At 47.5% G+C, this 57671-nt stretch carries 50 protein-coding genes (1 of these 50 cut by a window edge); 24 read left to right on the forward strand and 26 right to left on the reverse strand.

The annotated features are described in order from the left end of the window. The first annotated feature begins 297 nt into the window (after window positions 1-297). The 9 genes from DXD65_RS02805 to DXD65_RS02850 all read left to right on the forward strand — a co-directional run bounded on the left by DXD65_RS02805 (window position 298) and on the right by DXD65_RS02850 (window position 12538). Window positions 298-888 carry a hypothetical protein gene (locus DXD65_RS02805; RefSeq protein ID WP_005827382.1) on the forward strand — a complete coding sequence of 197 codons (591 nt, stop codon included), beginning with the start codon at window positions 298-300 and terminating at the stop codon, window positions 886-888. A 16-nt stretch (window positions 889-904) separates the two neighbouring features. Next, complete coding sequence (locus DXD65_RS02810; protein ID WP_005837370.1) at window positions 905-1744, forward strand: DUF2764 domain-containing protein; 840 nt, start codon at window positions 905-907, stop codon at window positions 1742-1744. 19 nt (window positions 1745-1763) lie between these two features. Then, window positions 1764-3518, forward strand: a complete 1755-nt coding sequence (locus DXD65_RS02815) for a V-type ATP synthase subunit A (protein WP_057254275.1) — start codon at window positions 1764-1766, stop codon at window positions 3516-3518. A 140-nt stretch (window positions 3519-3658) separates the two neighbouring features. Beyond that, window positions 3659-4984 (forward strand): V-type ATP synthase subunit B, encoded by a 1326-nt coding sequence (locus DXD65_RS02820; protein WP_005827389.1) that lies wholly within the window; start codon window positions 3659-3661, stop codon window positions 4982-4984. A 120-nt stretch (window positions 4985-5104) separates the two neighbouring features. Continuing rightward, window positions 5105-5710 (forward strand): V-type ATP synthase subunit D, encoded by a 606-nt coding sequence (locus tag DXD65_RS02825; protein WP_005827391.1) that lies wholly within the window; start codon window positions 5105-5107, stop codon window positions 5708-5710. Beyond that, on the forward strand, window positions 5707-7533 hold the full coding sequence (locus DXD65_RS02830) for a V-type ATP synthase subunit I (RefSeq protein ID WP_008664313.1): 1827 nt from the start codon (window positions 5707-5709) through the stop codon (window positions 7531-7533). The genes DXD65_RS02825 and DXD65_RS02830 overlap by 4 nt, the downstream gene beginning before the upstream one ends. Window positions 7534-7566: 33 nt before the next feature. After that, window positions 7567-7986, forward strand: coding sequence for an ATPase (locus tag DXD65_RS02835; protein ID WP_005827396.1), 420 nt, complete (start codon window positions 7567-7569; stop codon window positions 7984-7986). A 295-nt stretch (window positions 7987-8281) separates the two neighbouring features. Further along, entirely contained in the window at window positions 8282-9943 is a 1662-nt protein-coding gene (locus DXD65_RS02845) for a glycogen/starch synthase (RefSeq protein ID WP_005827398.1), read from the forward strand. Between the two features lie 30 nt (window positions 9944-9973). Next, entirely contained in the window at window positions 9974-12538 is a 2565-nt protein-coding gene (locus DXD65_RS02850) for a glycosyltransferase family 1 protein (RefSeq protein WP_005827401.1), read from the forward strand. A 124-nt stretch (window positions 12539-12662) separates the two neighbouring features. On the opposite strand, the gene fldA is transcribed toward DXD65_RS02850, so the two are convergent. Next, a complete protein-coding gene (fldA, locus tag DXD65_RS02855) occupies window positions 12663-13169 on the reverse strand; it encodes a flavodoxin FldA (RefSeq protein WP_008664319.1) in 507 nt (168 codons plus the stop codon). A 243-nt stretch (window positions 13170-13412) separates the two neighbouring features. Between fldA and DXD65_RS02860 the strand changes: the two genes are divergently transcribed. Both DXD65_RS02860 and gpmA read left to right on the forward strand, forming a co-directional pair. Then, window positions 13413-13709, forward strand: a complete 297-nt coding sequence (locus tag DXD65_RS02860) for a hypothetical protein (RefSeq protein ID WP_005837364.1) — start codon at window positions 13413-13415, stop codon at window positions 13707-13709. Between the two features lie 36 nt (window positions 13710-13745). Then, entirely contained in the window at window positions 13746-14492 is a 747-nt protein-coding gene (gene gpmA / locus DXD65_RS02865) for a 2,3-diphosphoglycerate-dependent phosphoglycerate mutase (protein ID WP_005827407.1), read from the forward strand. 28 nt (window positions 14493-14520) lie between these two features. Here gpmA and DXD65_RS02870 read toward each other — a convergent pair whose 3' ends face one another. Continuing rightward, on the reverse strand, window positions 14521-15243 hold the full coding sequence (locus DXD65_RS02870) for a DUF6064 family protein (RefSeq protein WP_005837362.1): 723 nt from the start codon (window positions 15241-15243) through the stop codon (window positions 14521-14523). A gap of 111 nt (window positions 15244-15354) precedes the next feature. On the opposite strand from DXD65_RS02870, the gene DXD65_RS02875 reads away from it, so the two are divergent. Then, complete coding sequence (locus DXD65_RS02875; RefSeq protein WP_005827410.1) at window positions 15355-16701, forward strand: threonine/serine exporter ThrE family protein; 1347 nt, start codon at window positions 15355-15357, stop codon at window positions 16699-16701. A 164-nt stretch (window positions 16702-16865) separates the two neighbouring features. Here DXD65_RS02875 and nrdG read toward each other — a convergent pair whose 3' ends face one another. Together nrdG and DXD65_RS02885 are read right to left on the reverse strand one after the other, a co-directional pair. Then, window positions 16866-17372, reverse strand: a complete 507-nt coding sequence (nrdG, locus tag DXD65_RS02880; RefSeq protein WP_005827412.1) for an anaerobic ribonucleoside-triphosphate reductase activating protein — start codon at window positions 17370-17372, stop codon at window positions 16866-16868. Window positions 17373-17509: 137 nt separating this feature from the next. Next, window positions 17510-19717 (reverse strand): anaerobic ribonucleoside triphosphate reductase, encoded by a 2208-nt coding sequence (locus DXD65_RS02885; protein WP_035448722.1) that lies wholly within the window; start codon window positions 19715-19717, stop codon window positions 17510-17512. 419 nt (window positions 19718-20136) lie between these two features. On the opposite strand from DXD65_RS02885, the gene DXD65_RS02890 reads away from it, so the two are divergent. Beyond that, on the forward strand, window positions 20137-21108 hold the full coding sequence (locus DXD65_RS02890; RefSeq protein WP_005827419.1) for a hypothetical protein: 972 nt from the start codon (window positions 20137-20139) through the stop codon (window positions 21106-21108). A gap of 155 nt (window positions 21109-21263) precedes the next feature. Here the strand turns inward: DXD65_RS02890 and DXD65_RS02895 are convergent, their stop codons facing one another. From DXD65_RS02895 to DXD65_RS02920, 5 genes are all read right to left on the reverse strand, one after another. After that, window positions 21264-22361 carry a TlpA disulfide reductase family protein gene (locus DXD65_RS02895; protein WP_005827423.1) on the reverse strand — a complete coding sequence of 366 codons (1098 nt, stop codon included), beginning with the start codon at window positions 22359-22361 and terminating at the stop codon, window positions 21264-21266. A gap of 123 nt (window positions 22362-22484) precedes the next feature. After that, window positions 22485-23033: a 30S ribosomal protein S16 gene (locus DXD65_RS02900; RefSeq protein ID WP_005837359.1), complete on the reverse strand. Its 549-nt coding sequence runs from the start codon at window positions 23031-23033 to the stop codon at window positions 22485-22487. A gap of 176 nt (window positions 23034-23209) precedes the next feature. Further along, window positions 23210-24520 (reverse strand): Na+/H+ antiporter NhaC family protein, encoded by a 1311-nt coding sequence (locus tag DXD65_RS02905; RefSeq protein WP_022401188.1) that lies wholly within the window; start codon window positions 24518-24520, stop codon window positions 23210-23212. A gap of 242 nt (window positions 24521-24762) precedes the next feature. Beyond that, window positions 24763-26274, reverse strand: coding sequence for a UxaA family hydrolase (locus DXD65_RS02915; RefSeq protein ID WP_117720977.1), 1512 nt, complete (start codon window positions 26272-26274; stop codon window positions 24763-24765). 115 nt (window positions 26275-26389) lie between these two features. After that, window positions 26390-27445, reverse strand: a complete 1056-nt coding sequence (locus DXD65_RS02920) for a LacI family DNA-binding transcriptional regulator (protein WP_005837354.1) — start codon at window positions 27443-27445, stop codon at window positions 26390-26392. 341 nt (window positions 27446-27786) lie between these two features. Here DXD65_RS02920 and DXD65_RS02925 point away from each other — a divergent pair, with 341 nt between their 5' ends. The 8 genes from DXD65_RS02925 (at window position 27787) to DXD65_RS02960 (ending at window position 37030) form a co-directional block, all read left to right on the forward strand. Beyond that, entirely contained in the window at window positions 27787-28812 is a 1026-nt protein-coding gene (locus DXD65_RS02925; RefSeq protein ID WP_005837352.1) for a sugar kinase, read from the forward strand. A gap of 51 nt (window positions 28813-28863) precedes the next feature. Further along, window positions 28864-29229, forward strand: coding sequence for a four helix bundle protein (locus DXD65_RS02930; RefSeq protein WP_009038290.1), 366 nt, complete (start codon window positions 28864-28866; stop codon window positions 29227-29229). A gap of 86 nt (window positions 29230-29315) precedes the next feature. Then, window positions 29316-29984 carry a bifunctional 4-hydroxy-2-oxoglutarate aldolase/2-dehydro-3-deoxy-phosphogluconate aldolase gene (locus tag DXD65_RS02935; RefSeq protein ID WP_022401191.1) on the forward strand — a complete coding sequence of 223 codons (669 nt, stop codon included), beginning with the start codon at window positions 29316-29318 and terminating at the stop codon, window positions 29982-29984. 640 nt (window positions 29985-30624) lie between these two features. Then, complete coding sequence (locus DXD65_RS02940) at window positions 30625-31797, forward strand: glycosyltransferase (protein ID WP_087333077.1); 1173 nt, start codon at window positions 30625-30627, stop codon at window positions 31795-31797. A gap of 37 nt (window positions 31798-31834) precedes the next feature. Beyond that, complete coding sequence (locus tag DXD65_RS02945; protein ID WP_022401193.1) at window positions 31835-33736, forward strand: asparagine synthase C-terminal domain-containing protein; 1902 nt, start codon at window positions 31835-31837, stop codon at window positions 33734-33736. A gap of 16 nt (window positions 33737-33752) precedes the next feature. Continuing rightward, the gene (locus DXD65_RS02950; protein ID WP_022401194.1) at window positions 33753-34787 is read left to right on the forward strand and encodes a glycosyltransferase family 2 protein; all 1035 of its coding nucleotides are present in this window, start codon (window positions 33753-33755) and stop codon (window positions 34785-34787) included. A 6-nt stretch (window positions 34788-34793) separates the two neighbouring features. After that, on the forward strand, window positions 34794-35834 hold the full coding sequence (locus DXD65_RS02955) for a glycosyltransferase family 2 protein (protein WP_008664343.1): 1041 nt from the start codon (window positions 34794-34796) through the stop codon (window positions 35832-35834). Between the two features lie 11 nt (window positions 35835-35845). Further along, window positions 35846-37030: a glycosyltransferase gene (locus DXD65_RS02960; RefSeq protein ID WP_009038295.1), complete on the forward strand. Its 1185-nt coding sequence runs from the start codon at window positions 35846-35848 to the stop codon at window positions 37028-37030. Here DXD65_RS02960 and DXD65_RS02965 read toward each other — a convergent pair. Next, window positions 37024-38559, reverse strand: a complete 1536-nt coding sequence (locus DXD65_RS02965) for a lipopolysaccharide biosynthesis protein (protein WP_117887331.1) — start codon at window positions 38557-38559, stop codon at window positions 37024-37026. The genes DXD65_RS02960 and DXD65_RS02965 overlap by 7 nt on opposite strands. Before the next feature lie 152 nt (window positions 38560-38711). Here DXD65_RS02965 and DXD65_RS02970 point away from each other — a divergent pair, with 152 nt between their 5' ends. Next, window positions 38712-39962 (forward strand): glycosyltransferase family 4 protein, encoded by a 1251-nt coding sequence (locus DXD65_RS02970; RefSeq protein WP_117719908.1) that lies wholly within the window; start codon window positions 38712-38714, stop codon window positions 39960-39962. Between the two features lie 5 nt (window positions 39963-39967). Beyond that, complete coding sequence (locus tag DXD65_RS02975; RefSeq protein ID WP_227980127.1) at window positions 39968-41011, forward strand: glycosyltransferase family 2 protein; 1044 nt, start codon at window positions 39968-39970, stop codon at window positions 41009-41011. Window positions 41012-41034: 23 nt separating this feature from the next. Here the strand turns inward: DXD65_RS02975 and DXD65_RS21190 are convergent, their stop codons facing one another. The 8 genes from DXD65_RS21190 to DXD65_RS03015 form a co-directional block, all read right to left on the reverse strand. Beyond that, window positions 41035-41298, reverse strand: a complete 264-nt coding sequence (locus DXD65_RS21190; RefSeq protein WP_055288649.1) for a hypothetical protein — start codon at window positions 41296-41298, stop codon at window positions 41035-41037. A 163-nt stretch (window positions 41299-41461) separates the two neighbouring features. Continuing rightward, on the reverse strand, window positions 41462-41905 hold the full coding sequence (locus DXD65_RS02985; RefSeq protein WP_117589620.1) for an N-acetylmuramoyl-L-alanine amidase: 444 nt from the start codon (window positions 41903-41905) through the stop codon (window positions 41462-41464). Between the two features lie 33 nt (window positions 41906-41938). Continuing rightward, window positions 41939-42052 carry a smalltalk protein gene (locus DXD65_RS20975; RefSeq protein ID WP_005837338.1) on the reverse strand — a complete coding sequence of 38 codons (114 nt, stop codon included), beginning with the start codon at window positions 42050-42052 and terminating at the stop codon, window positions 41939-41941. 95 nt (window positions 42053-42147) lie between these two features. Next, entirely contained in the window at window positions 42148-42663 is a 516-nt protein-coding gene (locus DXD65_RS02990; RefSeq protein WP_008664348.1) for an HU family DNA-binding protein, read from the reverse strand. Between the two features lie 405 nt (window positions 42664-43068). Beyond that, window positions 43069-43317 (reverse strand): DUF4248 domain-containing protein, encoded by a 249-nt coding sequence (locus DXD65_RS03000; protein ID WP_034532858.1) that lies wholly within the window; start codon window positions 43315-43317, stop codon window positions 43069-43071. Window positions 43318-43447: 130 nt separating this feature from the next. After that, window positions 43448-45262 (reverse strand): bifunctional DNA primase/helicase, encoded by a 1815-nt coding sequence (locus DXD65_RS03005; RefSeq protein ID WP_117719907.1) that lies wholly within the window; start codon window positions 45260-45262, stop codon window positions 43448-43450. A 233-nt stretch (window positions 45263-45495) separates the two neighbouring features. Further along, window positions 45496-46431 carry a DUF4373 domain-containing protein gene (locus DXD65_RS03010; protein WP_117589619.1) on the reverse strand — a complete coding sequence of 312 codons (936 nt, stop codon included), beginning with the start codon at window positions 46429-46431 and terminating at the stop codon, window positions 45496-45498. Between the two features lie 342 nt (window positions 46432-46773). Next, window positions 46774-46914 (reverse strand): hypothetical protein, encoded by a 141-nt coding sequence (locus DXD65_RS03015; RefSeq protein WP_227741051.1) that lies wholly within the window; start codon window positions 46912-46914, stop codon window positions 46774-46776. A 234-nt stretch (window positions 46915-47148) separates the two neighbouring features. On the opposite strand from DXD65_RS03015, the gene DXD65_RS03020 reads away from it, so the two are divergent. After that, window positions 47149-48162 carry an acyltransferase family protein gene (locus DXD65_RS03020; RefSeq protein WP_034523192.1) on the forward strand — a complete coding sequence of 338 codons (1014 nt, stop codon included), beginning with the start codon at window positions 47149-47151 and terminating at the stop codon, window positions 48160-48162. Here DXD65_RS03020 and DXD65_RS03025 read toward each other — a convergent pair. The 8 genes in view from DXD65_RS03025 to DXD65_RS21510 are tightly spaced (at most 34 nt apart) and all read right to left on the reverse strand, a layout consistent with a single transcriptional unit that may run on beyond the window. Next, entirely contained in the window at window positions 48142-49095 is a 954-nt protein-coding gene (locus DXD65_RS03025) for a phosphoribosyltransferase (protein ID WP_005837331.1), read from the reverse strand. The genes DXD65_RS03020 and DXD65_RS03025 overlap by 21 nt on opposite strands. Beyond that, window positions 49092-50294: a glycosyltransferase gene (locus tag DXD65_RS03030; protein ID WP_005837330.1), complete on the reverse strand. Its 1203-nt coding sequence runs from the start codon at window positions 50292-50294 to the stop codon at window positions 49092-49094. Before DXD65_RS03030 ends, DXD65_RS03025 begins: the two co-directional genes overlap by 4 nt. 12 nt (window positions 50295-50306) lie before the next feature. Continuing rightward, window positions 50307-51428: a glycosyltransferase family 4 protein gene (locus tag DXD65_RS03035; RefSeq protein ID WP_117589618.1), complete on the reverse strand. Its 1122-nt coding sequence runs from the start codon at window positions 51426-51428 to the stop codon at window positions 50307-50309. Continuing rightward, a complete protein-coding gene (locus DXD65_RS03040) occupies window positions 51425-52630 on the reverse strand; it encodes a glycosyltransferase family 2 protein (protein ID WP_057097866.1) in 1206 nt (401 codons plus the stop codon). Before DXD65_RS03040 ends, DXD65_RS03035 begins: the two co-directional genes overlap by 4 nt. A 23-nt stretch (window positions 52631-52653) precedes the next feature. Then, window positions 52654-54111: an O-antigen ligase family protein gene (locus tag DXD65_RS03045; RefSeq protein WP_117589617.1), complete on the reverse strand. Its 1458-nt coding sequence runs from the start codon at window positions 54109-54111 to the stop codon at window positions 52654-52656. Beyond that, window positions 54112-56271: a GumC family protein gene (locus tag DXD65_RS03050; protein ID WP_117589616.1), complete on the reverse strand. Its 2160-nt coding sequence runs from the start codon at window positions 56269-56271 to the stop codon at window positions 54112-54114. Between the two features lie 7 nt (window positions 56272-56278). Beyond that, a complete protein-coding gene (locus DXD65_RS03055) occupies window positions 56279-57115 on the reverse strand; it encodes a TolC family protein (protein WP_034523448.1) in 837 nt (278 codons plus the stop codon). 34 nt (window positions 57116-57149) lie between these two features. Continuing rightward, window positions 57150-57671, reverse strand: the 3' portion of a protein-coding gene (locus tag DXD65_RS21510; protein ID WP_117887379.1) for a sugar transferase. The gene runs 645 nt beyond the window's last position; 522 of the gene's 1167 nt are visible here — the last part of the coding sequence; its start codon lies beyond the right edge, outside the window — the gene reads right to left on this strand; it ends in the stop codon at window positions 57150-57152.

Raw genomic sequence — 57671 nt, forward strand, 5'->3', positions numbered from 1 at the left:
CGTGTCTGATAAGGATACGGAGGCTTTGTTCGTTTATATACCTCCGGAACTGCTCCCCTTAATCCCTGTCATGCGTTGTTGCATACGTATTTTTCTGCTTCTTTTGTCATTCTTTTGTTATCATTACAGAACAAAGTTGGTGTAAAATGAGTTTTTTTTGGAAGAGCAAGAACTTTTCTTCCTTTCTTTCTATTCAATATCAAATGGATTTTTGTAAATTTGGCGTGAATCTAATAGGAAGGGAAAAAATCACGCAATTAATATTGTAATATAAATCATATAATAACTCCTGCAAATATGGAAAACAAGATTCAAGAGCTGACCGATAAGATCTACCGCGAAGGCGTAGAGAAAGGAAACGAAGAGGCACAGAAACTTATCGCAAAAGCTCAGGAAGAAGCCAAGAGAATTATAGAGGATGCTCACAAGGAAGCGGATTCTATCGTGGCTACCGCTCATAAGTCTGCCGATGAACTGGCAGAGAATACAAAATCTGAATTAAAGTTGTTTGCCGGTCAGGCTGTGAATGCTCTGAAGTCCGAAATCGCTACGTTGGTGACGGACAACATTGTGAATGCCGATGTAAAGGCATTTGCTGCAAACAAGGATTATCTTAATGCCTTCATCGTTGCATTGGCGTCCAAATGGAGTGTGAACGAACCAATCGTTATCTCTACTGCCGATGCGGAAGGCTTGACAAAATATTTCGCAGCGAAGGCGAAAGACCTGCTGGACAAGGGTGTGAAGATTGAGCAAGTGAATGGCATCAAAACCTTGTTCTCCGTATCGCCTGCCGATGGTTCGTACAAGGTGAACTTTGGCGAAGAAGAATTTATGAATTACTTCAAGGAATTCCTGCGTCCGCAATTAGTGGAAATGCTGTTCTAAAAACTCCCACAGGATTATGAGTAAATACTATTACTTGGTAGCCGGTTTGCCTGAACTTACTCTGGAAGACAGTAAACTGAGCTATACAGTAGCCGATTTCAAGACGGAACTATATCCTGCCTTGTCGGAAGATGATAAAAAGTTGATAGATTTGTTTTATCTGAAATTCGATAATGCGAATGTCTTGAAACTATTGAAGGATAAGGATGCTGCCATCGACCCGCGCGGAAACTATTCGTCGGAGGAACTGGTGGAATATATCTCACAACTGAAGGATGGCGACGAAGTCTCTGACAGTGTATTCCCATCTTATCTCTCTACGTTCATTTCCGAATACTTCAGCCTGCCTGCCGAGGACGGTTTCTTGTATGAAGACCGCCTGGCAGCGCTCTATTACGCCTATGCTATGGAATCCAGGAATCAGTTTGTGTCTTCCTGGTTTGGCTTCAACCTCACTCTCAATAATATATTGGTGGCGCTCACAGCACGTAAGTTCAAGCTGGACATTGCTCCGCTGATTGTGGGTGATACGGAAGTGTGCGAGGCTCTGCGTACTTCCAATGCCCGTGACTTCGGTCTGGGTACTGAGGTGGATTATCTGGAGCAGCTGGTGAAAATCAGTGAGACGGAGGAACTGGTGGACCGGGAAAAGAAACTGGACCAGCTTCGCTGGGACTGGATGGAGGAGGCCACATTCTTCGATTACTTTACCGTGGAACGTCTGTTTGTCTTCCTGCTACAGCTGGAGATGATAGAACGGTGGATTTCGTTGGATAAAGAGAAGGGTAACCAACTGTTCCGCAGCATTATCGCTGCCTTGAAAGACGAGGTGCAGATACCCGCAGAATTCAGATAAAATAAACAACTAAAAATATATGGCAACAAAAGGAACTGTTAGTGGCGTAATAGCCAACATGGTGACCCTCGTCGTCGACGGACCGGTAGCGCAGAATGAGATTTGTTATATCTCGACCGGAGGAGACAAGTTGATGGCGGAGGTGATTAAGGTAGTAGGTACCCAGGTCTACGTGCAGGTATTTGAGAGTACCCGCGGACTGAAAGTGGGGGCCGAAGCTGCGTTTACCGGACATATGCTCGAAGTAACACTGGGGCCCGGTATGCTTTCGAAAAACTACGACGGTCTGCAAAACAACCTCGATAAGATGGACGGTGTTTTCTTGAAACGCGGGCAATATACCTATCCGCTGGATAAAGGAAGCAAATGGCATTTTGTGCCTTTGGCAAAGGTGGGCGACCAAGTGGAAGCCGCTGCCTGGCTGGGACAAGTGGACGAAAACTTCCAACCTCTGAAAATCATGGTGCCTTTTGAACAGAAAGGTGTGTGCACCGTGAAATCAATTGCAAAGGAAGGTGATTACAGCATTGAGGATACCATTGCAGTGCTGACGGATAGCGAAGGTAATGACATCCGGGTGAACATGATACAGAAATGGCCCGTGAAGCGCGCCATGACCAACTATAAGGAAAAACCGCGTCCTTTCAAATTGCTGGAAACCGGTGTGCGTGTAATCGACACCGTAAACCCGATTGTGGAAGGTGGTACGGGTTTTATCCCCGGTCCGTTCGGTACTGGAAAAACGGTGCTTCAGCATGCCATTTCAAAACAAGCGGAAGCGGACATCGTAATCATCGCTGCCTGCGGTGAGCGTGCCAACGAGGTTGTGGAAATCTTTACAGAATTCCCCGAATTGGTTGACCCGCATACGGGACGGAAGCTGATGGAACGTACGATTATCATTGCCAATACTTCGAACATGCCGGTGGCTGCCCGTGAGGCATCTGTCTACACGGCTATGACGATTGCAGAATACTACCGAAGCATGGGATTGAAGGTACTGCTGATGGCGGACTCCACTTCACGTTGGGCGCAGGCATTGCGCGAGATGTCCAACCGTATGGAGGAGTTGCCCGGTCCCGATGCCTTCCCGATGGACTTGTCCTCCATCATCTCCAACTTCTACGGCCGTGCGGGTTATGTGAAGCTGAACAACGGCGAGTCCGGTTCCATTACTTTCATCGGTACGGTATCGCCTGCCGGTGGTAACTTGAAGGAGCCGGTAACCGAGAATACGAAGAAGGTGGCACGCTGCTTCTATGCCCTTGAGCAAGACCGTGCCGACAAGAAGCGTTATCCTGCCGTAAACCCGATTGACTCGTATTCCAAATATATAGAATACCCTGAATTTGAAGAGTATATCACCAAGCACATCAACGGTGAGTGGATTGGCAAGGTGAATGAAATCAAGACCCGTTTGCAGCGTGGTAAGGAGATTGCCGAGCAAATCAACATCTTGGGTGACGACGGTGTGCCCGTAGAGTATCACGTGACTTTCTGGAAATCGGAATTGATTGACTTCGTTATTCTGCAGCAGGATGCCTTTGATGAAATTGATGCCGTGACCCCGATGGAGCGTCAGGAGGAGATTCTGAATATGGTAATAGAAATCTGTCATACAGAATTTGAGTTCGACAACTTCAACGAAGTAATGGATTACTTCAAGAAAATGATTAACATCTGTAAGCAGATGAACTACTCGAAGTTTAAGTCGGAAGAATACGACAAGTTCCATAAGCAGTTGCAGGAACTGGTTGAGGAACGTAAAGCCTAAGGATGTACTATGTGACTATTTACAATTTACTATTTGCCTTGCGGATGCAGGTGTACGGAGGTTGTAGATAGGAAAATAGTAGAATAGGATGGCAGAGATTTAAATAGTAAATAGTAAATTGCTAAATTGTAAATAAATAGATGGCAACAAAAGCATTTCAAAAAATATATACCAAGATTACTCAGATTACGAAAGCTACGTGTTCGCTGAAGGCAACCGGAGTGGGGTATGACGAGTTGGCGACCGTAAACGGCAAGCTGGCCCAGGTGGTGAAGATTGCCGGCGACGAAGTGACTTTGCAGGTGTTTGAGGGTACGGAAGGTATTCCCACCAATGCAGAGGTAGTATTCTTGGGCAAGGCTCCTACAATCAAAGTGAGCGAGCAGCTTGCCGGACGCTTCTTCAACGCCTTTGGCGACCCCATCGACGGTGGTCCGGCCATTGAAGGCGAGGAGGTGGAAATTGGCGGTCCATCCGTGAATCCGGTGCGCCGTAAGCAGCCCTCGGAACTGATTGCAACCGGTATTGCAGGTATCGACTTGAACAATACGCTGGTGTCCGGACAGAAGATTCCGTTCTTTGCCGACCCCGACCAGCCCTTCAACCAGGTGATGGCGAATGTGGCTCTGCGTGCGGAGACTGACAAGATTATCCTTGGCGGTATGGGTATGACGAACGATGATTACCTTTACTTCAAGAACGTATTCTCCAATGCCGGTGCGCTCGACCGTATCGTCAGCTTTATGAATACCACCGAGAATCCTCCGGTAGAGCGTCTGCTGATTCCGGATATGGCACTGACGGCGGCCGAGTATTTTGCTGTAAACAATAATGAAAAGGTGCTGGTGCTGCTGACGGATATGACTTCCTACGCCGATGCGCTCGCCATCGTATCCAACCGTATGGACCAGATTCCTTCGAAGGACTCCATGCCGGGATCCCTTTATTCGGACTTGGCGAAGATATACGAAAAGGCGGTGCAGTTCCCAAGCGGCGGTTCCATCACGATTATTGCGGTGACGACTCTGTCCGGTGGCGACATTACGCATGCCGTGCCCGACAATACGGGTTATATCACGGAAGGCCAGTTGTTCCTCCGTCGTGACAGCGACATCGGTAAGGTTATCGTTGACCCGTTCCGTTCCTTGTCCCGTCTGAAACAGCTTGTTACGGGCAAAAAGACACGTAAGGACCATCCGCAGGTGATGAATGCCGCCGTACGTCTGTACGCCGATGCCGCCAACGCCAAAACCAAGCTTGAAAACGGTTTCGACCTGACGAACTACGACGAACGTACCCTTGCCTTTGCCAAGGACTACTCCAACCAGCTACTGGCCATCGATGTCAACCTCGATACCACAGAGATGCTCGATGTGGCATGGAGTCTGTTCGGCAAGTATTTCCGTCCGGAAGAGGTGAATATCAAGAAAGAGCTTGTGGACCAGTTCTGGCCGAAAGCAAACTAAATAAATGTACGATTAGACGATTTACGGTTTACGATTGATATTACTGAAATTGTAAATCTGTAAATTGAGAAATTGAGTAGCTTCAGTCGTCTAATCGTAAATCGTTAAATCGTAAATAAAATGGCTATTAAGTTTCAATATAACAAAACCTCGCTTCAGCAACTCGAAAAGCAACTGAAGGTGCGCGTGCGTACACTCCCCATTATTAAGAATAAGGAGAGTGCCCTGCGTATGGAAGTGAAGCGCTGCAAGGGAGACGCTGCCGCGTTGGACGCGAGGTTGGAAAAGGAAATCCAAGCTTACGAAGCCATGTTCGCCCTTTGGAATGAGTTCGACGCTTCATTGATAAAGGTCAGCGATGTTCATCTCGGTGTAAAGAAGATTGCCGGTGTACGGGTGCCGTTGCTCGAGAATGTAGATTTCGAGATACGCCCTTACAGCTTGTTCAATGCGCCCAAATGGTATGCAGACGGGCTGCATTTGCTTAAGTCACTGGCACATACTGCCATCGAGCGTGAATTTACTGTTGCCAAGTTGAACTTGTTGGAACATGCGCGTAAAAAGACCACCCAGAAGGTGAATCTTTTTGAGAAAGTACAGATTCCGGGTTATCAGGATGCTCTGCGCAAAATCAAGCGGTTTATGGAAGACGAGGAGAACCTTTCCAAGTCATCGCAGAAAATCATGAAATCCCATCAGGAGAAAAGGAAGGAGGCAGAGGCATGATTACGAAAATGAAGAAGCTCACGTTCCTTGTGTATCATAAGGAGTACGAAGCATTTCTGGCACAAATCCGGGAACTGGGCGTGGTGCACGTTGTGGAAAGGCAGTGCGGCGAGATGGACGACACCTTGCAGCAATTCATGCAGAAGCGTACGCTCTACAAGAATATGCTTCAGAGCATGCACACCCTGGCAGACAAACAGCCGGAAGAAAAGGTGCATAAAGAGTTGTCGGCCGATGCTCTGGTGAAATTCTACGAGGACTTGCAGGCGCGGATACAAGACTTGAACCAGCAGATTCCCGCCATCGACAAGGATGTGGCGCAGATGGAAGTCTGGGGCGATTTCGATTGGAGAGCCATCCGCAAGCTGGAAGATGCTGGTTGGTTCGTGCAGTTCTATACCTGCCCGGAGAAAGACTATAACGAAGCGTGGGCAGAGGACTACAATGCCATCGTGGTGAAAGAGAACGGCGGACATCTTTATTTCGTGACCGTCACCCCCCAACCGGTAGAACTGGATGTGGAACCGCTCCGTCTGCCTTCACTCAGCCTCTCCGAACTGAGCCGGAAGAAAGCCGATACGGAAGAGGCCCTTGTGCAGGCACATGCCGGATTGAAAGAATTCTGCAAAGCGAATTACTGCACGTTGGAGAAGTACAACCTACAGCTCCAGGAAGAGATAGACCTGCTGAAAGTCAAGCTGAACAGCGAACATATGGCAGAAGGTGCCGTAGTGTTGATGGAAGGCTGGATTCCCGAAGACTGCGAGGCGGATGTGAGGAAACTTCTCGATGAAAGCGGCACTTATTATGAGATAAGGGCTGCCAAGCGCGAGGACAATGCTCCCATCAAGCTGAAAAACAACGCCTATACACGCATGTACGAAGTGCTTACCAAAATGTACGGTATGCCCGAATATGCCGAGTTCGACCCGACACCGATACTTGCGCCATTCTTCTCGCTCTTCTTTGCTTTCTGTATGGGAGATGCGGGCTACGGTCTGGTACTGATTGCACTCGGGTTCATTTTGAAAAGGAAGATGTCCAAGTCCATGAAAGGCATGATGAACCTGGTGATTACGTTGGGTATATTTACGTCCGTCATCGGTGCCATATTGGGAACCTTCTTCGGTGTAAGCCTCTTTGACCTGGAGATACCCGCCAAACTGAAGGAATTCATGATTGTGGGTAAGATAGGTGAGACTACCTATGACAAGCAAATGCTGCTGGCGTTGATTATCGGTGCGGTGCACATCTGCATTGCCATGACGGTGAAGGCCGTGGGACAGACCGTTCGTTTCGGCTTCAAGGAGTCGCTCAGTGCTTGGGGATGGCTGTTGCTGGTGGTGGGATTTATCTGCACCGGCGGACTTTCCTTCTTCAAAATAATTTCGGAAGACGTGTCTACGTGGGCATTTATCGTGATTGGCGGTGTTTCTGCCATCGGTATCTACCTGCTGAACAATATCCACCGGAATGTATTTGTCAACATCGGTGCCGGAGTATGGGATACCTATAACATGGCAACCGGATTGATGGGCGATATACTTTCCTACATCCGTCTCTATGCCCTCGGCTTGGCAGGCGGTATGCTTGGAGGCGTGTTCAACCAGCTTGCCTTCATGGTGAACGATGCTGCAGGTCCGGCCCTGGGATGGCTGTTCTGCGGTCTGATACTGATATTCGGGCATACGCTGAACATTGCCATGTCTTGTCTGAGTGCCTTTGTACACCCGCTCCGTCTGACATTTGTGGAATACTTCAAGAATTCCGGTTACGAAGGTAAGGGCGAAGCCTATAAACCTTTTACAGTAGTAAAGAAATAAACAAATTAAAAAACAAATAAAAATAGAAACATTATGAATGAAATTTTAGGTTATCTCGGTCTGGGCCTGATGTTGGCCCTTGCAGGAATTGGCAGTTGCTTCGGTACAACTATCGCCGGTAGTGCGGCAGAAGGTGCGTTGAAGAAAGACCCTTCCAAGTCAGCAAGTTATATGATTTTGTCGGCCCTTCCGGCTACGCAGGGACTTTACGGCTTCGTGGCTTTCCTGATGTCTATGGGCAGGGATTTTGCGACAGACGGTCCTTTGATGCTGGGCATCGGATTGGGTGTCGGACTGGTATGTCTGTTCTCCGCTATCCGTCAGGGACAGATTTGTGCTAGCGGTATTGTGGGTATTTCCCAGGGACACGACGTACAGACCAATACAATGATTTACGCCGCGCTTCCTGAATTCTATGCTATTTTGGCGCTGGTAGCTGCATTGATGGTATAATCCGGATTATAAGAAAATAAACCCCAGGGATTTACAATTGAAATCCCTGGGGTTTTTTGTTTAAATTCCTGGGGCTTCAACTGAAAACTCCGGGAATTCTTTTTTGAAACTTCGGGAATTTTAGACGAAAAATGCATGGATGGGCGAGCCAATGGGGCTTTTGTGGCTAAACTATGACATTCCGCAAACGATTGTTTATGCATATTTAATCAGTTTTTTCGATTAAAAGGCTATTTTTCAAAGAATAATACGTACTTTTGCAGCCGTAATTAAGATAAAGAGATTATAACATAATATGACTAAAGAACTACTTACCCCCGATTACATCTTCGAAGCGAGTTGGGAAGTGTGTAATAAAGTAGGCGGTATCTATACAGTTTTGTCTACAAGGGCAAATACTTTACAGACTAAATTTCGCGATAGATTATTCTTTATAGGGCCGGATTTCTGGCAGGGAAAAGAGAACCCTTTGTTCATTGAGTCTGATAACCTTTGTGCAGCGTGGAAAAAACATGCAGCGTTGAAAGACAATCTTTCCGTCCGCGTAGGTCGCTGGAACATTCCGGGAGAACCTATTGTTATATTGGTTGATTTCCAACCGTTCTTTGCAGAAAAAAATGAGATTTATACAGAAATGTGGAACCGCTATCAGGTGGATTCACTGCATGGATATGGTGATTATGACGAAGCATCCATGTTTGCTTTCGCTACCGGCAAGGTGATAGAGAGCTTCTATCGCTATAATTTGACGGAAACGGACAAAGTGGTGTTCCAGGCACACGAGTGGATGACCGGCATGGCCGCCCTCTATCTTCAGTCTGCCGTTCCCGAGATAGGGACTATCTTCACCACCCATGCCACGTCCATCGGCCGCTCCATAGCTGGCAACAACAAGCCGCTTTACGATTATCTTTTCGCCTACAACGGCGACCAGATGGCGGAGGAGCTGAACATGCAGTCCAAACATTCCATTGAAAAGCAGACGGCCCACTATGTGGACTGTTTCACCACTGTGAGCGAAATCACAAACAACGAATGCAGGGAATTGCTTGACAAGCCTGCGGATGTTGTGCTGATGAACGGTTTTGAAGATGATTTTGTACCGAAAGGCGCCACCTTTACCGGCAAGCGCAAACGTGCCCGTTCCACCATGCTGCGTGTGGCAAACTGCCTGCTGGGTGAGGACTTGGGCGACGATACGCTGATTATCGGTACCAGCGGACGCTATGAGTTCAAAAATAAGGGTATCGATGTGTTCCTGGAATCATTGAACCGGCTGAACCGCGATAAAGATTTAAAGAAGAAAGTATTGGCGTTTGTCAACGTGCCCAGCTGGGTGGGAGACCCCCGCGAGGACTTGCAGAAGCGCTTGAAGAGCAAAGATAAGTTCACCGAACCGTTGCAGTGTCCTTTCATCACCCACTGGCTGCACAATATGACGCACGACCAGGTGCTGGATATGCTGAAATACCTCGGTATGGGCAATCGTCCCGAAGATAAGGTGAAAGTAATTTTTGTACCTTGCTATCAGGATGGTCACGATGGCATCCTCAACAAGCATTATTATGACTTGATTTTAGGCGAGGACCTCAGTGTCTATCCGTCCTATTATGAACCGTGGGGATATACCCCGCTGGAGAGCGTGGCTTTCCGGGTGCCTACCATCACCACCGACCTTGCCGGTTTCGGACTTTGGGTGAACAGCCTGAAAAACCAGCATGGCATAAACGACGGAGTGGAAGTGCTGCACCGTTCGGACTATAACTATTCCGAAGTGGCAGACGGCATCAAGGACACCGTAGCCTTGTTCTCTACCAAGACGGAAGCCGAAATCAAGGAAATACGCAAGCGTGCAGGCCAGGTGGCAGAGCAGGCTTTGTGGAAGCACTTTATACAATATTATTACGAGGCTTACGACATTGCACTGCGCAATGCCATGAAGCGTCAACTAAAATAAAAGAATTATTAATCAATTAGTTATCATACAATGAAGATTAAAGTTAGTAATGTAAACACTCCTAACTGGAAAGATGTGAATGTGAAATCGCACATTCCCGCCGAACTGGAGAAACTGTCTGAACTGGCACATAACATCTGGTGGGCATGGAATTATGAAGCCACCGAACTGTTCAGAGACCTTGACCCTGCTCTCTGGAAAGAAGTGGGACAGAACCCCGTACTTCTGCTGGAACGTATGAGTTATGCTAAACTCGAGGCACTCGCAAATGACAAAGTTATTCTGCGCAGAATGGATGACGTATACTCCAAGTTCCGCACATACATGGATGTGAAGCCTGACAGCAAGCGCCCGTCCGTGGCTTATTTCAGTATGGAGTATGGTTTGAGCCATGTACTTAAGATATATTCCGGCGGTCTGGGTGTACTTGCCGGTGACTACCTGAAAGAAGCTTCCGATAGCAACGCCGACTTGTGTGCAATCGGTTTCCTGTACCGCTACGGTTACTTTACACAAACATTGTCTATGGACGGCCAGCAGATTGCCAATTACGAGGCACAGAACTTTGGCCAGTTGCCCATCGACCGTGTATTGGATGAGAAGGGCGAGCAGATGGTAGTGGATGTTCCTTATCTGGACTACTACGTGCATGCTTATGTGTGGAGAGTGAACGTTGGACGTATCTCTCTCTATCTGCTTGATACTGACAATGAAATGAACAGCGAGTTCGACCGTTCCATCACTCACCAGCTGTATGGCGGTGACTGGGAAAACCGCTTGAAGCAGGAAATCCTGCTCGGTATCGGTGGTATTCTGACGCTGAAGAAGCTGGGCATCAAGAAAGATATCTATCACTGCAACGAAGGACATGCTGCTTTAATCAACGTACAGCGCATCTGTGACTACGTGGCCGAAGGTCTGACTTACGACCAGGCTATCGAGCTGGTACGTGCTTCTTCTCTCTATACTGTACATACTCCGGTTCCTGCCGGTCACGACTACTTCGACGAAGGCCTTTTCGGCAAGTACATGGGCGGCTATCCTTCAAGAATGGGTATCAGCTGGGACGACCTGATGGACCTCGGACGTAACAATCCGGGCGACAAGGGTGAACGTTTCTGTATGTCTGTATTCGCTTGCAACACTTCTCAGGAGGTGAACGGTGTGAGCTGGCTGCACGGAAAGGTTTCCCAGGAGATGTTCGCTTCCATCTGGAAGGGTTACTTCCCCGAAGAAAGCCATGTGGGCTACGTTACCAACGGTGTACACTTCCCCACTTGGAGCGCTACGGAGTGGAAACATCTCTATGCTGCGCATTTTGATGAGAACTTCCTCTACGACCAGTCCAACCCCAAGATTTGGGAGGCTATCTATAACGTGTCCGACGAAGAAATCTGGAAGACGCGCATGGTGATGAAGAACAAACTGATTGACTATGTTCGCAAGCAATACCGTGAAACTTGGTTGAAGAACCAGGGTGACCCTTCACGCATCGTTTCCCTGCTGGACAAAATCAATCCGAACGCTCTGCTGATAGGTTTCGGACGCCGTTTCGCTACCTACAAGCGTGCACACTTGCTGTTCACCGACCTCGACCGTCTGGCCAAGATTGTGAACAACCCCGACTATCCGGTACAGTTCCTCTTTACCGGTAAGGCTCACCCGCACGATGGTGCCGGCCAGGGCTTGATTAAGAGAATCATTGAGATTTCCCGTCGTCCGGAGTTCCTGGGCAAGATTATCTTCCTGGAAAATTATGACATGCAGTTGGCACGTCGCCTCGTTTCAGGTGTGGATATCTGGCTGAACACTCCGACACGTCCGCTCGAAGCATCCGGTACTTCCGGCGAAAAGGCGTTGATGAACGGTGTTGTAAACTTCTCCGTACTCGACGGCTGGTGGTTGGAAGGCTATCGTGAAGGTGCCGGTTGGGCATTGACCGAAAAGCGTACTTACCAGAACCAGGAACATCAGGACCAGCTCGATGCCGCTACTATCTACAGCATTCTTGAGCAAGAAATTCTGCCGTTGTTCTATGCACGCAACAAGAAGGGATATTCTGAAGGTTGGGTGAAGACTATCAAGAACTCCATCGCACAGATTGCTCCCCACTATACAATGAAGCGTCAGCTGGACGACTATTACGACAAGTTCTACATCAAGGAGGCCAAACGTTTCAAGATGCTGGCTGCCGACGGTTGTGCCAAGGCTAAGGAAATAGCTGCTTGGAAGGAAGAAGTTGCCGAGAAGTGGGACAGCATTGAAGTGGTGTCTTGCGAAAAGACCGAAGACCTGGTGAAAGGCTCCATCGAGAGCGGTAAGGAATACACCATTACTTATGTTATCGACGAGAAGGGCTTGAACGATGCTATCGGTCTGGAACTGGTGACTACTTATACGGCTCAGGATGGCAAACAGCATGTTTACTCCGTAGAACCGTTCAATGTAGTGAAGAAAGAAGGTAACCTTTATACTTTCCAAGCTAAGCACAAGATGGAAAATGCGGGTAGCTTCAAGGTTTCTTACCGTATGTTCCCGAAGAATGCAGACCTGCCTCACCGTCAGGACTTCTGCTACGTTCGCTGGTTCGTATAAGAGCATAAAAAAGATAATGTGCCTGCGGATATGGCAGAACACATTATCTGTTCAGATAAAAGATATCATCTGCATGATGCAGGCAGACCATCCGTTTAAAGTAAACGGATGGTCTGTTTCTTTTCTAGAGCTTGCTTTTTATTTCGGCTGTCCAGGCGTCAATGCGTTCGGCGGTTTTGTTACTTTCGTTCACTTCGTCGAGGGGAAGTCCTACGAATGCACCGTCTACCACGGCGATGGAAGAGGAGAAGGAATACCCGTCCGTGCTGACTTTGTTGCCCAAGAAGGTACATCCGCTATCCTTCAGGTCCTCGTAGAGTACTCCGATGCCGTCGCAGAATGTGTCGCAGTAGGATTCGGAGTCACCGCAACCGAATAGGGCTACGAACTTCATGGAAAGGTCGGCGCTCTTCAGTACTTTTACACCGTCATACCAGTCGTCCTGCAGTTCGCCGTCTCCCCAAGTGGAGGTACCTAGAACCAGCACTTCATATTCCTTGATTTTATCGGCGGTCATCTTGTCAACACTATGTACGTCGGTGGAGGAAACTCCCAACTTTTCGGCTATCTGGTTAGCCAACTCTTCGCAGGTTCCGGTACTGGAACCATAAAAAACACCAGTCTTTTTCATTGTAAATAAAGTGATTAAATTGTTTGCTGCAAAGTAAAGGCTTTGCCGGAGAACGTGAAATACCTACATGTAGGGCTTTTAGTGTTGTGCCGCTCCCCATTTCGGGTTAGCTTGTGGCGTGGTTTATAGAGGTCGCGGCTACCTACTAATTGGGATGGCAGACTCTCTTTTTGATGAAAAGTAGGTATTGCCGGATTGTTAAAAATGAAGGACATTTGTACCGGTAATAATAGACAAGTGTTTATGGTTAGATTCGTACATTCCACTCATTCGCAATTCCATCCTTCCGTGGCTGGTAAGTGGCTGGTGTGGGGGACTTTGATGATGCTTCTTGCGGGGGTGGCTATCATTGTTTTTTCGGTATTCTCGCATGATGCACTCGATGCGTGCTGTAATTGCATAATCTGTACTTTCAACCGTGTCCCGAAGGAAGGGGAATATTTGTATAACCGCTACCTGCCGGTCATCAGCATGGTGTGGGTGGCGTTTCTGATACTTTTGGTATATGTGGTCCGCTATTGCATGAACAAGAGGAGGTAGCCGGGTGTTCTATAGGTAAAACTGAAAGGAGACTATATGAAAAAGATTGTTTTGCTTCGCCACGGCGAGAGTGCATGGAATAAGGAAAACCGCTTCACGGGGTGGACGGATGTTGATTTGACAGAGAAAGGCGTTGCTGAAGCTGTAAGGGCGGGTGAGCTGCTGGCAGAAAAGGGATTCCGCTTCAAGAAGGCGTATACTTCCTATCTGAAGCGTGCCGTGAAGACACTGGATTGTGTGCTGGACCGCCTCGACCAGGACTGGATTCCGGTGGAGAAATCGTGGAGGTTGAATGAGAAACACTACGGCCAGTTGCAAGGGCTGAACAAGGCAGAGACGGCTGCCAAGTACGGTGACGAGCAGGTGTTGGTATGGCGCCGGAGCTTTGATGTGGCTCCGCATGCATTGGCCGAGGATGACCCGCGTAATCCGCGTTTTGAGGACCGTTATCAAGAAGTGCCCGATGCCGAACTGCCCCGTACGGAGTCGTTGAAAGATACGATTGAGCGTATCATGCCTTACTGGAAATGTGTCATCTTCCCGAATCTGAAGACGGCCGACGAATTGCTGGTAGTGGCTCATGGCAATAGCCTGCGGGGTATTATCAAGCATCTGAAGCATATTTCGGACGATGAAATTGTGCATCTGAACCTGCCTACGGCGGTGCCCTACGTCTTTGAGTTTGACGATGAGCTGAACTTGACGAAAGACTATTTCTTGGGTGACCCCGAGGAGATAAAGAAATTGATGGAGGCTGTGGCCAATCAGGGAAAGAAGAAATGATTTTGGCGCGCGGAAGCGCGCTATTTCTTTATCCTCTCATCCCATGGAGCAGCGTCATGCTGAGCAGTACCCCGACCACTATACAGATGAGGATAAGGAACCAGTTCATGAGCCGTGCGCCCAGCTTGGTTTCCTTGTGCAAGTTCTGTTCAAAGTAGTTCTTGAAGAACAGATAGATGGCAGGCACAGTGGCGCTTGCCAGTAGCAGGTCTTCGGGAATCTTGTAGATGTAGACTTTGGAAAAGGCGATGAGCGCCCAGTGGCAAAGGAACAGAATGACGAGCAGGTTGACCCTGCGCGAGAAAGCCAGCAGCAGCCCGATGGTGAAAACTGCTACCGAGCAGGGCATCACGGTGGTGGTCATCATGGGAAATTCCATTCCGCGTGCCCACGAAAGGAGCGGGTAGAGGAAAGGCATTGCATAGAGTACCCCCACCAGTACCTTGTATTTCGGGTTGCGCTCGAACGGAGTGTAGCCGGTAAACAAATCCCATAGCCACAACACTGCAATCACTCCCCAGAAGATGGCGAGTATATGGTGGTGTCCGCGCGCTCCGCAATACATCATGTAGTACACGATGGATATCCACCCGTTCAGAAATACCATGTAGATTTTCATGGAGCGTTTTGCCCATAAGGTCGGTTTCCGGTAGAGTTGCGTGGTGAGCAGGATACCTGCTGCGGTGATGAGGAGCTGTGTCCACCAGGTGGCCTCGTTGTATTGTGCGATAGTATTCCAGAATATTTCCATTTGTGTCCATTAAAAAAACGGCTGCAAAGGTAGAGTTTTCTGCCGAAAGAATGAAATCGTTTTCTACATTTTGCCTATCTTTGTGCCTCCAAAAAATAGGTAAAAAGATTCATGGATAAGACTTTGACTGAACAAGAGATTGCCCTGCTGCGCAGGAAACTCGATTTATTGCTTCGTACCGGACAGCTGCTGGTGGAGAGTGCGGCTGATACGAACCGTGTTGTTCGTAACCTGAACCGTGTTGCCGCCTATCTGGGGCTGCCGGAAGAAAAGCTCCACATCGACGTAAGTTATACCATGCTGGTGGTGAATGTGAGCGACGGCCTGCATTCGTTCTCCAAATTCCAGAAATGTGAAAAGCATGGCATCAACATGACTGCCATTTCCGAAATCAGCAAACTGTCCTGGCGGGCTATTGAGAATGACTATTCCCTCGACCAGTATGAGGAGGAACTGGAAAGAATCAAAAACAAGAAGCGGAACTATGTGCCATACGTTGTTGCCATCGGTGCCGGCTTTGCCTGCGGAGGTTTCTGTAAACTGTTCGGTGGTGACTGGATGGCGTTTCTGTTTACCTCTATCTGCGCTTTTGCCGGCTTCCGCGTCCGTGCCCGTTGCATGGAGTTCGGCATCAATCACTATATGAGTATTGCCATTGCCGCATTGATTTCTACCTGTCTGGCCTATGTGTCTTCGTTTGCCGGGCTCTCGGAAACTCCCTATCATCCGTTGTTGGCGTGTGCACTGTTCATCGTTCCGGGGGTGCCGCTGATAAACTTTGTGGATGATATGATTGACAATTATATCCAGGTGGGCATTGTGCGGGCTGTGAATACGGTGCTGATGGTCTGTGCAATGGCCTTCGGCATTGTAATAGCCATGCGCCTGCTGACGGTGGAGGATGTCGTGATTGACAAGAAGTTCAGCGAATTGAGTATGGTGCCTCATGACAGTTATCTGGTGTATGCCATTGCGGCGGCGATAGCTGCCATGGGATTTTCCATGATATTCAACATACAGCGGCGCTTGTTGTGGGTTGTTGCGGTGGGCGGTATCATTGCCGTTTGTACGCGTAACTTTGTCAATTTCGAATTGGGTTACGGACCGGTGATAGGTTCGTTCATGGGCAGCATGGTTGTCAGCCTGATAGCCGTGAAGGCAGTGCATTGGTTCCATGTTCCCAATCATGTGCTGACGATTCCTTCTGTCATCCCGATGATTCCGGGAGTGCTGATGTATCGTGCACTTTTCGGGCTTATCAATATGCACGGTGTGGTAGGCGAGGTGACGGCGGTTGTTTCCAACGGCATCACGGCTTCACTGATTATTCTCTGCATAGCGCTGGGAGTGGCGGTGCCCAATATCTTTGCCCGCCGGTATATTGCCAAGGATAGGCAGCGCTTTCTTCAGGAGGAGCTGCAGAAGCGCAGGGAAAGAGGGAAATTTATAGAATGGTGATATAGGTGGAGGGTGTCAAAAAACTCTTAACACTTTCTTTTAGGCGCGGATTACGCGGATTTCACGGATTTTGTTTATTGAATCCGTGTTATTCCGTGTAATTCGCGCCTGATATTATAACATTATAAAAGTGCTCATATATTTTTGAAAACTTCTCTTCTTTTTTAAATGCCCTTTTTCGGATTATAGTGGTAAATGACGGTTTCGCCTTTTTGCAGGGATGTTTGTACGTCAATCAGACGCTGGTTGCGGCTTCCCCGGAAATAGAGTTCCTCATCCCTCAGTTCTTTCTTGAATTTGCCGTCCACCAGTACGTCGATGTACTTCAGCAGTTGGGCTTGGCGCGGGTTGCGCAGTAGTTTTTCGAAAGTATAGCCCGTATAGCACCAGATGTTTTTCCGGCTCCGCTCCTTGATGGCATGTGCCAGTTGGGTGAATCCTTCCGGCTGGAACATCGGGTCTCCACCACTGAAGGTGACGTCTGCAAAGTTGTCGGCAAGGACTTTTTCCAGAATCTCTTCCGTACTCATCCAGTGCCCGCGGTTGATGTCCCACGACTCCGGATTGTGGCAACCGGGACAACCGTTGGGGCATCCGGCAGCATAAATGGCGGTCCGGAAGCCCGGACCGTCTACTGTGGTATCTTCTAAAATGTCGAGAATAGAAAGCATGAGTAGGGAATTAATAATTAAAAATTAAACATCGCAGGTAGGAAGCTGAACATTAATCATTAAAAATTAAACGTCAACCATTAAAAATGAAGCTCCGCTTTGCACTGCGCAGCCCTTTAATTTTTAATTTTCAATTTTTAATTATGAACGACCCTGTCGTTCAACTCTGCCAGCTTGGCATTGTTCCAGCGGTCGGTTGTCCCCACCAGGTAGCCGGTGATGCGTTGCAGCTTGTCGATATGCTTGCTGCCGCACTTCGGGCATTCTTCCAGGTTTGGGGTGGAGTTTTCGTGGCCGCACTCCAGACAGCGGTTACGGTTGTGGTTTACCGAACCGTAGCCGATGTTGTATCGGTCCATCATGTCCACTACACGCATAATGACTTCCGGATTGTGGGTGGCGTCACCGTCTATCTCCACATAGAAGATGTGTCCGCCGCGGGTCAGTTCATGATAAGGAGCCTCCACTTCCGCTTTGTGGCGGGCGCTGCATTTGTAGTATACGGGCACGTGGTTGGAGTTGGTGTAGTAGTCACGGTCTGTGATGCCCGGCAGCGTGCCGAACTTTTTACGGTCGATGCGGGTGAACTTGCCCGACAGCCCTTCGGCAGGAGTGGCAAGCACGCTGTAGTTGTGCTGGTATTGCTCCGAGAACTGGTTGGCACGGTCGCGCATGTAGGTCACGATTTTCAGTCCCAGCTCCTGGGCTTCGCCAGATTCGCCGTGATGTTTTCCGAGCAATGCCACGAGACATTCTGCCAACCCGATGAAACCGATTCCCAGTGTTCCCTGGTTGATGACGGAAGCAATCGTATCGTTCGGTTTCAGCTTCTCGCTGCCTATCCACAAGGCAGACATCAGTAGCGGGAACTGCTTGGCGAAGGCGGTCTTTTGAAACTCCATGCGCTCGTGCAGCTGGCGTGCGGTCACTTCGAGCATACTATCCAGCTTGGCAAAGAACCGGGCGATGCGCTGTTCCTTGTCTTCGATGTTCATGCACTCAATGCCCAGACGGACGATGTTGATGGTAGAGAAAGAGATGTTGCCGCGTCCGATGGAGGTCTTCGGTCCGAAACGGTTTTCGAATACACGGGTGCGGCATCCCATGGTGGCAACTTCATGCTGGTAGCGTTTCGGGTCATCGGCTTTCCAGTCCTCGCTTTGGTTGAAGGTGGCGTCCAGGTTCAGGAAGTTCGGGAAGAAACGCCGTGCCGTCACCTTGCAGGCCAGTTGGTAGAGGTCGTAGTTGCGGTCTTCAGGCAGGTAGCTCACACCCCGTTTCTTTTTCCATATCTGGATGGGGAAGATGGCGGTTTCTCCGTTTCCTACCCCTTGATAGGTGCTTTTCAGCAGCTCGCGGATGATGCAGCGCCCCTCGGCAGAGGTGTCTGTGCCGTAGTTGATGGAGCTGAACACCACTTGGTTGCCGCCGCGTGAGTGGATGGTGTTCATGTTATGGATAAACGCCTCCATGGACTGGTGCACGCGCGATACGGTCTTGTTGACGGCATGCTGTACGATGCGGTCCTCGCCCGTCAGTCCGTCCAACGGCTGTAGCAGATAGTCGGCCAGTTCCTTCTGATAGAGATGGGAATAGTCTTTTCCATTCAGTTCTTCCAGGTTCTTGACTTCCTCGATGAAGCTGTTGCGCACGTAGGGGGCAAGGTAGAAATCGAATGCAGGGATGGCTTGTCCGCCGTGCATCTCGTTTTGGGCTGTTTCCAGCGAGATGCATCCCAGGATACTGGCAGTCTCGATGCGTTTGGCCGGGCGCGATTCGCCGTGTCCGGCAGAGAAGCCGTATTTCAGAATATGGTCCAGCGGATGTTGCACGCATGTCAGGCTCTTGGTGGGATAATAATCCTTGTCATGGATGTGCAGATAGTTCTGGGTGACGGCATCCAGCACTTCTTCACTCAGCAGATAGTCGTCCACAAAAGGCTTGGTGGTTTCGCTGGCAAACTTCATCATCATGCCCGCCGGGGTATCGGCATTCATGTTGGCATTTTCGCGTGTGATGTCGTTGGACTTGATGTTGATGATTTCCAGGAACATGTCGCGCGTCTTTGCTTTGCGGGCAATGCTTCGCTGGTTGCGGTAAGCGATGTATTTCTGGGCAACGTCCTTGCGGCTGCTCTTCATCAGCTCCACTTCCACCAAATCCTGGATGGCTTCCACCGTCATCTGCGAATCTCCCTTGAAAGAGATGCGGTCCGTAATCTGGTGTATCAGTTGCAGGTCTTCCCCCTTGTCTGTATGCAACATGGCTTTGCGGATGGCCGTTGCTATTTTTTCTTCGTTGAATCCGACGACGCGCCCGTCGCGCTTGAGTACTGTCTGTATCATAACCTTTTATGCTTAAATGTGACTGTCTTTTTTAGTTTAATTGCGGAAACAAAGATATTATAGTTATTGATAGGTTTTGCTTTTTGGAAAACTTTTTGTGGTTTAAAAAGTGTTAATCTATTGATTGTTAATGATGTAATTGTTTAAAGTGGAAAACTTCTAATGAAAAATAACTTTTAAAGTTATTCATTACTGACTATTATTGCATACATAAACATCATCTGATTTCGAAGTGTCAAATGAAGATAAATCTTTTGGGCAGATTGTGAATCTTCGATTTTTTTAGTTATATTTGCAACGAATTGGTTTATTTAAGGTTTTTAGTCCTTGATAATACTTCTTGTTGCCATTCGATTGTATTGCTTTGCTGCTCATGGTATTGGGGCAAAAGTATCATTATTATAATAATCAAAGAAAGGATGAACATGGCAAATGTATTTCCTCCGTTTAAAATTGATATAGCTGGGGCTTTTTGTGTACCTCGTGCATTGAAGGATGTCCGCGAGCAATATCAGAACGGGCAGGTGAGCCGGCAGATATTGCAGGCTGTTGAAGATGCGGAAGTGCGCAGTCTGGTGGAACGGCTGGAGCTGGGAGGCATGAAGGTTGTTTCCGATGGTGGTTTCCGAAGTCGCGATTTTTTGGAAAGCTGGGAGGGTATTTGTTCCAAAGACGGCCGGCCTTTCTCCGAAGGCTCTCCTTTGGAGATTACAGGACGGCTCAGTTTGCTACGGCATCCTATTCTGGAAGAATTCGCATTTCTTGATTCCATTGTGGACGGAGGGGTGATGAAAAAACAGCATATCCCTTCGCCGGCAGAGGTTATGACCCAGATTATTCAACGTGTGGAGCGGACTCAGATAGAAACCGTTTACTCCGACATCCGGCTTTTGACGGATGATATTGCTTCCTGCTACAAATTTTTGCTTACCAAACTTTATGATGCAGGCTGCCGCTACGTCCAGTTCGACGGGGTACATTCGGTGATAATGGAAGATACCATCCGGCTCAACAACCGGGTTTTGCGTGAGCGTCCTGCAGGGATGTATGTTGCATTCCATGCACCGACGGACATGCTGGTGCAACTGCATGGGGCCGATGCTTATTTCCTGAATTACGACTGTGGCGCGTGCGACCGTAACCGTCTGCTCTGGTTCATACACGAGAAGGAAGCGGTGTTCGGTTTCGTGCTGTCCCATTATCCTCAGGAAGACGAATTGGATGAATTGCAGGCAAAAACCGAAAGTGTATTGAACTATATTCCTTTGAAACGTTTCACTTTATGTCTGCCGGATGCCAATGCGCTTCTTTCGCCTTCGGAGGCCGATGAGGAGAAACAGTGGGAAACCGTAAGGTTGGGGATGGAAATGGCTGCGCGTATCTTCTCTTGAAAAACGCCGCATTCCATCATTCCGAATGCCACACTTCAGCAAGGGAAATGCCACACTTCACAGAGGCAAATGCCATTGATTGGGCCTCGTGAAGTGTGGCATTTCGATTGACGAAGTGTGGCACTCCTCTTTTAGTCTCCGGTGTGTCCGGTTTATTATTTGACAGCTTCGGCTATCTTTTCCTGAAGCTCGTCACCGTGCAGTCCGCGTGCAAGGATAGTTCCTTCACCGTCAATCAACACAGTGTGGGGGATGCTGCTTACGGCATAAAGCTGTGCGCCTTCGCAGTTCCAGTATTTCAGGTCGGACATTTGCGGCCACGTGATGTTCAGCTTCTTGATGGCTTCTTTCCATGCGTCAGCACTCTGGTCCAGAGATACGCCTACAATCTCGAAGTTCTTGTTCTTATATTTGGCGTAAGCTTCCACCAGGTTGGGCATCTCGCGACGGCAGGGGCCGCACCAGCTTGCCCAGAAGTCAACAAGGACAACTTTGCCCTTGCCTACGTAGTCGGACAGTTTTACCGTTTTTCCTTCCGGCGTCTGCATCTCGAAGTCTGTAAACTTCTGGCCTACGGCAGTGGCTTTCATCTTTTCAACGTTGTTCTTTATCTTGACGATGGCTTCGTCGTTGTCGTAAGCTGCAGGGATTTGGGGCATCAGCGGGTCGAGGTCTGCTACATCCATGTAGTAGTAGTTCTGCTTCAGCAGGAGTACACCCACCGGGTTGGTGATGTTCTTGTTGATGCCGGCTTTGATGGCGGATATCATGCTGTTTTCCAGATTTTCCATCTCTTTGCCTTTAGCCTCGCGTTGTTCGTCGGTCAGTGTGGTGTCCGACATGGATTCGTAGATGCTCATCATTTGTTTGTTCAGACCGTTGATTTGGGCTCTGATTTCCTGGTAGGCATCATTGTTGGCAGTACCGGTGGCAGAGTTGTTTTCCTGCGACAAGTTGATTTTAATCTTGCCGTTTTCCAGGAAGAAGTCGATGGCTGCGCCGTCTTTTCCTTCGGCTTTGTAGGAGATGTAGCGGTTGACAGCAGTATCTTGTGTACCCTTGAAGGTAAATGTTCCATCTTTGATGACAGCAGAGTCCAATTTTACGAATTGGCGTCCTTCCACGGTTTCCAGATATACGGTGTCGCCGTCGGCTGCACCCTCTACAGTTCCGGTTACGGTGTAACCGTTGTTTCCACTGTTACAAGCTGTAAATACAGCGGCTACAGCGAGCAGATAAGTAAACTTTTTCATTGTTTGTTTTTTTAATGAATGATTATAGCTGCAAATATAGTAATAAAAAATCCCCTCCGATATGAACCGGAGAGGATTTTTATAGTTTTAATCCCATTTTTAGCGATAACGCTGTGCTTACTATTATTCGGCAGCAGCTTCTTCAGCAGCAGGGGCTTCTTCGGCAGGGGCCTCTTCGGCCGGTGCTTCGGCAGCGGCTTTTGCAGCAGCTTCAGCAGCTTTCTTTTCAGCCAGTGCTTTTGCTTTTTCTTCGTTTATCTTCTTTTCAGCTTCCAGACGTGCTTTTGCTTCAGCTTTCTTAGCTTCGTCTTCCTTAGCCTTCAGAGCAGCCAAACCGCTTTGTTTGTTGTTCTTCCAGGCTTCGAACTTAGCATCAGCTTCAGCTTCGCCGAATGCGCCTTTCGCTACACCGCCCAGCAAGTGCTTCTTCATGTAAACACCTTCGCGAGAGAGGATGTTACGAACTGTGTCAGTAGGTTGTGCACCCTTCAACACCCAGTCAAGTGCGCGGTCGAACTTCAAATCTACTGTGGCAGGATTGGTGTTAGGATTGTAAGTACCAATCTTCTCAATAAATTTACCATCACGTGGTGCTCTTACGTCTGCAATAACGATAGAGTAGAAAGCGTAGCTTTTACGTCCATGTCTTTGCAATCTGATTTTTGTTGCCATTTAATTAAAATGTTTTTAGTTAATGATTTGAATTATGCTACTATCTCGTAATAGCGAGTGCAAAGGTAAGAAAAGATTTTGAGTTTTGAGTTATGAGTTATGAGTTATTTGTTGGCACGAGGGGTGTTTTTTTTTAAATGTTCACACAACGTCACCCATAACTCATCACTTGTCACTCATCCTTCTCCCGAGTATTTCCTGGGGTATCTCAGCAGAATGGCGAGTATGGCGCATGTTCCCATGCAGAAGGGGTAATACAGGTTTCCGATGATGCTGATGGGTGAAATGCCGGCAAGTCCGGAGGCTATCAGCATTTGCGCTCCGTAGGGGATGATTCCTTGCACGAGGCATGAGAAGGTGTCCAGTATGCTGGCTGTTTTCCGGCGGTCCAGGTGGAAGCGGAGGGCGATGTCCTTGGCTATGGGGCCGGTGGTGATGATGGCAATGGTGTTGTTGGCGGTACAGAGATTGGCGATGCTGACCAGGGCAGCGATGCTGAATTCGGCTCCCCGCTTGCCGCTGACGTGGCGGGTCAGCCGGGAGATGATGAAGTCGATGCCGCCGTTGTAGCGGATGGTTTCGAGCATGCCTCCGGCCAGCAGGGTGATGATGATGAGCTCGCCCATGCCGGTGATGCCCGTTCCCATGGCTCCGAACCAGTCGAAGAAGGCGGTGCCGGTATAGATACCGATAATTCCAGTAGAGAGGATGCCCAGCAGCAGTACCAGCATGACATTGACGCCTGCTACGGCCGTACCCAGTACGATGAGGTAGGGGATTACTTTTATCCACTCGATGGTCTGTACTTGTGGTGGGGCAGAGACGGACAGTCCTTGAAAGATATAGATGCCCAGTATGATAAGTGCTGCCGGTACCACAATCATAAAGTTGACGCGGAACTTGTCCCTCATCACGCAGTCCTGCGTCTTGGTCGATGCAATGGTGGTGTCGGATATGAAGGAAAGATTGTCTCCGAAGAACGAGCCTCCCACCACGATGGCAACCATGTAGGGCAGGTCGATGCCCGTCTTTTCCGCCAGCCCCACGGCTACAGGAGTCAGTGCGACGATAGTTCCTACGCTTGTTCCTATCGAGAGGGAGATGAAGCAGGCTGCAATGAAGATGCCCGCCAGCAGCAGGTTGTCCGGCAGTATATGTAGGGTCAGATTTACGGTCGCATCAATGGCGCCCATCTGCTTGGCGCTTTGGGCGAATGCTCCTGCAAGGATGAATATCCATACCATCAGCATGATGTTCTTGTTGCTGGCGCCTACGGAAAACTGATAGATGCGCTGTTCCAGATTCAGGCCGCGCGTGATGGCGATGGCATAGCAGGACGAGGCGAGGAAGGCTACCGTGATGGGGACTTTATAGAAGTCGTTCACCAGGAGCGAGGTCACCAGGTAGAGGCAAAGGAACACCGCCAACGGGCTGAGTGCCCACCAGCCGCCTTTGGGTTTGGAGATTGTATCGGTTGTTGCTGACATAATTTACGATTTACGATTGGGGATTTACGATTTGACGATTTACGATTGATATAACTCTTGAAATCGTAGAATGGTTGTTGTACAATACAAACTTCAATCGTACATCGTAAATCGTCAAATCGTAAATATATAAGCCAATTTTGCTGCAAAGGTATAAAAAACAAAGGGCGGGACAAAATGGTTTTGTCCCGCCCTCCATATATCAGCCTTTAATTTTCACCTTTCACCTTTCAATTTTCACCTTACAAAGTTACTCCGGTCTTGAAGATGGCTATTTCCTTGTAGCCTTTCTTTTCGTTGTTCACGAATTCGCCGCTTGCTACTTTGATGATATACTCGATGAAGCGTTCGCAGGTTTTCTCCATCGGTTCGTTCTCGACGATAACTCCGGCGTTGAAGTCTATCCAGCCCGGCTTGTTCTTTGCCAAAGTGGAGTTGGTGGAAATCTTCATGGTCGGCACATAGGTTCCGAAGGGCGTTCCGCGTCCTGTGGTGAACAGCACCATGTGGCATCCGCAAGAGGCAAGGGCAGTGGCGGCTACAAGGTCGTTTCCCGGAGCAGACAGTAGGTTCAGTCCCTTTACTTTCAGGCGTTCGCCATACGGAAGTACCCCTTCCACGTAGCTCGTGCCACATTTCTGTGTGCATCCCAAGGCTTTGTCCTCCAATGTCGAGATGCCTCCCGCCTTATTTCCCGGAGACGGGTTTTCACCTACCGGTTCACCGTGTGAGAGGAAATATTCCTTGAAGTCATTAATCAGCTTCACCGTGTCCTCAAACAGCTCTTTGGTGCGGCAGCGGTTCATCAGTATGGTTTCTGCGCCGAACATTTCCGGCACTTCCGTCAGTACGCTGGTGCCGCCTTGTGCTACGAGGAAGTCGGAGAACATGCCCAGTAGCGGATTGGCGGTGATACCGGAGAAACCGTCCGAACCGCCACACTTCAGGCCTACGCGCAGTTCGCTTAAGGGAATATCCTCGCGCTGGTCCTGGATGGCTTTGGCATAAAGTTCGCGTAGCAGTTCCATTCCTTCTTCGTATTCATCACCCACTTTCTGGGTCACCATAAACTTTACGCGCTCCTGGTCATAGTCTCCCAGGAATTCGCGGAACACATCCGGCTGATTATTCTCGCACCCCAAGCCTACCACGAGTACGGCTCCCGCATTGGGATGCAGTACCATGTCGCGGAGGATTTTCTTTGTATTCTCGTGGTCGTCGCCCAACTGGGAGCAGCCGTAGTTATGGGGATAAGCCATGATGGCATCCACGCCCTTTCCGCCCGTTTCGCGGCGCAGGCCTTCGGCAAGCTGGTTGATGATTCCGTTCACGCAGCCCACTGTCGGAATAATCCATATCTCGTTGCGTACACCTACGTCACCGTTCTTACGTTTGTACCCTCTAAAGGTCAGGTTTGGCGCGCCGGTATTGAGGTTTAGAGTTGTAGTATTGAGGTCTACGTTGACGGGGTTGTATGTGTATTCCAGCAACCCGGACAAGTTGGTCTTGATATTGTTTTCATTCATCCAGTCCCCCTGCTTCTGCGCTTTCCGGGCGTGGCCGATGGGGTATCCGTATTTAATGACGTTTTCGCTTTCCGCAAAATCTTTCAGTGCAAATTTGTGTCCGGCAGGAACATCCTCGTTCAGAGTGATTTCCTTTCCGTCCACCGTGAGTTTTTCACCGGCCGGGAGTGCTGTGATAGCCACTGCAACATTGTCGGCAGGGTTGATTTTCAGGTACTTTGCCTCCATCTTTTAAAATTTTCCATTTACCATCTACAATGTACAATTTGGCTGCGCTGCATTAGTATTAGTCCCCTTCCGCATGGCCGAATTGTACATTGTAGATGGTACATTGTACATGCAACTATTTGTTGTAATAAAACTCTATATTCTCCTTCGTCAGCAAGTCAATCGGCATGAAGTTCTCCCTTGTGATTTCCTTCTTCAGAATCAGGTATTCGCACAAGGCCTTGATGCCGTCGAATCCTTGCAGGGTGGGCTGCTGTGCTATGAGGAAGAAGATGCTTCCCTGCTTCAGGCAGTCTACGTTGCGTTGCAGCAGGTCGTAGCCCATCAGGTTGAAGTCTTTTTTCTGCTTCTTCAGCAGGTATTCCCCGATGATGTATGCTTTGGAGTTGAAGGTGATTCCGTTCTTTACGGTAGGATGCTCTTGGAAGAACTCGTCCAGCATCAGTGTGTCCTCGCTGTCGCGCTTGGCATGCAGGTCCAGTTCCCAGATGCGGCAGGCGGGATGATGCTCCTGCATGTATTCGCGGAAGCCTATTTCGCGGCGTTCCTGCTGGTTCGACCCCACGATGCCTTCATTTATCTTGCGGAAGATGACGATTTCCTGCGCGTCTTCTCCGGCAAGCAGCATCAGCATGCGGGCGGCAAAATATCCGCTCTGGTGCGAGTTCTGCCCGTAGAAGGAGAGGGCGGGCTCTTCCTTTATGTTGGAGTCTATATATATATAAGGTATATTATGTTGCGTCAGCTCATCCGTGAAGGGCTTGGTGTATTGCGGAACGGTGGGGGCAAACATCACTCCGTCCGGCTCCAGTGCCAGAATCTGTCCGGAGGCTTCCGCGAATGAATGATAGTCATACGGGTCATAGTAGGAGAGGTGCACGGCCACGTTGAAGTCAGAGTAAGTCTCTACGGCGTTGTGTATGCCCGTTTCCACGTCTGTCCAGTATTCGCCTTTCTCGTGTAGCGGCAGCAGGCAGGCAAATGCGTACTTCTTGTTCGAAGCCAGTGCACTGGCATACATATTGGGCTGGTAATCCAGTTGTTTCAGGATTTCTTCCACCCGCTTCCGGCTGGACTCGGACACACCGCTACGCCCGTGAATCACACGGTCGACGGTTCCCACGGATACATCGGCCATCTTGGCGATATCCTTTATTCTGACTCTTTCCATCTGTATATTTACGATTTAACGATTTACGATGTACGATTGATGTTGCTTTGGCTACGATTCTACAATGTAATCTCAATCGTCTAATCGTAAATCGTCCCATCGTACATCTTCTTGTGCTCGCACACAATTATAATCTTAATATTTTCGATACAAATATATGATAATTTTTTGTATTTCAAAAATTGTTGTATCTTTGTGCCCGTACACGAAGACTATGAAGAACGAATATTATTTTGATTTACTCTCCATAGTTTCAGGTGTTTAGGTTCTGTTTATACCTCGAAATGATAAATTGAAAGGAAACAAATTAATTTCATATTAAAATAAAACATAGAAAGATTATGGGAAAGAAAGTAGTTACATTAGGTGAAATCATGCTGAGGCTGTCTACTCCGGGAAACACCCGTTTTGTGCAGTCCGACTCTTTTGATGTGGTATATGGCGGCGGCGAGGCCAACGTGGCTGTCAGCTGTGCCAACTACGGGCATGATGCTTATTTTGTAACCAAGTTGCCGAAACATGAAATAGGCCAGTCGGCTGTCAACGCATTGCGCAAGTATGGCGTAAAGACGGATTTCATTGCGCGTGGTGGTGACCGTGTAGGTATCTACTATCTTGAGACCGGTGCTTCCATGCGTCCCAGTAAGGTAATCTATGACCGTGCACACTCTGCCATTGCTGAGGCAGATGCGGCAGACTTTGATTTCGATGCCATCATGGAAGGTGCAGACTGGTTCCACTGGTCAGGTATCACTCCCGCCATCTCCGACAAGGCCGCCGAGTTGACCCGCCTGGCTTGCGAGGCTGCCAAACGTCACGGCGTTACGGTGTCGGTAGACCTCAATTTCCGTAAAAAACTCTGGACCAAAGAAAAAGCCCAGTCCATCATGAAGCCTTTGATGCAGTATGTGGATGTCTGCATCGGCAATGAAGAGGATGCTGAACTCTGTCTGGGCTTCAAGCCCGATGCAGACGTGGAAGGCGGCAAGACGGACGCTGAAGGCTACAAGGGAATCTTCAAGGCGATGGCGAAGGAATTCGGCTTCAAATACGTAATCTCTACGTTGCGCGAGTCTTTCTCCGCTACCCACAACGGCTGGAAAGCAATGATTTACAACGGCGAGGAATTCTACGAGTCAAAGCGTTACGACATCAATCCTATCGTCGACCGCGTAGGTGGCGGCGACTCTTTCTCAGGTGGTATCATCCACGGCCTGCTGACAAAACCCAACCAGGGTGCCGCCCTCGAATTTGCAGTAGCCGCTTCCGCCTTGAAGCACACTATCAACGGTGACTTCAACCTTGTTTCCACAGAAGAGGTAGAAGCGCTGGCAGGAGGGGATGCAAGCGGACGAGTACAACGCTAAGCTCATTTACGATTTGACGATTTACGATGTACGATTGAAATTACTTCTACAGTGAACTCGGAGGAATTGAAAATACGATTGAAGGTGTTCTCTTTGAGAATAATCAAGATGGTAGATTGTATGCCTAATCGGATTTCGTCAATGGCTATAGCTAAACAAATAGTGCGTTCAGGGACTTCACCTGCTGCCAATTATAGGGCAGCTTGTTTGGAAAAGTCTGATAAGGATTTTCTGAATAAACTGAAAATGGTAGAGGAAGAACTGGATGAAACTATACACTGGTTGGAAATTATTGCTGAAAGTGAGATGATTCCTGCTAATAAACTGCTTGGGTTGCAACAAGAGGCGCATGAATTGTATAAAATAATAGTGAGTTCTATTGTCACTACAAGAAATCGGTTAGCAAAGGAAGTTTGAATCGTCAAATCGTAAATAAAAAGAATAGATATAAAGTAAAGTAATATTAATCGTAAATCGTAAATCGTCAAATCGTAAATAAAAAGATGAGTAAATTTGATAAAATCGCAGTATTGAATAAGATTGGTTCTACCGGCATGGTGCCCGTCTTTTATCATAAGGATGCAGAAGTTGCAAAGAAAGTTGTAAAGGCTTGTTACGATGGAGGTGTTCGTGCGTTCGAATTCACGAACCGTGGTGACTTTGCCCACGAGGTGTTTGCGGAGGTTGTGAAGTTTGCGGCAAAAGAGTGCCCGGAGATGGCTATGGGTGTAGGTTCCATCGTTGACCCTGCTACTGCGGCGCTGTATTTGCAGTTGGGTGCATGTTTCGTTGTAGGCCCGTTGTTCAACCCGGAGATTGCTAAGATTTGTAACCGTCGTCTGGTAGCTTATACTCCGGGGTGCGGCAGCGTTTCAGAGGTAGGTTTCGCGCAAGAAGCAGGTTGCGACCTCTGCAAGATATTTCCGGGCGACGTGCTTGGTGCCAAACTCGTGAAAGGTTTGCTGGCTCCGATGCCCTGGTCCAAGCTGATGGTGACCGGTGGAGTGGAGCCGACTCAGGAAAACCTGACCTCCTGGATTAAGGCGGGTGTGTTCTGCGTAGGTATGGGTTCCAAACTCTTCCCGAAGGATAAGGTCGCTGCTGAAGACTGGACTTATGTTACGGAAAAATGTAAAGAAGCGTTAGGTTATATTGCCGAAGCAAGAAAATAAAGAAGAAATTCATTTTGTTTAAAGGTGTTTAAAGGGGACAGCCATCGAAGCGTTTCGGCGCTTCGGTGGTTTGTTTTTTACTGGAAAGTATACTCCCGATGAACAATAAAATGTTTATAAGTGTAAACTGTACTCTTAAACTCTAAAACAATGTTATAAAACGCGCGAAAAATGTGCCGGCGTTTTGCGCGTGCGGATAAAACACTTACCTTTGCAGTGCAGTTGGGAAACTGCATTTGGATTTGATAAATAATAAAAACAGTTTTCAATAAAGGATATTAGTTGTTAGGTAAAAGGATTGAAAATAGATTTTTTTCATAAGCTAAATGTTTTGAATAAATAGGTAAATTAGGTAAAGGTAAAAATTGGATTTTGAAGTTTTCAGAATAGGTAATTGAAGTTTTATTTTTCAGGTAAAGAGAAAGATTGATTTTTAGGTAACATTGACGCAGTTTAAAAGAAAAGCCTTTAAGGCTTTTCTTACAGGGGCGAGGGGTTCGTGAGAGCTTGCTCGTTTTTTTATTCCTATATTCTTCGCATTTTTTGTATATTTTGTCCGGACTCTACTTCTTTTTTGTATCTTTGTGTCGGATACCCATTAAAAACAAGCAGCAACTCTAAAGCTTAAATAGCTCTGAATTTGGAACATATATTGAATATATTCGATTGGCTTTTATACATATGGTTTGCAATAAACATACTGTATCTATTGGTTTACAGTCTGGCGTCACGCCGGCGTGACCTGCCTCTGCCCCCTCCAGCCAAGGAACACAAGCGTTTTGCCATACTGATTCCTGCCTACCGCGAAGATGCCGTGATACACGAGTGCGTCCATTCATGTCTGGAGCAGGATTATCCCGCCGACTGTTTTGATACGGTTGTCATTTCGGACCGTATGCAGCCCGAAACCAACGCTTCCCTCGCTGTGCTTCCTGTCCGCCTGGTTGAAGTGCATTTTGAGAAAAGCACCAAGTCCAAATCTCTGAATGCCGCCATGGCTGCCATCGGCAATGACTATGACATCGCTTTGGTGCTCGATGCGGACAATGTCATCCCTTACGATTATCTGAGTGATATTAACGACCTCTTCGCCAATCCGGAAGTCGAGATTGTGCAGACCCACCGGAGTGCCAAGAACCTGAACAATGACATGGCCCTGCTCGATGCCATCAGTGAGGAAATCAACAATACCATTTTCCGTCTGGGGCATGCCAAGCTGGGCTTGTCGGCTGCCCTTATCGGTTCCGGTATGGCGTTCCGTTATGACTTGTTTCGTGATACGATGGCGGATATCAAGGCTGTGGGCGGTTTCGACCGTGAATTGGAGCTGACCCTGCTCTATCGCGGCAAACGTTTTTATTATCTGCCCGAAACCTTTGTGTTCGATGAGAAGATACAGAACACCGGTGATTTCTCCCGTCAGCGCCGCCGTTGGCTTTCGGCACAATGGCATTACTGCCAGACCTTCGCCAAGTTTCTGTGGAAGGCGCTTGCTGCGCGTAACTGGGACTTCTGCGACAAGCTTTTCCAGCAGCTTTCCATTCCCCGCCTGCTGTTGATGGGGTTCACGTTCCTCTTCTCCGTGTTGTTTACGGTTTATCGCTGGACATGGGGGCTGAAGTGGTGGCTGCTCTTGGTGTTGCTCGCTGTCGCACTGCTCGTTGCCGTTCCCAAAAGGTTCTGCACCAGCCGCCTGGCAATGGCCCTGCAAAAGATACCCTATACATTCCTGCTGATGGCAGGAAACATCTTCAAGCTGAGGGGGGCGAACAAGACCTTTATACATACCAGGCATGGGGTGGCGGAAAAATAGAAAGGGATACACAATAAACAAGTCTATAAGCAAACAAATGATATACGGAAAAATCACTTTAGAAGATTGGCGTACAGTCTGTGTAGAGGGAGAAGAGCCGGAATCTTCTTTTGAAAGTTATAATCTGAGACTTTTCTTTTTCGGAACTTTGTATAATCGGGACACCTTGCAGGCAACTCCGGATGATACCAATGCCAAGCTTGCTGCTGATGCGTTTCTATCCGATCCGGCATATGGCTTTTCACGCCTGGACGGTTCGTTCACCATAGTATATTATTCAGAAAATGAATGCGGAGTGGTGCGCGACCATCATGGCACGCATTATCCCGTCTATTGTCACATTGATGGTAATTTTGCCACTTCCTGGCAATTTTTAGAGGACCAACTGGAAGAAAATTTCGAGCCTAATCTGGTTTCATTGAGTACATTCCTTCAGCGTGGCATTTTGAAGAAGAATAATTTCGCCCTATTCGATGTTCATTCTTTAGGTGCCGGCGAAAAGTTCTACATGTTGACAGAGCTTGGTTATCTGATGCCGGTTTGGGCTTCTGTAAAGTTAGAGACACAAGCGAACGTACATTCCATGTTTGATTCGCTGAAGGAAAGAAATCCCGGCTTATATGAAAAGGTGGCAGATGACATTTATTGTCTGAAGCGCGACAGCGTTTTTGAGCATGAACCCAAGGTGGCTACTGAACGGAATCCGGATGTCGAGGCCTATTCCCGCCGTTATGGAGAATTGCATGCGCAAGCCATCCGCCGGCGTATCGGCCATAGCCGCAGGGTAGGTATCCTGCTGAGTGGCGGCTATGATTCCGGTTCAAACCTTGCTGCGCTGCGCAGCATTTACGACGGCCAGATTGACTCCTATTCCGTGGGCTTTAAAGGAGATGCCTGGACGGAGCTGCCCATGGCCCGTCTGATGTCTGAAACCTTTGGTACCCGCCACCACGAGTACGAGATTGACGGTACGGAAACCAGTGCCTTGCCCGACATTGTCCGTTTTCTGGGTGAGCCTTTTATGGAAGGCGGGCTGATGGTAAACTATTGTGCCATGCGCATGATAGGCGATGACAAGCCCGACGTGATTCTGGGAGGTGACGGCAGTGACCAGTATTTCGGTACTTCCGGTCGCGAAGTGGCGTTGCATTATCTATCCGCCCGCATAGGATTGCGTCCCTTGCTACGTGGCATCAGCCGTCTGCTGGAGCATGAAACCTTTGATACCGGTGGAAAGCTTTCCCGCATCAATTTCCATTTGGATAAGATACTTCATATTCTGGAAGGGGAGCGTTTCGGCTTCTCCGATTCTGCCTTGTGTGCCCTTCTGCAAAATCCGAAAGAAGATTTTGAGCCGGTAAAATCACTACGGCCCGATATCCACAGTTTCGAGCATCTTTATGCGCAGCATGCCATTCTTTCCGATTTGGAGACTGTAATCAACCGTATCATTCTTTTCAAGGCTTCCAGCATGGCACGCATGTTCGGTAACAATCTGACGTATCCTTTTATGGACCTGGAGCTTTTCCATTTCCTGCAGGAGCTGCCGGTAGGGTTGAAGTGCAGGGGCAACAGTGTACTGGACATTGCGCGGGGTCGTTCCGTTTCTAAATATCTGTTAAAGCACCATTATAAACCTTTACTTCCCGAGGCCATTACCTTGAAGAAGAAGCAGGGCGGTTTTGCACCTATGCCACTGTTCTTCCGTGATAGGGCCCGACGTGCTTTCTTTAAGGAATTTATTCTTGCTTCCGGCATTATGGACAACTATCTGCGTCGTGATGCAGTGGAGAAGTTTCTTACAGATTATGAACAAGTTGCAGAGAAGGAGGGCGGTTGGTTCTGGCATAGGCAGAACAAGGCTTTGCAATATTTCAACCTGTTGACGCTTGTTGTGTGGTGGGAAGAGTTTGTGGAAGGCCATGAGGTGAAATTCTGAAAATATGATTGAAAGTATGAAAGTTTCCATTATTGTTCCGGTTTATAATGTTGCCAAGTACATAGAACGGTGTCTGCTGTCTGTGTTGAACCAGACCTGGCCGGATTTGGAAGTCATTCTTGTGAATGACTGCACTCCGGATAACTCTATGGAGATAGTCAGACGGGTGGTGGCTTCGCATCCGCGCGGAGCGGTGGTGAGATGTCTGGAACATGAAGAGAACAGAGGGCTTTCTGCTGCAAGAAACACCGGTATTTCAGCGTCTGTTGGCGATTATCTGTACTTCTTGGATAGCGACGATTATATTTCAGCGAATGCAATAGAGCTTTTGGCGGATGCAGCGGTGCAGAAGCGACCGGATTTTGTGATAGGCAATTACGAGGTGACCGGCGCCAGACGTTGGGCTCCTCCTTTATCATTAGGCACCGGGTTTTATGAAGGGAATGCTCTTGTACTTTCCACTTATGTGCAGGGAAAATGGTATGTCATGGCATGGAACAAGCTGGTGAGTCGTCCCCTCGTTTTGCAGCATAAACTCTACTTCCAGGAGGGCATTGTACACGAGGATGATTTATGGTCATTTAAGTTGGCATGTATGTCTCAAAGTATGTATGTCGTCAATGAGACCACTTACTATTATTCCATGCAGCCAGATTCCATCATGCGAGCGCCGTCTATGCGTAATTTGGAATGTCGTGTGCTGGTGCTTGGTTATATCTACGACTTTATCCGGTCTTCCCGGTGTTTGCAGGATAACCGGCTGATATATATATACTTTGAGAGTCTGAAGGCGAAATATTTTGACCGTATTCTGTATTTCACGAAAGACACATCCTTTCATTATCAGAGTTATTTGGTATTCAGGAACAAAAAGTATGCGTCTTTGTTGGAGATGACGGGCCTGCGTCCCGAATGGAAGCTGATGTTGCAGAACATCCATTATGTGCTTCCTACGTATGCCGGCTATCTGTATTTTAAGGCTTTTGTAAAGTCAGCCTACTATTTGTTGGTGTTGTCTATAAAAATGAAGGCAGTGTTTCATGCAAAATGAGCGAATATGAATAATCTTCCGGAAATATCCGTTATAGTACCCGTTTATAAGGTAGAAGAGTACTTGCCCCAGTGCATTGACAGTATTCTTGCACAGACCTTTACGGATTTTGAGCTGTTGCTGGTAGATGACGGGAGCCCTGACTGTTGCGGGGAGATTTGTGAAGAGTATGCCGGGAAGGATATGAGGATACGGGTGTTCCATCAGGCTAATGCAGGATTGAGCTGTGCCCGGAATACTGGTTTGATGAATGCTCGTGGAAGATATGTAACCTTTATTGATTCAGATGATTATGTAAAGCCTTGTTATCTTGAAAGGCTGTACGGTGCATTGCCTGCCGATAAAACGAAGGAGGGAGTAATAGTCGGTTCTCTTGATGCGTATCTGCCAAATGGGGACTTTCAAACGTTTCACGTTCCCGAACAAGATATAGCTTCGGAACAGATGTATCTTATATTGACAGACTTGATAGACAAGCGTGTTGCGTACGCAGGCAGCAAGCTATACGACCATCGGATTATCAAGCAATACCGGGTGGGCTTTGTTCCTTTTGTTTCCGGACTGGAAGATATGCTGTTTATGTTGGACTACCTGATGTATGCGGATTTTATGGTTATTCGTGATTACAATAATTACGTTTATAGAGTAGGGTATTCTGTAGATGTGTTGTCTGTGCGTATAAACAGCTTTCCGGCAGAATATGCAGCATTCTCCAATTTTTTGGAAAGGGTCTATGTGTATCAAAAGAAATTTAATTTGGAGGATAGCTCACTGGATAGAACATGGAATTCATTGACTGTCTTTTTCCATAAAGTGATTTTGGCCATCTATAAACCAGAGCATAAGTATACCCGGCAGGAACGGTTGTCTTTTTTACATCAAGTCCTTTTATCAGACAAAGAATGGATAAGACGATTTTTTCTTCCACAGTATAAAGCGGATGTGTTGGGCAAATTCTTGCTTTGCAGGGTGGGGGCATCGGCTTTTGATGGGTGGATGCGTTTCTTGTCAGGTATAAAATTCAAGAAAATGTTTGGAGCGAAATAACGGAGGGCATTATGAATATCTTGTTTATACATCCTGTCATGTTCCATCCCCAACGGGGAGGGATTGAAAGAGTAAGTGACCTTTTGTGCCGTGAATTCATAAGACGGGGACACCATGTTCTTTGTTTACATAGTGTGCGGGATGAAAGCCGCATGGATTATGCATATCCTGCATCCTCTTATTTTTTCCCATATCAGGTTCGGGAAGTAGAAAAGAACGGGTTGTTTTTCCGTAGTTTCCTGCAAGAGCACCGTATTGATATGGTCATAGACCAGGACCCGCAGACTTATTATACATTATATTCCTTCTCTAAAACCTTGCGGGACGTGTATATTATTTCCGTGATACATTATAATCCTCTTGGCATATATCATCATTTGGGAGAGTTCGTAATGTGGGTATCAGGAAAAAACACAATCATGGGAAAAATCAGAAAGGTGGCCCGTATCCTCAAAATTCCCATGCTTAAGTATGATTACAAGCGTACATTACAATCAGATTATGGAGGCATTTTTCGATATACAGATGCATTATGTTTACTTTCCTTGAAATTTCTTCCTGATTTGTGGCAGATATATTCAAAAGATTTGAGCCGGGTGATTGCCATCCCCAATCCGAATACATATCCTGCTCAAGAAAATACAGATTTTCTCAAGAAGAAGCAGATATTGTATGTAGGCCGGATAGAGTGGCGCCAGAAGCGTGTAGGACGGCTGATTGATATCTGGAAGCGTATATATAAAAAATTTCCCGATTGGGAGTTGGTCATTGTGGGAGACGGGCCGATAAGGCAGACATTGGAACAGAAAGCCTTAAAGATGGAACGGGTTGTTTTCACCGGTTGGCAAGACCCTGAACCATTTTACCGGGATGCAAGCATCCTATGTCTGACGAGTGACTTTGAAGGGTGGGGAATGGTATTGACCGAAGCCATGACATTCGGGGCGGTTCCGGTGGCGTTCAATTCGTATGCAGCTATCACAGATATTATTGATGATGGGAAGAACGGATTGTTGGTTCCTCCGTTCTCGCATAAGGAGTTTGCCCGGAAGTTGGGCTCATTGATGAAAGATGAAGAACTGCGCAGGGAGATGTCAAAAAATTGTGTGCAGTATGTGAGGCGCTTTGACATACAGAATGTGGCGGACGAGTGGGAAAATGCCTTTGACCGACTGAAATCAACAGCTCGTCAATGATGCCTTTTCAGTATCCGGTGAGCGAATGCACGTATGCCCGGAGTGAAAAGATAGAGCAACGAGCAGGTTAATATCCCATAAGTGGAAATCAGAATCATTCCATAGAGAATCCAATGTGTAAAAGAGCTTTCCGGTGTAAAGTCATTGCTTGGATAGAGATGGTAGCATACTATTCCCGGCAGCAGTATAATCAGCAGATGCTTGATGTAGCCCATCCAATAGTGAAGAACGGGTATTTTGAATCCTTGCGAATAAAGAAAGTAAGGTTTCCAAATGACTATGATGAGAAATAGACTGGTTATGTTGCCCATCAAAATTCCCGGCAGTCCCCAAAAATGTCCGGCAATGATGGCAACAGTCAGGTTGATGATTACTTCCGCAATGGGAGCCCAAGTATCTTGAAATAAACCATACCCATAGGTAAATTGGTCTATGGCACCTCGGGTGTAGCTGATGAACGAGTTGATGATAATCAGATACAGAATATGTTGGGGCAATACGTATTCACTTCCTAGCCATAATGAAATAAAAGCGCCGGTCAGTCGAATCAGGGCAAATGAAATGGTTCCGGCTATCAAGAAACGGATACCCATCAACTCCCAGAATACTTGCTGGATACGTTTGGAATCACCTTCGGCTATCAGGTTACCTACTCCTGCATTGGTACTCCCTAATAGGTTGCTGATAAATATACTTATCTTATCAATAATGAGCGTATAGTTCCCATAGTAAGCCACAGTTTTGAGTGAGACGAAGGCATATACCAGAAAGGGAGTGGTTTGGAACTGTACGAAACTGCCCAGTTTATGGACAAAGAGCTGTTTGGTATACCGGGTTACTTCCGGATATTTCTTGAAAAGCAGCTTTCCTTGTTTCACTTCGCTTTTCAGCCAAGGGTATACCTGGTTGACTTTCCAGTTCAGGATAATGGAATAGACAATGCCCAGCAGAAGTTCCAGGCTAATCCATAGGTAATAGTTGCCCGTATAATAGACTAATCCCATTTGCAGACAAGTCTTTATCAGTACGGCACTTTGAAAATAGGCTGTCACTACATAGTTCTTCTGGTCTGCTCCCAAAAGGGTTTGCTTGTAATTGGCAAAATATCCTATTAGTGAAGTGGTCAGATACGAGAAAAATGCAAAATAGATGACGCCTAAATCAAAGACATTATTGGGGAATATCAAGGGCAGGAAGCATGCCAAGGCACATCCTGCACTTAGAATGATAAAACCGATACGGCGGTAGATGAAACCGAAAACGGAAATTATTTCATTGATTTTCTTTTCATCGTGTTCAAAGAGGGGTTTATACAGAACGTAGCCGATGGCTGTGCTGATACCCAATTCTGCAAGGTTCAGAAAACCCAAGAGATTGTTCAGTGTACCTATCAGCCCCATAAAGTCTGCGCCCAATGCATCCAGAAAGATTTTTCTGGAAAAAAATGATAGGGCTAAACTCAGGAAATAAAAAATGAGATTAACCCGGGCATTAAGCAATGATTTTTTAAGGCGTGACTCGTGAGGCATAAGTTCTGTTATTACTCTGCAAAAATACATAAAAATAATTTTAAGGGAATAAAAAGTGAAATGTATTTTATTCTTAGATTTTATTGCTAATTTTGTCAAAAGGGTATTTGATATAAATAATCGTAGATTGTGGTATTGATATAATTTGTAGGATGAAGATACTGACTGTTGTTTGTGGATTAGGTATTGGAGGAACCGAGCGTACTGCTGAAAATTTCTCAATAGGTTTGATGCGTTGTGGATATGATGTAAAGGTGTATGCTTCTTCTGAAGGGGGGGAGCGTGCTGAAAATCTGCGCCAATTGGGTATTGAAGTTATGTATTCATATAGTGAACTGCATGAGTTGAAAAATTCCGGTTGGACTCCGGATGTCATTCATTTACATTCATTGAGAGTGAGTATGGAGGCCTTTATGTTGATTCATAATCTTTTCCCGGGTGCTCGTATATATGAGCAGAATGTCTTTTGTACTCCTACAAAATTTACTCCCTATTTGAGCTCATCGTTACAGTTGTCCCAATGGTGTTTGTGGTATTATTCACAATTTCCTTCTACGAAGAGAGTTTCTAAGACTATTTTACCAAATGCTATAAATGTTTCCAATTTTTATCCGTGTAGTTTGGTTGAGCGTGAGGATACTCGTAGGAGCTATGGTATTGCCCCTGATGATTTTGTCTTGTTGCGTGTTGGGCAACCTTATAATGGGAAATGGAATCATAAGATTATTGATGTTTTTATAGATTTTCATAAGAAATATCCACGTGCTTTACTTTGGCTGGTTGGAGCTTCCCCTTCTGTGGTACATAAAATTAGCAGACTTCCAAATAAATCTGTAAAAAACAGGATTCTTCTTACAGATAAACTCATAGGAGATGAGAAGTTGAGACTATGTTATGGTGCATCGGATGTATTTTTGCATATGGCACGAATAGGAGAGACATTTGGTATTGTATTAGCGGAAGCTATTTTGTGTGGTTTGCCGGTCGTTACTCATCAAACGCCCTATTCTGAAAATTCTCAAGCAGAAGTGGTGGGACATTTACGAGGAGGACTTGTGGCAAATCGCTATGGTGGAATCATTGCTGCTTTAGAACGCCTTTATTTAGAACCAGAGTTTGGTAAGAAACTTGCAATAACTGGTGCTACTGTAATTAAAGAACGATATAGTATTCAATCTTCCATAAATTTATTTCAATCTATTATGCGCGGTGAAGTCCATTCTTGGAAGTATGTAACTAAAGATTTGAAGATATATTTAAGGGATGCTATTGATGCTCCAATACCTGGTATTTTATTTCTTTTATGTATGAAGAAAGTACTGCTGTATGTTGTGCCGGATAAATACTGTCGTTTCTTTTTCCGGTTTTGGTGCCGCCTTTTTGATAAAGCCGTTCAAATGTAAAAAATATGAAATATACAGTAACAATTGCAATGCCGATATATAATGTGGCACCTTATGTGGAGAAATCTTTGTTATCTGCATTGAATCAGACCTTTGTTGATATTGAGTATTTGTTGGTTGATGACAAAGGTACAGATGAAAGTATGGATATTGTCCATCGGATAATATCCATGCATCCACGTGGAAAGAATGTGAGAATTATTGATCAGAAATATAATCAAGGTACTGCGGCGGCTCGTAATGTAATGGTGGCTAATGCTACTGGAGAATATTTGTTTATAATGGATAGTGATGATGTCATATCTCCTGATTGCATTGATATATTATATCAGAAGATGAAGCAGTATTCAGTTGATTTTATAGCCGGTTCTTTTCAACGCCAGACTTGGGATGGAGACATTTATCCGGGTGGGTATCGGTATAAAGATACATTGATAAAAGACGGGGATTATGCTGTGGCTGAATATCGCTATGGGCAAGGACATGAAATTTTTGTAGCTACATGGAATAAACTTTATAAGGTCCAATTTCTGCGAAATAACAATATACGTTGTATTGATGGATATATGATTGATGATGTTTGGTTTACGTATCAAGTGATTATGTGTGCGCGTTCTTGTTGCTTAGTTTCGGACTGCACTTTATTTTATACTTATAATCCAAATTCTGTAACGAGTGTGCGATATTCACAAAAACTGTCAGAACAATATGTCGGCACCTTGTCATTAAAATCAGAATGGATTCATGGGCTTCGTAATAAATCGTTCTACAATGGATTGATGTATGATATTCTAAAGATGAGTGTTTATCATAGTTATTGCATTGGTAATTCCGAATTTGTTTCTCCTGTGGATAAACAGAAGCTTCTTTCAAATTTGTTGTCCCGGAAGTTTCCTTATCCATCGCATTGGTATTTCAATAAATTTCTTTTTAAAGCCCTGCCTTTTCTTTTGTTTTATAGCTTTCCGATGTCGATTAAAATATGGGTTATTCGGTTCATTGTGAGTATTAATCTGAAGGATAAGGTGAAGCGCTGGTTTCACTTTTAGTAAGTGGCATTGTTGTTCATCTATTAATAGACGGATTCACTGTCCTTTATCGGCATGTAGTAGGGAACCAGGTATTTGATGAATCCTTCGGCCACTTCCTTGTTAGGGAATCCCAGCCGATAGATGTTGAATTCTTCGTCATATTCCTTTATCGTGAGGTAGCCGCTTTGGTAAATCACGGCAATGGGATTATCCTTGAACGACTCCACGTCTGTCAGTGTCTCTGCAGTCACTCCTTCACTCGTAAGGTCGGGCAGACAGAAGTTGTTGTCTTTCAGCAGTTTCACAAATATCCGTCATTGATAAGGCTCTCAAAACTCTGTATTCCAATAGGGTACTTCATACGGCTGAACTTTGTTTGATGCGCATTTTGCTTAATTAGAACAAATGTATGAATAAAAAATGAGGTGGCAAAGCTTTTGTCATGCTTTGTCACCTCTCTTTTCTTGGTTACCACTTCTCTTTTTTTACTTCAAAACACGGGCATTGTTTCGTCCATTCCATCGGTTCCACCTCTCCGTTGTTGTTCCGGTCGGGGCTGAGGTCGCGATGTCCCGCCACTTTGGCTTCCGGATAGTCCATCAGCAAAGCGCGGACCAGTACGCGGAGCGAGTGGCGCTGCCATTCCGTGCGTGTGTCTTTGGGATTCCCATAGTGGTCCAATCCGCCTTCGTAGGCGATTCCGATAGAGTGGGCATTGTAGCCGCGGGCGTGGGCGCCGGCCCTCTCGACCGGGCGTGTGGTCAGGATTTGTCCGTCACGGCGGATGTAGAAATGATAGCCCGTGCCATCAAATCCACGTCGGCGGTGCGCGGCTTCCAGAGCTTGCCCGGTAAAGGGACGGTCCTCGCACGTGGCGCTGCAATGTATCACAATCAAGTTGATTTTTCTCATTTCTTTCTACTGTTTGCCTTTGGGGGCTGTGCGCTAAAGGGGACCACCGCTGTTCATGGCGTGTGCGCTGAATGCACCCAAAAGTGCCGAAGCTACAGCGATGATTACTTTCAGAATCTTGTCCCAGGTTGATGATTTTGTACTCATAATGGTTAATGGTTAGTGATTAGGGATTAGTGATTAGGGGTAGGGGTTAGGGAACACAAGCTCATCGCTTATCGCTAACCCCTAACCCCTATTTTTTATCCCAGCGGATTCTCCCCCTGGTCTCCGTCGGAACCTCCGCCATCGGGGTTATTGTCGCCGCTTCCGCTACCGGTGCTATCCTTGTCGGCAGTTACAAGCTCGAAGACGAGGTTGTTTGCTCCGCCTTTGGTGGTGGCGTTGCTGTCGTTCACTAAGCGCAGGGTGTTGGCTACCTTGAAGCGGATGTTGACGCGCTCGATGTTTTTTACGGTGCAGTCTTTGGCCAGTTCGGTGGCACGGCACTTGAAGGTGGTGTGGAAGATTCCGAAACCGTCCAGACGGACACTGTTGCCGTCCGTCAGCGTCTGGCGCATCTGGCGTACGATGGCTTTGCCTACGTGCTCCACGTCTTCGGACGACATGGCGCCCAGGGCTTCAATGTCTTTTGCGATGCGGGCAAGGTCGAAGATTTTGGCATCTTGGGGCTTGCGTTTCAGGGTGTAGACCATGGGGGAGCTGCTGTCCCCGATTTTCTTGTGGCGCTGTGTGCGCACTACTAATGCTGTTGACATGATGGTTGATGTTTAATGGTTAATGTTTCATTCCGAAAGGGAAAGGAGGTGTCTCCGCGGCGATGGCTTCTGTTCCGTTTCGTTGATACAAAGATAGGACATGGGGCAGGGAAGAAGGGAGGTTGGGGGAGGCAGGAGGAGGTTGGGAGAGGATAAGGGAGGTTATTGTTTCTTTTGTTTTGGATTTGTGACAAATAGGAGGTATATTTGTATTCGCATAGATGTGCGTAAACTGAATAAAAAGACATGGAATATGTTGGAAAACAGTAATCAGGATATGTGCTGTTTTAGCTCGTTTTGATGAAGTGCGTGATGTGGTGGTATATGCCAATCTTGAAAACGAGGCATTGCGTGAGCATATAGACAGAGTGGGGGTGAGGATTTATGTGAAAAGTGGGGAACCTTCTAAGAAGGCTCCCCGAAGACATTGATCATAAGCTGCACCTGCGCGGGCGTGTACCGTCGGCAATAGGGGTTCATGCCCGTGGCAAGCAGGCGTTGTTCCAGCCCGGGGGCGGTGCGTATCCATTCGTTCAGCCGGTTGACGGCAGTCTGCTGGGCAATGCCCGGAAGGTAGTACATGGCGAGTTCGCCTTTCCCGTAACTGCGGACGGGGAAGCGGGGCTCTGCAAAGGAATCATTTTCTTTCATCATATTCTTTAAAGTTCAGGTTATATGTTTTCTTTAATACGGATAACACATGATTGCACGGATAACCTGTGATTGCACAGTTTGCACATGCTTGCACGGATTCTCTTTTTCTGTCTTGTAAAGATACGGATTTTTATTCGAATAACCTGCCTTGTTCTTCATTATTTTTCAACCAATTCTCATTGTCGAACTGCGTGTTCACCGGTCCCGGTCGCTCTCCTTGGGGGGTGTGGATGATGTCTTCCTCGCAGGGCCAGTAGCGTCCGTTCAGGTGGTTGTAGACGAATTTGGCCTCGGTGTGGGCACTGCCCAGGTGCTTGAAGCGGACTTTCTCGATGTAGATGGTGGCTATCTGTTTCGTGTCGTTACGGTCTACCACGAGGCAGAAGTCGGACATGTTGGCGAAGTTGGCGGAGCCGTTGATGTCGTTCATCTCGACGCGGCGCAGGGTGCCGTCCTTTTCGTTGCGGTTCACCTTGCGGGGGTGGGCCACGAGGATGACGAGGCACTGGTTGCGGGTGGCGAAGCGTCCCAGCTTGTTCAGCGTGTCGGTGATGTAGTCCATTTCCGTCTGCCCCGGTTCCAGACGTTGTTCCAGGCGGTTCATGGGGTCGATGACGAGGATGCGTACCCCTTTGCGGCGCACCACCTGGCGGGCTTTCTCCAGGATGTGGTCGATGCCGTAGCTCCCGTCGTCGGGCAGGATGTGCGACACGTTGCGGTCCAGCCAGCCCACTGCCTGCCCGTAGAGGGCTTCCGTCATGCCCGGTCCGGGGGTGAAGCGGTGGCCGGTCAGCTTCTCCGCCAGCTTGTGCAGGTGGTAGGCGATGGGCATGTTTTCGGGGCTGAAGAAGGCGATTTTCCACTCGTGGCGCAGGCAGAGGCGCAGCACCAGCTCGTCGGTGAATTCGGACTTGCCGTCGCCGGGGCGTCCGGTCATCACCAGCAGGCGGCGGGGCTCGAAGGTGCAGTGTTCGTCGAAGTTGTCCCAGCCGGTGTCGGCACCCCGCTGCAGGCCGTTCTCGTAGAGGGAGCGCAGGTCGTCGCGGCAGTCTTCGGCGGTGAAGATGCCTTCCAGGGGCACTTCTTCGGCTTGCTCGATGCAGATGCGGAGGCTTTCGGCGCCGTATTTCACCAGATGCTCGTTGGCATCCTTGCAGCCCTCGCCGAAGTGCACGATGCGGCAGCGTTCCACTCCGAGGCGGCGCGTGAGTTCCTGCCGGAGCGACTGCCCTGCCGGGTCCTCGTCTACGGCGATGTAGATGGCCTGCTTGTCTTCGAAGTGCGACTCCACGAAGCGGTCCAGCCACGTGAGGTTGCTCTGGGCGCCGGCGGGCACGGAGACGACGTCCTTGCGTCCGGCGGCGATGACGGCTGCCGCGTCGAACTCGCCTTCGGTGATGATGCACTCCGGGGTGCCGAGGATGCTGTCCACGTTGTAGGGGATGAGCTCGGCTCCCTTCACCATCATGAAGTGCTTCAGGGCGCTGCGGTACTTGGTGTTGACGAGTGTCCCGTTCTCGAAGTAGTTGAAGCAGATGCAATTCTCCTCCTGGTTGCTTTCCGGCAGGCGCACCGTCTCTTCGGTGATGCGCAGGGTACGCAGCAGTTCCTGCGGCAGGCAGCGCGCGGTGGTCCAGTAGCGTTCCAAGCTCTCGGAGAGTTGCATCCGGGCAGGGTCGAAGGTGGGGCGGCGGAAGTGCTGGGGCGGTGCGGCGGGTTTCCGGCGCATGTCGCGGCGCTGCTGCTTGAGGCGTTCTTCGGCATCGTCGGGCACGTAGAGCTTGTAGCCGCAGTGGTGGCAGTAGCACAGGCCTTTGTCCAGGTCTACGGAGAGTGACTTGTTGCCTTTGTGTCCGCGGGTGTCGTTGCATTGCGGGCAGATGGTCTTGATTTTGCCGCTGATGCGGCCGCGGGTGTCAATGCCGCGTTGATGGAAATTTCTCATAATGATTTTAGTTTGTTTGACATAAGAACAAAAGAACCTGTTTGTTTTCTTGTTTTGTCTTTTTGTTTGACATAAGAACAAAAGAACATATGCCACACTTCGCGGGGTGGAATGCCACACTTCACGGGGTGGAATGCCACACTTGGGACGTGCTGAGGTGTGGCATTCGGAACGTTGACATGTGGCATTCGGAACGCTGGGGTGTGGCATTCCGGATGCCGGAGTGTGGCGTTTCAGCCGGGTTTCTGTTTCGGCTTTTTCGATGAAGGCGGCGGGGTTTGCGACGTCCACGAACGGGCAGTTTCGTTCCAGAAGGCGGTATTGTCCGGTCGGGGTGGCGCTCCGTCGGGGATGGGGCAGCCCAGGTAGGTGCGCCGTCCGTCCACAAGCTGCTCGTAGCGGTAGGGGTCGGGAGGTGCGGCGGCGGACTGCTGCTTTTCGAGGCCCTGCAACAGCATATGCAGTTCCTGCGAGGTGCGCTGGCCGGCTTGGGTGTAGAACGTGAAGTAGCTTCGCACTTCTTCCTGGCTGTTCATCTTCTCCTCTTTTCCGAGGAGTACGATGTGTTTCTTGAATTCTTCCAGTGCCGTATCAAAATGCTTGTTCAGCAGGACACTGTAGCCGCTTCTCATGCAGACCATTTCACGGAACAGTTGGTTTTTCGACAAGCCATCCACTTGCTTCCTCCAGCTCTGGTAGGGAGTGACGCCGCCGCCGTTCTTTGGGACGACATCGTCGTCTTTTCTTTTCATCTGTTCTTCTCTATTCTGTTCTTCTCTTACGCGCGCGAGGCCGGTTTTGCTTCTACTTCCGCTGTTGTTCAGTGGGTTATCACCGTTTTTCGCATCCTCCGTTTTCTCCGGAGTTTTCAAATTGTTTTGCGAATGATTTCCTCTTTCCATATTGTTGAAGTTGATGGCAGATTCAAATTCTTCTTCGTGGATAGTGAAAAGTTTGTATTCCCAGATAATTTTCTCCATGTATTTTCTGGAGAACCCTTTTCTTGAAATAATATTCAGTTGACTGAAACTGAGTTTCCTGTCGGGCTGTGCGCAGAGCATCTCGATGATGCGCAGATACATACCATAGCCCCTGCATCCTTCATTATCGATGAGTGAGGCGAGTCTTTTGTCATTAGGCAAATCGTTGGGGTGTTTGAACCAAATCATTTTTTTTCGTGTATTAGTTTTCTATTTCCTGATAGTTATCTTATATTCTGAAAGGATAGAAGGGCTTCATAGTGATGTGTAAGGGAGAGACTGTGCAGCGGTCATATCTTTTAAAATATGCTGCAAAGTTACGTATAACAGAACAAGCCTGCAAATGGACTTTTGTAGGGTTGGCAGTATTTCATCGGCCTCAGAAGATGTTCTGAGCGTGCTCCCGTCTTTTTTCGGGTGCTTAGGCATACAATGGAGAAATATGTGTTTTTTTACGGAAAGTAGTCGGTGGAGCCCTCTCTTCAGGCGGTCTTCTACTTGTTACATTCGTAAACATTCGACTCACAGTAGCTATTGTTCTCCGGACTTTGTTTTGTGCATGCGTGTCATCTGCCGTATGTGGGCCAGACTGCGCAGTTCGCTTTGGGAGAAAGACGATTTCCCTTCCAGCAAGCCGCCAATTGCCTCTGCAATGATTTCCAACTTATCCAATAATGGATTTCTACTGTGTGCAGTATTCTTTTCGATGCTTACTGCGGTTTGGCCCTCGCTATGGAGGGTCAGGCTTACTTTTTTTACTCATTGTACGTTTTTAAGAAAAACACGGCAAAGATACGGATTTTACCCGGAAGGAGATGTATTTTTACAATTTTAAAAGTGTGTCAATGCAGGAATAAAGAAGAAAATAGTGAGACCGGTTACAGAAAAATTCCGTATATTTGCAATATGGCAAATGCGGAAAAAAACTTGTCTGTTGAAACTTTGCGTGGCATCGCTATCTTGTTGGTTGTGGTGGGGCATGTCGTCGGTTCCGGGCCTGGTGGGGGCATGAAGATTGATTTTCCACATCCGTTGCGCTATCTTTATGTGTGGATAGATTATATTCAGATGCCTCTGTTTACGGCTATTGCCGGCTGGGCTTATGCGTTGAAGCCTTTCTCCGCATCTTCCGGTTTTGGAAGTTTCGTCCGGAAGAAAGCTTTGCGTCTGCTGGTGCCGATGGCGGCGGTGGGCACGTTGTATTTTCTGGTACAGTATCTGATGCCGGGCACCAATAATAAAGGGGAGCTTAGCCAGATGTGGCGCATTTATGTATTCCCTTATACCATATATTGGTATCTGCCGTCGTTGTTCCTGATTTTTGTAGTGCAATGGTGGATGGACAGCCGGAAGTGGATGGACACTCCGGGCAAGTGGGCTGTTTGTTGCATGGCGGCGCTGATTCTCAGTAGGATAAATGATGTGTGGATTCTGCATGAGGTGCCCGACCTGTTCAGTTTCAAGGGTGCCTTGGGGCAATTGCCCTATTTCTTTGTCGGCGTGGCTTCCTGCCGTTTTGCTGTGCCGCTCTACAGTCGTCCGGCTGTCAGGCACGTCATGCTTGCAGTGGCGCTATGCGGGATTGCCCTGATACAGACAGTGTGGTTCTATCCCGGCAAATGCGCCTCTTTGAGCATGCTGCTTTATCCCGTGACGTTGATTCCTGCCTTGTTCCTGCTGCTGGCATCGAAGTGGCACAACCGTTTTTTTGTCTGGATAGGCAGTTATGCGTACAGTATTTATCTTTTTCATGGTTTCGGTACTTCCGGCGGGCGGATTATACTGAAAATGATGGGGATTGATGCGATTGTCCCCATCTTGCTGTCTGCAACTTTTATTGCGACAATCGGGCCGGTATTAGTAGACAAGCTGCTTGACCGCTCCGGGATGTTGCGGATGCTATTTTTGGGAAGGAAATGACGTTCTCAGTCTGTTGCGCACCCTTATCAGGAAACGCCGCAGCCACGGGAATGTTTCTCCCGACTTCAGGTTGTAGTACAGCGATTTGGATTCATAAATCATCTGGAACGTTTCCGTACAGAGTACCGGTTTCTTGGTCAGGCGGTTGATTTCTATGGCCTGCGGCATGGAACTTTCCACAAACAGCATGTAGTCGGTGGATGAACCGTATTCCTGGGCTTTGAAGGAGGCATGGCAGTTGGCGCGTTGGCGTGCAGCCATGTCCGGCAGGTCCAGCATGACGAGCTTATTGCATTTTACATGGTTCTTCTGGAGCCAGGCTTCCGTTTCCGGGCGGTATTTCTCCAAGCGTGAAGTGACCAGCGTGCCGATGGTGACTTTGGGAATGAATAGCGGAGGAGCGTTCAGCAGGAAATGACGGTATTTCTCGCCGTCGTCGTTCTCTTCCGGAGTGGGGTCTGCGCAAAGCACGCCGTCAATGTCCATACACGTTTTTTGCAGGATAGAGTGGTTCATGATGTTCCACTGGAAGAAACGGGGATAATCGACTATTTCAAAAAAGTAGTCTACGGAATTGATTTGTAGTGGAACTGCATAAATGACACAATATTTGACGTTGTATAAATGTTCTATGTCCTTCAGAAATTCGCGGCATTTCTTCATGGCATCTCCCGTGGCTATGCTATCATCCACAACCAATACATTATGTATATTGTTCATGTTGAAAGTTTTCCCCCGTTCTCCGGTCTGATAGATATGCCCGTTGCGGAAAGAGTCTATGTCCGTGACCGGCAGGTTCAGGTAGAGCGCCAGCAGGTTGGCGGGAAACATGCCACTGCGGGGCACGCCGACAATGAGGTCGAAATCCCGTGGCAGAATGCTGAGATGTTGCAGGATGCAATGGTTCAGGTCGTCTATGTTACGATAGTTCATGTAGCTTTCTCCTTCAAAAAATTATCGATTATGCCGTATATTTTCTTTACACTGTGTCCCCAGCTGTGGGTCTCGGCAAAGGCTATGCGCTGTTTGGCGAGCTCTTTGTCGTCAGCTTCGGTCACAGCACGGTCTATGGCCGAAAGCCATTCTTCCGGGTTGGTGGCCAGGTGCGTGTGGTCTGCGAATATGTGGCGCATGGTGTGGGTACTGGTTGCGACAGTGGGTTTACCCATAGCCAGATATTCGTCTATTTTCAATGGATAGTTACCGTCGGTAATGTCGTTCACCATTTGCGGATTGATGCAGACATCGTAGGCTGTGATGTAAGCGGGCAACTCGTCCACTTTTTTTTGCCCGGTGAAATACGCATTTTTCAAGCTGTGGATTCGGTGTTGGCGAAAACCGTCGTCTTCCGGTCCGGTGAACACAAAACTATAATCGGGACGCTGACTTATTATCTGATAGAGCAGTTCTCCGTCAAGGCGGGTACTGTTTATCGTACCCATATATCCGATGATAGGATGTGGAATATTTTGTACATCATCGGGCGTTCCGTACTCTTTGGCGGGGTTGTATAGCGTCAGGTTTACTCCGGTTTCGATGGGGTAGGTATGAGGGTTGTAGGCTTGCAGCTCTGCGGCAAAACGGGTGGAGTTTGCCAGAACAAGGTCGGCCGAAGCAGCCAGTTCCGGTTCAAGACGGGTGCCGTGCCTGCGCCAGTAAGCTTCGCCTATGACGTAGTCGCGCCGGTAATAGATGCTGATAGCCGGATGGATGTACTCCTTCAGATAGCGGCTGCGGTAAATGTCCGTATCGATGAGGTGGATGTAATTCTTGAAACCGAGCGCGGCAGCCTGCTCTACAATCCATCGGGCTATACGGGCATTGTTTTTTCTGTTGACGATATTGAAAAGCGGTGCAGGCAGGAAGTTGGCCGAAAATAACATGAAAGGACAGTCCAGCACCCACATGTTGGCGTTGATTTGCCGGAGCGGTGAAGTCTCTCCCTTGATGACAGCCATGCGCCGGATGTAGGACGGAGATTGTCTGTTCCCTCTCAGCCGGATGGAAATGTCCATCGGAGTGTTGATGTAGAGCACCCGGTTCTGCTTTGAAATTTCCAATGCCGTATTCTTGATGGTACTGCCTATCTCGATGTCCCATGTTTGCAGGCTGGTGATGATGAAGTCTCTCATAATTCTTGCCGGTTAATCATGAATACTTTGATATATATTTACATACTCTTGCGCAGTGTGTCTCCAGGAGAACAGTTTTACACGTTCCAGACTGTAATTTACTTGTTGCTGATAGAGTGTCGCATCATTCTCCAGGCGTAGCAAGGCATCTGCTATTTTTTGCGGTTCTTGAGGGTTGACTAAAATGGCACCTTTACCGGCTACTTCGGGCATTGCCGAAACGTTGCCCGTCACTACGGGAGTGCCGCAAGCCATAGCCTCCAGTATCGGAATCCCGAAACTTTCACGCAGGGAAGGATAGAGAAATGCAAATGCCGCATTATAAAGGGTTGCTAAATCTTTGTTGCCGATATATCCCGGATAATACAGATGTTCTTTTATCCCGGTGATTCCTTCTTGCTGAAGAAGCTGGTCGATATATTCTTCTTTCAAATCGGCAATGAGAAGGGGGCGTTTCGTTTGGGATGCTTTCAGATACAACGCGTATGCTTTCAGGGTACGTGCCGCATTCTTTTTGGGGTCTGTATTTCCAAGAAAGAAAAGAAAGTCCGGGTGCGGTATGTATTTCTGCACAATACTCTCATCGGGTGTTTCCTGCATCGTAAAGTAAGCGCTGTAGCCGTTGTAAACGGCTTTAATGACTTCTTTGGGAAGTTGCAGCGCTTCGCGTATGCGGGTACACTCGAACTGAGAAACTGTAATAATATTTCTTGCTTTCTTCAGGATGCGGGGAACAATCAGGCGACGGTAATGCCATCCCATTTCCTGATAGAAGGAAGGACTGCGATGCTGACGCGGCTCCAAATAGATAATGTCATGAAGCGTCAGCACCAAAGGGACGGGACACCATAACGGGGCTGTATTCGATGTACAATGCAGCAAGTCCGCTTTCAGCTTCCTGACGGCCTGGGGCAATGCTATCTGCTCCCACAAAGGATAAGTAGGGCAGCGAAGCTCAATGATATGGAGGTTTTCCGATTCTTCCAGGCACCAGTCCTCCCCCGGAGCAACGAATACGTAATATTCATTACCGTCTTTCCGCTTTTGCAGTTCTTTCAGTGTCTCCAGGATGACAAAGTCCATGCCATGCTTGTCTTTGCGGAAAATGCGTTGGGCTTCGATGGCGATTCTCATTTTGCTGCCTTTCTTTTCTTTTTCCGTTTAAAGATTCTTGTGATGTGGCTCATGGAAGAGGTGACTACCAATATGGGCAGAGACCAGAAAGCGCTCCGGAATTTGCGGCTGATTTCCCCTTCGGGCATGGCCATCAAAAAAGTGATGAATAAAACGGCTAAAAGTGCATACCATTTTGTAGCAAGCGGCCACTCCAGAAACGTCATTGCTACGGCACATATCGTGATATATAAGATGAGCAGGAAACGGGATGGAAGTAGCCATTGGAATAATTTTTCGCATAAATCCCACTTTCCTTGTAAGAATGCTATCGGAAATTGTTGCAATGCCAGTATGGAGCTGCGATACTGTGAGCCCAACCAGCGCTGGCGTTCTTTGCTGTACCCCGATGTATCGTCCGTCTTTTTGCAATAGCAGACTATTTCCTCCATGTATTCGGTATATATGTTTTCCTTCAGGAGTTCCATTTCTGCAGCTTTGGCCAAATCGCTTCCTGATAACCTGGGAGCGATTTCCTGGAACATCTCAAAATCAAACATCATGCCCGAACCGATGAGGGCAGAGGAGAATCCCAGTGCCGTATGTGCCTTGCGGAAGAGGTGGTTGTTGATTTCTTCGCTGGTGGCGTTTAATACGGCGATGTTGGTATTCAGGTTTTCCGTCATGCGGTGGGCTTGGATGGCATCGCAGCCGGAGTAGTAGGCATTGTTGAAAAGTTCTAATGCGTTGGGGACGATTTTGTTGTCAGAATTGAATATGGTGATGGCATCGTACTCATGAGGAGAATAGCGCTCCATGACCTGCTGTATGGCATATATCTTTGTGCAATGCTCTTTATCGGGCACGACAATGTTGACCGGCATCTGGAGCAGCGTAACCAAATCTTCTTCGGACAGTTGTGTGGCAGCCACTGCGATGTCGTATTTTTCTTTCGGATACGTCTGCGTGTCAAGGAAATGATTGATGGACTCTATCACTTCCTTGCCGTTTTTCAGCACAACAAAGAGGACCAGGAACCGATGTCGCTTGGGGGACGGTGGATAGGGATTCTTGTATTTCCGCAAGGAGGCCAATGCATAGATAAACAAGTAGGCTACGGGGATGGCCAGCAATAAGAAAAGAACCGCGTCCGTCATTTGCAAGGCATTGTTGTTCTCGTCCATCCACCAGTCGGGATTGAATATGGAAAAAATGTCGTTCATATATGTTTTCTATTTAATATTTTCTATTTTTTTGTTCTCAGTTTTTCTGTCAGCAGTTGGTCGATATGCTCCCCGTTAATCAGGACTGACAAAAATAAAATGATTATAAATCCTGTAGGGAATTGCCCGAAGAAAGCATTTCCATAGGCACTTATCATCATTCCGAAGATACCGCATGCAATGGCTGTGAGTATTCCGCGTAATTCGTTATTCTTGATTCGAAACATGATAAGATAGCAACCTCTTAACAATGCACTGACATATATGATAAGAAAAAGCACTAATCCTACAATACCGGTTTCCATCCATGTCTTGACATAAAAAGAATCATGGGGAATGAGTGTTGTGAGACGGGAACCATATTTTCTGGCTTCTACTCCTCCCAAGCCGAGTCCTTCTCCGAAAGGTTTGTATTTTAGATATTCAGCCAATTTTTTTTGATTTTCTTTGCGGACAATGTATGAGGCATCTTCTGTCGGTCTGAAAGCTGTACGCATACGCCTGATGGAAGTGTTGCTTTCACCGATATAGGTATGGGCGAAAAAAACATAAAAAAACAATCCGAAGAAGACTGTAGCTCCCATAAGTTTGATGTTTTTGCTGAGAAAAGTTAACAATATGATTCCTCCGATGGGGACAAACAATGCACCGCGGGTGCCGGAAATGAACAAGGCATATATGGCACACATGGCAATAATCGCATAATAGATTCTGATGGAGCGTTTTTTCATGAAGATGGCGGAAATACCGAACAGAATGGTGGCAAACCCCATGTTGGAGCCGAAATTTCCGGCATCTGTGAAAAAGGAAAAATAGCGGGTGACATCGGATAGAAGGTGTGTCTTGTACATTTCCGTTTCAATCAGCATGGTTGTTTCTGTCTCATCAAAACCTGCATATTTCTGGTAAATGGCTTTTGCCACGGCTGTCAGTGTGAATATGGACAAAAGAAGCATAATGACTCGCAACCGCTTGTAGGAGGTCATTGTTAAAACACTAATCAATGATACGACAAGAGTATTGTATATGGTTCCACGGGAGTAAACCCAAGCTTCAGTGAGTGCTGTTGGATTCAATATTTCTGCCGCAGTATATATGGCCCATATACAACCTCCGAACGTCAGAATGTTTTTGGCGTATTTCCATGCAATCTTACCTTGTTGGTGATAGGAATATATCAGGAGCGTCACAAGCAGGGTGACGGTTGCGACATCATACCAGACACTCAACCCACTGCCCTGCGTGTATCTGTACCAGGGAATGAAAAAGTAATTGAATGTGAATAGGAGACATACACCGACAAAAGGATTTTTTAATGCTTGTATTGCCATTATCAGTAAGAAAGGGAAAAAGCAAATGGAGGCAAAGATATACCATGCACCGGAGAGTAGGCTGTAGGTGATTACAGCCAACCCTATGATGAACACTGACAGTGTTGCTACGAAGGGAGATATACTATGTCCTTTAATACCCATTTGCATTTACTTTACAGCAGCAGATTTGGATGTTAACCCTAATTGTGCCAACCGGCTGAAGAAACTGTGGACCGGAGTATGAGGAGGCAATTCTCCGGTGAAGCTTTCAACCACTTCGCGGTCTGCATTGTTGAGATACATAAATAGAGGAGTTCCTTCCAATTCTTCCTTTAACGGTTTCAATCGGGTGTCGTCATCTCTGCCCCACAATCGGGCGGCGTTGGCTATCAGCAAATTGAAATCTGCCTTTTTCAATACCGGCATAGGTAGAGTTGCGGTACTGACAGCAGGATATTCCACTAAAATGATGTCCGGTATTTCTTCTGCTTCATTCAGAACCCAGAAGTCAGACAATTCTTGAGCTTGTACATATCCCTTGTTTTGGGTATCGAAATCGTGGTCGTATTTTACAAGGCGCACTTTCATACCCTCAGTTTCCCAATAATCAATGAAATATTTGGCAAGGAATGATTTTCCTTCACGTTTCTCCATGCTGAGCAGGTTTATGACAGTAGGACGGTCCGGATGCAGGTAGTTGTTCAATTGCCGGCAACTGTAGGCAGCGGCAAGCCGGTTGCAAGCCTTGAGGAATCCACGATACTTCAAGTTGCTTATACCATTGAATGCTGCAATGACAGAGAGTCCGGACAGACGTTTGCTGCGGTCCGGATCGCGGAGAGTGCGGTCTAACAATTCAATCAGCAGGAAGTAGCCGCTTATGAATATTAAACTGCCGAAGAATGCGGCAAGGATGTAGATAAGCCTTTTTCTGCCATTGTCTGTCAGCGGATACTCGGGTGATGCTATGACTTGCAGGTTGGCTGTCGTCATCTTGATGTTCTGTAAGCGGAGGTGTGCTTCGGCAAGGCCTGCTATCTGTCGGCGGTAATTGTCTTCGGCAATGCCCACGGCACGCTCTTTCCGCTTGATTTGGGTGCCTACGGGTGAAAAATCCCGGTATTGGTCGACAATTTCACGCTGGCGGTCAACCAATACTTTCACTTCAGCTTTGGCTTTTGCCTCATTGATGCATGCCGTCAGCCATTCTGTCACCATATCCTGAATGCCTACACCTTCTTTGGAAAAACTGTACTCATTCAAATTATCGGAGAGATGGCTTATCTTTTCTTCTGCCTTTTGCAGGGCTTCTTTTTCTTTTTGAAGTTTACTACTGTTCTGCTGACTTTGTTCTGTGGTGAAAATTTCCTGTTCGAGAATGCTTTGATTCAGGGTACTGACTTTTTCCAGCTCTTGCAACAAATTAGTATTTGTGCGTATAATCTTGGCACGTATATCCATTTTATTCTCTAACATCTGGCGCAAGGCGACCGCACTTCCATAGATTCGCTGGACTTCTTCCATGCGATCATCAGTACCATATTTAGTCAGAGCCAATGCTTTGGATTGTTCATTGTAGTTGATGACTTGTTTCTGAACACTATAGTCTGTCAAATCATCTTCTTCTGCAGTAAGTGCTTTTTTGGCTATGCGCACTTGCTCTTCAAAATAGGCGATAGCACTGTTCGTGGCACTGAACCGGAGTTGCTCATAAGCCTTTAACAGTTCATCTTCCAATATCTTGAGGGTGTTTTGCGTAATACCGGGATCGGAGGAGGTATATACCAATTCTATCAGGTCGCTGGTACCCAGTCGTTTAATGGTGATTGTGTTTAATGCGCTATAACTGTAATAAGGGTAGGGACGGTTGAATATGGAATAGACAAAATTACTGCTGTTCTCTTTCCGGTAATTCATCAGATTATTTGTAGTTTTATCCAAAGAGGAACGGTCTACCAAAGCCAGCACTTCTTTAGGAAGGATTTGGACGAGCTGCCTATAATGTTTGGCTTGAATGTACATGTTGTCTTTCCACTCATCACCGTATACGAGGCTGGTTGCAAGCAGACGTACCGAAACCTTTGCCAAAGTGTTCTTGGACTTGCCTATATTGATGATATTGTCGAAGGTACTGTTGATATTGATAAGCTGGCTTCCGTCCAGATTGGTGCTGTTGGTTACACCTGCATATAGACTGCTGTTTACCGTATAACTGTATGGCAGAAACTGTGTAAAGTATATGACCAATGCCGTAACAAGGAGGCTTCCCCACAATAACCAATAACGGATGCGGTAAAAGAAGCTTGCCAAAAATTGTACTATATTCATAATCGGTTTATTTGTCTGATATAACTTTTACATTAGTCAGCATCTCCAGTAATACGATAGAATTGTGTAAAGCTACACGACTCTGTTCATACGTGGTCACGGCACCAGTGCGGCGCGCACGTTCCAAAGAGAGTGAAATGATGTCAACGGTTCCTTGTATGAAGTTGTTTTCTGAGATTTTCATCTGTGCGTTATACAAGGCGGCCGTTTCTGCTTTGGCTTTTATAGTGGCTAATTGTTCGGTAACTGCATTGTAGGCTTCCAATACCTTTAGTCTCCGTTCTTCCATGACATCTTCTTGCATATATTGCAATTGTTCTATCTGATAGCGGTAGTCTTTCAGTTTCAGCGGTCGGTTGAACAAGTCTCCTAAAGTGATACCGACGCTGGCCCCGACATTGAAGTTGTGCTGGGCACTTGACATCGTTGTCTGGTACATAGGGGTGAACTCGTCACTGGCATTGCCTATAATATTATAGCGTCCGTAGGAATAGTTACCGTTCAGTCTGAAGTAGTTCCACCAGTTCCGCTTTTCTAATCTATATTGGTTCTTGACTTGCTCTACTTGGGATTGCGCTTTTTTTACTAATGCATTTTCTGTCACTGCATCAAGAAAGACAGATAGAGGGGGCAACTCTAACTTCTCAATATCTATTGATGTCTTCGGACTGATTAAACCCAATGTGTTGACTTCTATTTTCTTGTCCTCCATCTTGAGTTGCTCCAATATCTTGATGCGCTCCTCCCGTGTCAACTCCTGCTGCGCAGCCACAGACAAAGGTACCCCCAACAATCCTAAGAGGATTACACTGTAAATGATGGACGTGATATATCTTTTTATCATCTCTAAAGCCATATAATTCCTGTTATCTTTATTTTTATACATTCTCTTTCTGCACAAACGCCGTCAGCGTCTTGCACAGTATCTTCATGTCCAGCCAGAATGAAAATTCTTTGGCGTACTTAATGTCCAGTTGCTTGCGCTCTTCGGCCGACATCTTCCCGGCACCGCCTCGTTTCTCCACTTGCCACAGTCCCGTCAGTCCGGCGGGGGCCATGAAGCGCTCGATATATGCGTCGCTGGTCAGCAGCTCGGCCTCGTAGAGGGGGAGCGGGCGGTTGCCCACGATGCTCATGTCTCCTTTGAGGACGTTGAACAGCTGCGGCAGTTCGTCAATGCTGTACTTGCGGATGAAACGGCCTACGCGGGTGACGCGGGGATCGTTCTCTATCTTGACGAACGTATTCTGTTTTTCTTGGGCCTTCTTTTTAAGGAAATCTTCTTCGGAGATGACAAAATCGTCCGAAATCAGCAGGGTAGCCTCCTCTTCGGAAGTGCCGGTCAGGTCGTCGAAGCGGATATCGGGCTGCTCGTCCGTAAGCTCTTCTTCTATCTTATA

The sequence above is a fragment of the Bacteroides sp. 4_1_36 genome, from assembly GCF_003466325.1.
In the GTDB taxonomy this organism is placed as follows: domain Bacteria; phylum Bacteroidota; class Bacteroidia; order Bacteroidales; family Bacteroidaceae; genus Bacteroides; species Bacteroides uniformis.

What these genes read in the sequence shown, in the direction of transcription:
- DXD65_RS02805 (WP_005827382.1), top strand. Translation starts at nt 298, where the DNA reads ATGGAAAACAAGATTCAAGAGCTGACCGATAAGATCTACCGCGAAGGC.
- DXD65_RS02810 (WP_005837370.1), top strand. Translation starts at nt 905, where the DNA reads ATGAGTAAATACTATTACTTGGTAGCCGGTTTGCCTGAACTTACTCTG.
- DXD65_RS02815 (WP_057254275.1), top strand. Translation starts at nt 1,764, where the DNA reads ATGGCAACAAAAGGAACTGTTAGTGGCGTAATAGCCAACATGGTGACC.
- DXD65_RS02820 (WP_005827389.1), top strand. Translation starts at nt 3,659, where the DNA reads ATGGCAACAAAAGCATTTCAAAAAATATATACCAAGATTACTCAGATT.
- DXD65_RS02825 (WP_005827391.1), top strand. Translation starts at nt 5,105, where the DNA reads ATGGCTATTAAGTTTCAATATAACAAAACCTCGCTTCAGCAACTCGAA.
- DXD65_RS02830 (WP_008664313.1), top strand. Translation starts at nt 5,707, where the DNA reads ATGATTACGAAAATGAAGAAGCTCACGTTCCTTGTGTATCATAAGGAG.
- DXD65_RS02835 (WP_005827396.1), top strand. Translation starts at nt 7,567, where the DNA reads ATGAATGAAATTTTAGGTTATCTCGGTCTGGGCCTGATGTTGGCCCTT.
- DXD65_RS02845 (WP_005827398.1), top strand. Translation starts at nt 8,282, where the DNA reads ATGACTAAAGAACTACTTACCCCCGATTACATCTTCGAAGCGAGTTGG.
- DXD65_RS02850 (WP_005827401.1), top strand. Translation starts at nt 9,974, where the DNA reads ATGAAGATTAAAGTTAGTAATGTAAACACTCCTAACTGGAAAGATGTG.
- fldA (WP_008664319.1), bottom strand. Translation starts at nt 13,169, where the DNA reads ATGAAAAAGACTGGTGTTTTTTATGGTTCCAGTACCGGAACCTGCGAA.
- DXD65_RS02860 (WP_005837364.1), top strand. Translation starts at nt 13,413, where the DNA reads ATGGTTAGATTCGTACATTCCACTCATTCGCAATTCCATCCTTCCGTG.
- gpmA (WP_005827407.1), top strand. Translation starts at nt 13,746, where the DNA reads ATGAAAAAGATTGTTTTGCTTCGCCACGGCGAGAGTGCATGGAATAAG.
- DXD65_RS02870 (WP_005837362.1), bottom strand. Translation starts at nt 15,243, where the DNA reads ATGGAAATATTCTGGAATACTATCGCACAATACAACGAGGCCACCTGG.
- DXD65_RS02875 (WP_005827410.1), top strand. Translation starts at nt 15,355, where the DNA reads ATGGATAAGACTTTGACTGAACAAGAGATTGCCCTGCTGCGCAGGAAA.
- nrdG (WP_005827412.1), bottom strand. Translation starts at nt 17,372, where the DNA reads ATGCTTTCTATTCTCGACATTTTAGAAGATACCACAGTAGACGGTCCG.
- DXD65_RS02885 (WP_035448722.1), bottom strand. Translation starts at nt 19,717, where the DNA reads ATGATACAGACAGTACTCAAGCGCGACGGGCGCGTCGTCGGATTCAAC.
- DXD65_RS02890 (WP_005827419.1), top strand. Translation starts at nt 20,137, where the DNA reads ATGAACATGGCAAATGTATTTCCTCCGTTTAAAATTGATATAGCTGGG.
- DXD65_RS02895 (WP_005827423.1), bottom strand. Translation starts at nt 22,361, where the DNA reads ATGAAAAAGTTTACTTATCTGCTCGCTGTAGCCGCTGTATTTACAGCT.
- DXD65_RS02900 (WP_005837359.1), bottom strand. Translation starts at nt 23,033, where the DNA reads ATGGCAACAAAAATCAGATTGCAAAGACATGGACGTAAAAGCTACGCT.
- DXD65_RS02905 (WP_022401188.1), bottom strand. Translation starts at nt 24,520, where the DNA reads ATGTCAGCAACAACCGATACAATCTCCAAACCCAAAGGCGGCTGGTGG.
- DXD65_RS02915 (WP_117720977.1), bottom strand. Translation starts at nt 26,274, where the DNA reads ATGGAGGCAAAGTACCTGAAAATCAACCCTGCCGACAATGTTGCAGTG.
- DXD65_RS02920 (WP_005837354.1), bottom strand. Translation starts at nt 27,445, where the DNA reads ATGGAAAGAGTCAGAATAAAGGATATCGCCAAGATGGCCGATGTATCC.
- DXD65_RS02925 (WP_005837352.1), top strand. Translation starts at nt 27,787, where the DNA reads ATGGGAAAGAAAGTAGTTACATTAGGTGAAATCATGCTGAGGCTGTCT.
- DXD65_RS02935 (WP_022401191.1), top strand. Translation starts at nt 29,316, where the DNA reads ATGAGTAAATTTGATAAAATCGCAGTATTGAATAAGATTGGTTCTACC.
- DXD65_RS02945 (WP_022401193.1), top strand. Translation starts at nt 31,835, where the DNA reads ATGATATACGGAAAAATCACTTTAGAAGATTGGCGTACAGTCTGTGTA.
- DXD65_RS02950 (WP_022401194.1), top strand. Translation starts at nt 33,753, where the DNA reads ATGAAAGTTTCCATTATTGTTCCGGTTTATAATGTTGCCAAGTACATA.
- DXD65_RS02955 (WP_008664343.1), top strand. Translation starts at nt 34,794, where the DNA reads ATGAATAATCTTCCGGAAATATCCGTTATAGTACCCGTTTATAAGGTA.
- DXD65_RS02960 (WP_009038295.1), top strand. Translation starts at nt 35,846, where the DNA reads ATGAATATCTTGTTTATACATCCTGTCATGTTCCATCCCCAACGGGGA.
- DXD65_RS02965 (WP_117887331.1), bottom strand. Translation starts at nt 38,559, where the DNA reads ATGCCTCACGAGTCACGCCTTAAAAAATCATTGCTTAATGCCCGGGTT.
- DXD65_RS02970 (WP_117719908.1), top strand. Translation starts at nt 38,712, where the DNA reads ATGAAGATACTGACTGTTGTTTGTGGATTAGGTATTGGAGGAACCGAG.
- DXD65_RS02975 (WP_227980127.1), top strand. Translation starts at nt 39,968, where the DNA reads ATGAAATATACAGTAACAATTGCAATGCCGATATATAATGTGGCACCT.
- DXD65_RS02985 (WP_117589620.1), bottom strand. Translation starts at nt 41,905, where the DNA reads ATGAGAAAAATCAACTTGATTGTGATACATTGCAGCGCCACGTGCGAG.
- DXD65_RS20975 (WP_005837338.1), bottom strand. Translation starts at nt 42,052, where the DNA reads ATGAGTACAAAATCATCAACCTGGGACAAGATTCTGAAAGTAATCATC.
- DXD65_RS02990 (WP_008664348.1), bottom strand. Translation starts at nt 42,663, where the DNA reads ATGTCAACAGCATTAGTAGTGCGCACACAGCGCCACAAGAAAATCGGG.
- DXD65_RS03000 (WP_034532858.1), bottom strand. Translation starts at nt 43,317, where the DNA reads ATGATGAAAGAAAATGATTCCTTTGCAGAGCCCCGCTTCCCCGTCCGC.
- DXD65_RS03005 (WP_117719907.1), bottom strand. Translation starts at nt 45,262, where the DNA reads ATGAGAAATTTCCATCAACGCGGCATTGACACCCGCGGCCGCATCAGC.
- DXD65_RS03010 (WP_117589619.1), bottom strand. Translation starts at nt 46,431, where the DNA reads ATGATTTGGTTCAAACACCCCAACGATTTGCCTAATGACAAAAGACTC.
- DXD65_RS03020 (WP_034523192.1), top strand. Translation starts at nt 47,149, where the DNA reads ATGGCAAATGCGGAAAAAAACTTGTCTGTTGAAACTTTGCGTGGCATC.
- DXD65_RS03025 (WP_005837331.1), bottom strand. Translation starts at nt 49,095, where the DNA reads ATGAACTATCGTAACATAGACGACCTGAACCATTGCATCCTGCAACAT.
- DXD65_RS03030 (WP_005837330.1), bottom strand. Translation starts at nt 50,294, where the DNA reads ATGAGAGACTTCATCATCACCAGCCTGCAAACATGGGACATCGAGATA.
- DXD65_RS03035 (WP_117589618.1), bottom strand. Translation starts at nt 51,428, where the DNA reads ATGAGAATCGCCATCGAAGCCCAACGCATTTTCCGCAAAGACAAGCAT.
- DXD65_RS03040 (WP_057097866.1), bottom strand. Translation starts at nt 52,630, where the DNA reads ATGAACGACATTTTTTCCATATTCAATCCCGACTGGTGGATGGACGAG.
- DXD65_RS03045 (WP_117589617.1), bottom strand. Translation starts at nt 54,111, where the DNA reads ATGCAAATGGGTATTAAAGGACATAGTATATCTCCCTTCGTAGCAACA.
- DXD65_RS03050 (WP_117589616.1), bottom strand. Translation starts at nt 56,271, where the DNA reads ATGAATATAGTACAATTTTTGGCAAGCTTCTTTTACCGCATCCGTTAT.
- DXD65_RS03055 (WP_034523448.1), bottom strand. Translation starts at nt 57,115, where the DNA reads ATGATAAAAAGATATATCACGTCCATCATTTACAGTGTAATCCTCTTA.